Origin of the sequence: Pseudoalteromonas rubra (genome assembly GCF_004212645.1) — a bacterium.
Lineage (GTDB): Bacteria > Pseudomonadota > Gammaproteobacteria > Enterobacterales > Alteromonadaceae > Pseudoalteromonas > Pseudoalteromonas rubra_G.
The window spans coordinates 1-57,671 of the sequence record NZ_PPUZ01000008.1 but is presented as its reverse complement, the minus strand read 5'-3'; the positions used below and the strand labels follow the sequence as shown (position 1 = coordinate 57,671).

Annotated in this window: 54 protein-coding genes, 1 pseudogene and 1 riboswitch (1 of these 56 running past the window's edge); of the genes and pseudogenes, 30 read left to right on the top strand and 25 right to left on the bottom strand. The window is 49.8% G+C overall.

Features of this window, described 5'->3' with window-relative positions; genetic code table 11:
• The 4 genes from C3B51_RS03725 to C3B51_RS03710 all read right to left on the bottom strand — a co-directional run.
• Positions 1 to 932 carry the 5' portion of an NAD(P)/FAD-dependent oxidoreductase gene (locus C3B51_RS03725; RefSeq protein WP_130244214.1) on the bottom strand. Its footprint begins 166 nt before the window's first position, so the window shows 932 of its 1,098 coding nt (coding positions 1–932); it begins with the start codon at positions 930 to 932; its stop codon lies off the left edge, out of view.
• A gap of 86 nt (positions 933 to 1,018) precedes the next feature.
• Positions 1,019 to 1,237, bottom strand: a complete 219-nt coding sequence (locus C3B51_RS03720) for a hypothetical protein (protein ID WP_130244213.1) — start codon at positions 1,235 to 1,237, stop codon at positions 1,019 to 1,021.
• An 89-nt stretch (positions 1,238 to 1,326) separates the two neighbouring features.
• Complete coding sequence (locus C3B51_RS03715; RefSeq protein ID WP_130244212.1) at positions 1,327 to 1,767, bottom strand: PaaI family thioesterase; 441 nt, start codon at positions 1,765 to 1,767, stop codon at positions 1,327 to 1,329.
• Between the two features lie 15 nt (positions 1,768 to 1,782).
• Positions 1,783 to 2,181, bottom strand: coding sequence for an RNA-binding S4 domain-containing protein (locus tag C3B51_RS03710; protein WP_130244211.1), 399 nt, complete (start codon positions 2,179 to 2,181; stop codon positions 1,783 to 1,785).
• A 206-nt stretch (positions 2,182 to 2,387) separates the two neighbouring features.
• Between C3B51_RS03710 and C3B51_RS03705 the strand changes: the two genes are divergently transcribed.
• Positions 2,388 to 2,660: a hypothetical protein gene (locus tag C3B51_RS03705; RefSeq protein WP_125716944.1), complete on the top strand. Its 273-nt coding sequence runs from the start codon at positions 2,388 to 2,390 to the stop codon at positions 2,658 to 2,660.
• 84 nt (positions 2,661 to 2,744) lie between these two features.
• Positions 2,745 to 3,419, top strand: coding sequence for a hypothetical protein (locus C3B51_RS03700; protein ID WP_130244210.1), 675 nt, complete (start codon positions 2,745 to 2,747; stop codon positions 3,417 to 3,419).
• A 55-nt stretch (positions 3,420 to 3,474) separates the two neighbouring features.
• On the opposite strand, the gene C3B51_RS03695 is transcribed toward C3B51_RS03700, so the two are convergent.
• Positions 3,475 to 4,137, bottom strand: a complete 663-nt coding sequence (locus tag C3B51_RS03695) for a DUF2959 domain-containing protein (protein ID WP_130244209.1) — start codon at positions 4,135 to 4,137, stop codon at positions 3,475 to 3,477.
• Between the two features lie 111 nt (positions 4,138 to 4,248).
• Here C3B51_RS03695 and C3B51_RS03690 point away from each other — a divergent pair, with 111 nt between their 5' ends.
• Genes C3B51_RS03690 through dtd form a run of 3 tightly spaced genes read left to right on the top strand, consistent with a single transcriptional unit; the run spans position 4,249 to position 6,560 of the window.
• A complete protein-coding gene (locus tag C3B51_RS03690) occupies positions 4,249 to 5,130 on the top strand; it encodes a virulence factor BrkB family protein (protein ID WP_430929831.1) in 882 nt (293 codons plus the stop codon).
• An 11-nt stretch (positions 5,131 to 5,141) separates the two neighbouring features.
• Positions 5,142 to 6,083, top strand: a complete 942-nt coding sequence (locus tag C3B51_RS03685) for an alpha/beta fold hydrolase (protein WP_125716948.1) — start codon at positions 5,142 to 5,144, stop codon at positions 6,081 to 6,083.
• Between the two features lie 39 nt (positions 6,084 to 6,122).
• A complete protein-coding gene (gene dtd, locus C3B51_RS03680; RefSeq protein ID WP_046006121.1) occupies positions 6,123 to 6,560 on the top strand; it encodes a D-aminoacyl-tRNA deacylase in 438 nt (145 codons plus the stop codon).
• 13 nt (positions 6,561 to 6,573) lie between these two features.
• On the opposite strand, the gene C3B51_RS03675 is transcribed toward dtd, so the two are convergent.
• Positions 6,574 to 7,263 (bottom strand): spermidine synthase, encoded by a 690-nt coding sequence (locus C3B51_RS03675; protein ID WP_046006158.1) that lies wholly within the window; start codon positions 7,261 to 7,263, stop codon positions 6,574 to 6,576.
• A 215-nt stretch (positions 7,264 to 7,478) separates the two neighbouring features.
• Between C3B51_RS03675 and C3B51_RS03670 the strand changes: the two genes are divergently transcribed.
• Positions 7,479 to 8,372: a bifunctional GNAT family N-acetyltransferase/hotdog fold thioesterase gene (locus tag C3B51_RS03670; protein ID WP_046006120.1), complete on the top strand. Its 894-nt coding sequence runs from the start codon at positions 7,479 to 7,481 to the stop codon at positions 8,370 to 8,372.
• Between the two features lie 39 nt (positions 8,373 to 8,411).
• Here C3B51_RS03670 and C3B51_RS03665 read toward each other — a convergent pair whose 3' ends face one another.
• Complete coding sequence (locus tag C3B51_RS03665) at positions 8,412 to 9,434, bottom strand: phospholipase A (protein WP_125716951.1); 1,023 nt, start codon at positions 9,432 to 9,434, stop codon at positions 8,412 to 8,414.
• Between the two features lie 168 nt (positions 9,435 to 9,602).
• Here C3B51_RS03665 and C3B51_RS03660 point away from each other — a divergent pair, with 168 nt between their 5' ends.
• Complete coding sequence (locus tag C3B51_RS03660) at positions 9,603 to 9,809, top strand: hypothetical protein (protein ID WP_130244207.1); 207 nt, start codon at positions 9,603 to 9,605, stop codon at positions 9,807 to 9,809.
• Positions 9,810 to 9,943: 134 nt separating this feature from the next.
• Here the strand turns inward: C3B51_RS03660 and C3B51_RS03655 are convergent, their stop codons facing one another.
• Genes C3B51_RS03655 through dapA form a run of 4 tightly spaced genes read right to left on the bottom strand, consistent with a single transcriptional unit; the run spans position 9,944 to position 13,911 of the window.
• A complete protein-coding gene (locus tag C3B51_RS03655; protein WP_130244206.1) occupies positions 9,944 to 11,056 on the bottom strand; it encodes a succinylglutamate desuccinylase/aspartoacylase family protein in 1,113 nt (370 codons plus the stop codon).
• A gap of 2 nt (positions 11,057 to 11,058) precedes the next feature.
• A complete protein-coding gene (locus C3B51_RS03650; protein WP_130244205.1) occupies positions 11,059 to 12,264 on the bottom strand; it encodes a PLP-dependent decarboxylase in 1,206 nt (401 codons plus the stop codon).
• Positions 12,264 to 13,004, bottom strand: a complete 741-nt coding sequence (locus C3B51_RS03645; protein WP_046006115.1) for a 2,3,4,5-tetrahydropyridine-2,6-dicarboxylate N-succinyltransferase — start codon at positions 13,002 to 13,004, stop codon at positions 12,264 to 12,266. Before C3B51_RS03645 ends, C3B51_RS03650 begins: the two co-directional genes overlap by 1 nt.
• A gap of 10 nt (positions 13,005 to 13,014) precedes the next feature.
• Positions 13,015 to 13,911: a 4-hydroxy-tetrahydrodipicolinate synthase gene (dapA, locus tag C3B51_RS03640; RefSeq protein ID WP_130244204.1), complete on the bottom strand. Its 897-nt coding sequence runs from the start codon at positions 13,909 to 13,911 to the stop codon at positions 13,015 to 13,017.
• A 113-nt stretch (positions 13,912 to 14,024) separates the two neighbouring features.
• Positions 14,025 to 14,201: riboswitch (Lysine riboswitch) on the bottom strand.
• Positions 14,202 to 14,374: 173 nt separating this feature from the next.
• On the opposite strand from dapA, the gene C3B51_RS03635 reads away from it, so the two are divergent.
• The gene (locus tag C3B51_RS03635; RefSeq protein ID WP_130244203.1) at positions 14,375 to 16,132 is read left to right on the top strand and encodes a response regulator; all 1,758 of its coding nucleotides are present in this window, start codon (positions 14,375 to 14,377) and stop codon (positions 16,130 to 16,132) included.
• Here C3B51_RS03635 and C3B51_RS03630 read toward each other — a convergent pair.
• Together C3B51_RS03630 and C3B51_RS03625 are read right to left on the bottom strand one after the other, a co-directional pair.
• Entirely contained in the window at positions 16,116 to 16,730 is a 615-nt protein-coding gene (locus tag C3B51_RS03630; RefSeq protein WP_130244202.1) for a hypothetical protein, read from the bottom strand. The two genes, C3B51_RS03635 and C3B51_RS03630, sit on opposite strands and share 17 nt — an antisense overlap.
• 97 nt (positions 16,731 to 16,827) lie before the next feature.
• On the bottom strand, positions 16,828 to 17,709 hold the full coding sequence (locus C3B51_RS03625) for a TraB/GumN family protein (protein WP_130244201.1): 882 nt from the start codon (positions 17,707 to 17,709) through the stop codon (positions 16,828 to 16,830).
• A 517-nt stretch (positions 17,710 to 18,226) separates the two neighbouring features.
• Between C3B51_RS03625 and ilvG the strand changes: the two genes are divergently transcribed.
• The 8 genes from ilvG (at position 18,227) to can (ending at position 27,670) form a co-directional block, all read left to right on the top strand.
• On the top strand, positions 18,227 to 19,882 hold the full coding sequence (ilvG, locus tag C3B51_RS03620) for an acetolactate synthase 2 catalytic subunit (RefSeq protein WP_130244200.1): 1,656 nt from the start codon (positions 18,227 to 18,229) through the stop codon (positions 19,880 to 19,882).
• A 28-nt stretch (positions 19,883 to 19,910) separates the two neighbouring features.
• Positions 19,911 to 20,150, top strand: a complete 240-nt coding sequence (gene ilvM / locus C3B51_RS03615; RefSeq protein WP_010383772.1) for an acetolactate synthase 2 small subunit — start codon at positions 19,911 to 19,913, stop codon at positions 20,148 to 20,150.
• An 18-nt stretch (positions 20,151 to 20,168) separates the two neighbouring features.
• A complete protein-coding gene (locus C3B51_RS03610) occupies positions 20,169 to 21,092 on the top strand; it encodes a branched-chain amino acid transaminase (RefSeq protein ID WP_046006110.1) in 924 nt (307 codons plus the stop codon).
• A 110-nt stretch (positions 21,093 to 21,202) separates the two neighbouring features.
• Complete coding sequence (gene ilvD / locus C3B51_RS03605) at positions 21,203 to 23,059, top strand: dihydroxy-acid dehydratase (RefSeq protein WP_130244237.1); 1,857 nt, start codon at positions 21,203 to 21,205, stop codon at positions 23,057 to 23,059.
• 2 nt (positions 23,060 to 23,061) lie between these two features.
• Entirely contained in the window at positions 23,062 to 24,606 is a 1,545-nt protein-coding gene (gene ilvA / locus C3B51_RS03600; protein WP_130244199.1) for a threonine ammonia-lyase, biosynthetic, read from the top strand.
• 61 nt (positions 24,607 to 24,667) lie between these two features.
• The gene (locus C3B51_RS03595) at positions 24,668 to 25,723 is read left to right on the top strand and encodes an ABC transporter substrate-binding protein (protein WP_125716961.1); all 1,056 of its coding nucleotides are present in this window, start codon (positions 24,668 to 24,670) and stop codon (positions 25,721 to 25,723) included.
• A gap of 75 nt (positions 25,724 to 25,798) precedes the next feature.
• Entirely contained in the window at positions 25,799 to 26,992 is a 1,194-nt protein-coding gene (locus C3B51_RS03590; protein WP_130244198.1) for a methyltransferase, read from the top strand.
• Positions 26,993 to 27,001: 9 nt separating this feature from the next.
• Entirely contained in the window at positions 27,002 to 27,670 is a 669-nt protein-coding gene (gene can, locus C3B51_RS03585; protein ID WP_130244197.1) for a carbonate dehydratase, read from the top strand.
• A gap of 6 nt (positions 27,671 to 27,676) precedes the next feature.
• Here the strand turns inward: can and ubiK are convergent, their stop codons facing one another.
• Positions 27,677 to 27,946: a ubiquinone biosynthesis accessory factor UbiK gene (gene ubiK / locus C3B51_RS03580; protein ID WP_125716964.1), complete on the bottom strand. Its 270-nt coding sequence runs from the start codon at positions 27,944 to 27,946 to the stop codon at positions 27,677 to 27,679.
• A gap of 127 nt (positions 27,947 to 28,073) precedes the next feature.
• Here ubiK and rep point away from each other — a divergent pair, with 127 nt between their 5' ends.
• Complete coding sequence (rep, locus tag C3B51_RS03575) at positions 28,074 to 30,086, top strand: DNA helicase Rep (protein WP_046006104.1); 2,013 nt, start codon at positions 28,074 to 28,076, stop codon at positions 30,084 to 30,086.
• On the opposite strand, the gene C3B51_RS03570 is transcribed toward rep, so the two are convergent.
• The 3 genes from C3B51_RS03570 to elbB all read right to left on the bottom strand — a co-directional run bounded on the left by C3B51_RS03570 (position 30,083) and on the right by elbB (position 34,095).
• On the bottom strand, positions 30,083 to 32,656 hold the full coding sequence (locus tag C3B51_RS03570; RefSeq protein ID WP_130244196.1) for a diguanylate cyclase domain-containing protein: 2,574 nt from the start codon (positions 32,654 to 32,656) through the stop codon (positions 30,083 to 30,085). The two genes, rep and C3B51_RS03570, sit on opposite strands and share 4 nt — an antisense overlap.
• 169 nt (positions 32,657 to 32,825) lie before the next feature.
• Positions 32,826 to 33,215, bottom strand: coding sequence for a c-type cytochrome (locus tag C3B51_RS03565; RefSeq protein ID WP_125716966.1), 390 nt, complete (start codon positions 33,213 to 33,215; stop codon positions 32,826 to 32,828).
• A gap of 229 nt (positions 33,216 to 33,444) precedes the next feature.
• Positions 33,445 to 34,095 carry an isoprenoid biosynthesis glyoxalase ElbB gene (elbB, locus tag C3B51_RS03560; protein ID WP_130244195.1) on the bottom strand — a complete coding sequence of 217 codons (651 nt, stop codon included), beginning with the start codon at positions 34,093 to 34,095 and terminating at the stop codon, positions 33,445 to 33,447.
• 434 nt (positions 34,096 to 34,529) lie between these two features.
• Between elbB and polA the strand changes: the two genes are divergently transcribed.
• The 3 genes from polA (at position 34,530) to C3B51_RS03545 (ending at position 38,808) form a co-directional block, all read left to right on the top strand.
• Positions 34,530 to 37,283: a DNA polymerase I gene (gene polA, locus C3B51_RS03555; RefSeq protein ID WP_130244194.1), complete on the top strand. Its 2,754-nt coding sequence runs from the start codon at positions 34,530 to 34,532 to the stop codon at positions 37,281 to 37,283.
• A gap of 438 nt (positions 37,284 to 37,721) precedes the next feature.
• A complete protein-coding gene (locus tag C3B51_RS03550) occupies positions 37,722 to 38,285 on the top strand; it encodes a YceI family protein (RefSeq protein ID WP_125716969.1) in 564 nt (187 codons plus the stop codon).
• On the top strand, positions 38,278 to 38,808 hold the full coding sequence (locus tag C3B51_RS03545; RefSeq protein WP_125716970.1) for a DUF1285 domain-containing protein: 531 nt from the start codon (positions 38,278 to 38,280) through the stop codon (positions 38,806 to 38,808). The genes C3B51_RS03550 and C3B51_RS03545 overlap by 8 nt, the downstream gene beginning before the upstream one ends.
• A gap of 31 nt (positions 38,809 to 38,839) precedes the next feature.
• On the opposite strand, the gene yihA is transcribed toward C3B51_RS03545, so the two are convergent.
• Positions 38,840 to 39,490 (bottom strand): ribosome biogenesis GTP-binding protein YihA/YsxC, encoded by a 651-nt coding sequence (gene yihA, locus C3B51_RS03540; protein ID WP_125716971.1) that lies wholly within the window; start codon positions 39,488 to 39,490, stop codon positions 38,840 to 38,842.
• Positions 39,491 to 39,860: 370 nt separating this feature from the next.
• Between yihA and C3B51_RS03535 the strand changes: the two genes are divergently transcribed.
• The 4 genes from C3B51_RS03535 (at position 39,861) to C3B51_RS03520 (ending at position 42,897) form a co-directional block, all read left to right on the top strand.
• Complete coding sequence (locus C3B51_RS03535) at positions 39,861 to 40,493, top strand: c-type cytochrome (RefSeq protein WP_046006096.1); 633 nt, start codon at positions 39,861 to 39,863, stop codon at positions 40,491 to 40,493.
• A 645-nt stretch (positions 40,494 to 41,138) separates the two neighbouring features.
• Complete coding sequence (locus C3B51_RS03530) at positions 41,139 to 41,789, top strand: class I SAM-dependent methyltransferase (RefSeq protein ID WP_130244193.1); 651 nt, start codon at positions 41,139 to 41,141, stop codon at positions 41,787 to 41,789.
• Positions 41,790 to 41,811: 22 nt separating this feature from the next.
• Positions 41,812 to 42,387: a Der GTPase-activating protein YihI gene (yihI, locus tag C3B51_RS03525; protein ID WP_125716973.1), complete on the top strand. Its 576-nt coding sequence runs from the start codon at positions 41,812 to 41,814 to the stop codon at positions 42,385 to 42,387.
• A gap of 3 nt (positions 42,388 to 42,390) precedes the next feature.
• Positions 42,391 to 42,897 (top strand): DUF2489 domain-containing protein, encoded by a 507-nt coding sequence (locus C3B51_RS03520; protein WP_125558816.1) that lies wholly within the window; start codon positions 42,391 to 42,393, stop codon positions 42,895 to 42,897.
• A gap of 14 nt (positions 42,898 to 42,911) precedes the next feature.
• Here the strand turns inward: C3B51_RS03520 and C3B51_RS03515 are convergent, their stop codons facing one another.
• From C3B51_RS03515 to cutA, 6 genes are all read right to left on the bottom strand, one after another.
• A complete protein-coding gene (locus tag C3B51_RS03515) occupies positions 42,912 to 43,805 on the bottom strand; it encodes a DMT family transporter (protein ID WP_130244192.1) in 894 nt (297 codons plus the stop codon).
• 159 nt (positions 43,806 to 43,964) lie between these two features.
• A complete protein-coding gene (gene accC, locus C3B51_RS03510) occupies positions 43,965 to 45,305 on the bottom strand; it encodes an acetyl-CoA carboxylase biotin carboxylase subunit (protein WP_125716975.1) in 1,341 nt (446 codons plus the stop codon).
• 21 nt (positions 45,306 to 45,326) lie between these two features.
• The gene (gene accB / locus C3B51_RS03505; RefSeq protein ID WP_130244191.1) at positions 45,327 to 45,791 is read right to left on the bottom strand and encodes an acetyl-CoA carboxylase biotin carboxyl carrier protein; all 465 of its coding nucleotides are present in this window, start codon (positions 45,789 to 45,791) and stop codon (positions 45,327 to 45,329) included.
• A 19-nt stretch (positions 45,792 to 45,810) separates the two neighbouring features.
• Entirely contained in the window at positions 45,811 to 46,272 is a 462-nt protein-coding gene (gene aroQ, locus C3B51_RS03500) for a type II 3-dehydroquinate dehydratase (RefSeq protein ID WP_130244190.1), read from the bottom strand.
• A 236-nt stretch (positions 46,273 to 46,508) separates the two neighbouring features.
• Entirely contained in the window at positions 46,509 to 48,338 is a 1,830-nt protein-coding gene (locus tag C3B51_RS03495; RefSeq protein ID WP_130244189.1) for a protein-disulfide reductase DsbD, read from the bottom strand.
• A complete protein-coding gene (gene cutA, locus C3B51_RS03490) occupies positions 48,338 to 48,658 on the bottom strand; it encodes a divalent-cation tolerance protein CutA (protein ID WP_130244188.1) in 321 nt (106 codons plus the stop codon). Before cutA ends, C3B51_RS03495 begins: the two co-directional genes overlap by 1 nt.
• 174 nt (positions 48,659 to 48,832) lie before the next feature.
• Here cutA and C3B51_RS03485 point away from each other — a divergent pair, with 174 nt between their 5' ends.
• From C3B51_RS03485 to C3B51_RS03460, 6 genes are all read left to right on the top strand, one after another.
• Entirely contained in the window at positions 48,833 to 49,339 is a 507-nt protein-coding gene (locus C3B51_RS03485) for an FxsA family protein (protein WP_130244187.1), read from the top strand.
• A 165-nt stretch (positions 49,340 to 49,504) separates the two neighbouring features.
• Positions 49,505 to 49,792, top strand: coding sequence for a co-chaperone GroES (locus C3B51_RS03480; RefSeq protein ID WP_054014887.1), 288 nt, complete (start codon positions 49,505 to 49,507; stop codon positions 49,790 to 49,792).
• A gap of 61 nt (positions 49,793 to 49,853) precedes the next feature.
• On the top strand, positions 49,854 to 51,503 hold the full coding sequence (gene groL / locus C3B51_RS03475; protein ID WP_010383738.1) for a chaperonin GroEL: 1,650 nt from the start codon (positions 49,854 to 49,856) through the stop codon (positions 51,501 to 51,503).
• Between the two features lie 385 nt (positions 51,504 to 51,888).
• The gene (locus C3B51_RS23765) at positions 51,889 to 52,350 is read left to right on the top strand and encodes a hypothetical protein (protein ID WP_206076590.1); all 462 of its coding nucleotides are present in this window, start codon (positions 51,889 to 51,891) and stop codon (positions 52,348 to 52,350) included.
• A 165-nt stretch (positions 52,351 to 52,515) separates the two neighbouring features.
• A complete protein-coding gene (locus C3B51_RS03465) occupies positions 52,516 to 54,516 on the top strand; it encodes an ATP-dependent nuclease (protein ID WP_130244186.1) in 2,001 nt (666 codons plus the stop codon).
• A gap of 2 nt (positions 54,517 to 54,518) precedes the next feature.
• Entirely contained in the window at positions 54,519 to 56,285 is a 1,767-nt protein-coding gene (locus tag C3B51_RS03460) for a UvrD-helicase domain-containing protein (protein WP_130244185.1), read from the top strand.
• Positions 56,286 to 56,366: 81 nt separating this feature from the next.
• On the opposite strand, the pseudogene C3B51_RS03455 reads toward C3B51_RS03460, so the two are convergent.
• Positions 56,367 to 57,572: pseudogene (locus C3B51_RS03455) on the bottom strand (IS256 family transposase).
• Positions 57,573 to 57,671 lie beyond the last annotated feature (99 nt).

Genomic DNA, 57,671 nt, shown 5'->3' with positions numbered 1-57,671 from the left:
GCATAGTCCGGCTGCAGCCGCTCAGGGTCCAGTGCGGGCCAGTAGCTTTGGATGGCTGCCACAAAACGGGCTTTTGCCTGAGCGTCCACCTGGTAATCCAGCTTATCAATAAACTGGGTGTCGGGCCCAAACCTGAGTTGACCGGCCATGTCTAACGTGGCGTGGATCCCCAGGCCATGTTGCTCCGGCATTGGATAGATAAGATGATGAAATGGATGGGCACCCTGATAACAAAAATACTGACCACGACATAAATGGCTTTGTGGAATGTGGTTTGCTGCCAGCCCATGGATGCGTTTGGCATTATCCTGCGCAAACAGGCCGCCTGCATTGATCAGCGTATTACAGCTCAGCTTAAAGTCTTCGCCGTCACAATCCAGGGCCAGGTCAAACCCGTTGGCCGTTGGGTGTGCCGAGTCAAAGCGGGTGTGGCAGACCTGGTTACCACCTGCTTGCACCAGCTGATGCACCAAAGACAGCATCAACTGATGACTGTCGATAATGCCGGTAGACGGAGAAAACAGTGCAGCACTGGCACGCAGTCCGGGTGCCATCTCGTTAATTTGTGCCTGGCTAAGTGGCGTCAGGTCGTGTACACCATTGCGCTTTGCCTGCACCTCGATTGCAGCCAGCTTGTCTTGCTCTGCGGCTGTGCGCGCAAATAAAATTTTACCGAGTCGCTTAGCCGGTACGTGGAAGCGCTCGCAATGCTCATACAGCAAGGCTTTGCCACGCACACACAGGCGCGCTTTGAGGCTGTGCTCATCATAATAGAGCCCGGCATGGATCACTTCGCTGTTGCGGCTGCTGGTGTGTTCGCCGAATTGCCCCATCTGGTCGATGACCAGCACCGGGCGGGTCTGACTGAGTCGGGCTGCGATGCTTAAGCCCACGACTCCGGCGCCAATGATCACTGTATCTATGTGGTCCATGGATATATCTGAGTGAAAAACTGAGAGAGAAATTGTAGCGAAATGCCTGCAGGGAGGCAAAATCACGCTCAGCAGTAACGCGGCCGTTACTTTTCTCTGCGCATCAGCAGGATAGTCAGATAGATTTTGGTGGGCAAGGAGCAGATCAGGCCAATGGCAATGCAGGCTGCACCGAGGGCATACCCTGTGGGGCCCAGCTCTGCGAGCCACTGTGCGCTTAGCAGGGTATGGCCGGTGAAAATGAGTAACAGTCCGCAGACAATCACACAGTGGAGAATAATAATCAGGCGTTTTTGCGGGAGCACGATCTCAGCCTCCGAATTTGGCTTGAGATCATTGTGCTATTGTAAATAATGAAATGACTTGCGCTATATCAAACGGGCAGTGGTTAATGTCATCGACGTTCAACAACGGCGGCGGTCATACGGGCAACACAGCAGAGTTCGCCCCGTGCATTGACGATTTTCACCTCCCAGACCGAGGTGCGTCTACCCAAGTGCAAAGGCCGGGCTGTGGCGGTGAGGGTGCCATTGCGTGATGCTTTAAGGTGATTGGCATTGATCTCCTGACCAACACAATAAAATCGCTCAAAGTCGACCACAAAGTTGGCCGCATAGCTGGCCACGGTTTCGGCCAGTGCCACGTTGGCGCCGCCGTGGACCATGCCAAGCGGATTGTGGTGTGCCGGGGTCGCCGGCATAGTGGCTACCAGGTAATCATCGCCAATTTCACTGATGCTGATCCCTAAGGTTTTCATCAGGGTGCCTTTTTGCTGATAGCCTTCATCCAGCGCCTGACACTCTGCCAAAGTGACAGGTCGATACCAGATACTCATGTGATACGCTCCGGTTTATCCAAACGAAATGGGCTTTCTGCCCGTCACACTGTCGACATTATTTTTTTGCTTATTGCGTCGCTTTTTGCCTGACTGACTAGACTTTTTGCCTTTATCAGAGGCTGCAGGTGCACTGCTTTGGTGCGCAACTGGTGGTGTTGGCTGGACGCGCTCGGCGGGAATGGCACCTTCTGCCAGGGTCAGCATAAAGGTTTCTTCGTTAAAATAGAGAGTGTCACCGGCGTACAATTTCTTGCGTTTAACCGTACAAAGCTCGCCGTTAACGCCCACATATCCTGCCGCAATAAGCTGCTTTGCTTGCCCGCCACTTTCTGCAAAGTCTAATACTTTTAACAGGTTACAAAGTTCAATTGGCTCTTCTTCGAGCTCAATTTCGATAAATTCTTGATTCATATCACAACCTCACTGGATGTTTTGCGACAGTATAGCGCGACGCTGCGGTGAACCACGAAACTTTTTCGTTTGTCACCGTGTCTTTAATGTAATTGCAGCATTTGGTGTGTATCTTGCACGCCGATCGGAGTCGGGCGGCCCAGGGCCGTCGCTTTTAGCAGTCATTCGCTGCGGCTTTTGTAAATTATGACAACAGGAGACACTCCATGGGGATCCGTTCTGCACTAAAAAAAGATCTGATGAACTTAGAGGCATCGGGGTTAATGACAGCAGATGATGTGCGTGGTTATCTCAATACTCAGCTCAATCAGGGCAGAGACAAATTGACACTGATCTCACGATTTAATGAACATCATAGCCAGGTACAAGCTGGCTTACCCAGTCAGGAAAGCGACCTGAAGTTTGAGCGCCATCGTTTATTTAAAGAGATTGTGTATCCTAAAACCGCAGTGCAAAACTGGCTGACGCGTAGTCACTGATGCCGTAAGTCGCGATGGCACAATGGACAGATGTCGGGCGGCTGTGGTCTACTCAGACCATAATGATAAGAATAAGGAATTTTCATGCGGTTATGGTCGTTGGTTGGGTGCGTGTTGCTGAGTGCCTGCAGCACTCACCCTGTGGTCCATGTGTTCCACTCGTCTTTAGACGATTCAGAGCAAAAGAGGTTGGTGAGTCAGTTAGAGCAGGCCAATATAAATTACGTCTTGAATGACCTTGCTGTGCCTAAAGAGTACAACAGTGACAGTGATACTGTTCGCCTGAATCGTTTTCCCGCGGATCAAAATGATGTGCTGATCTCGCAGCTGTCTGAGGTGGTACAAGCGTTAGGATATAGCGGGCTCGATGTGCAAGAGTTTAACGGCGAATATCATCGTTTCAGTGAAGGAAATTACGGCCTGTACTTTCCCGGTGAGCAGGCGCAAGTGGCTTTGCCTGAGGTGGTGTTTTCACACAATTGCGCGTTGGACGCATTTCAGATTGAGCTAAAGGCAACGGGAGACTGGTTGCTTACGGACACAATGACGCAAGGGAAGTGGCTCTATAACCATCCTTATCTAACTCTGATCTGGGATAGCGGTCAGGGGACCATGCAGCAAGCCTATCAAGTTACTTCACACACAGTACAGACGCGATTTGGAGAGAAGCCCGCAGCCACTTATCGGGTAATGGGTCATCGCAGTTATGCAGCCATTCCCATTTTTAACTGCGATTTACAGGTGATCTTTGCCCAGTAGTACATCAGCAACGGTTAATGGGCTGAGCTAACCGTTGCTGAGTATTGCGATTCGCCTATGACTGATTGGTACTATTCATGCTGGCAATAAAGGCGTTGGAGTCCTCAATAGAGCGGTTCATATCCGTGATAAGCGACTGAATATCGCGTTTTAAACCACTGAATTCGCCTTTGATGGCGGCAATCGCCTGGGCATTGAGGTTGTGCTTTAAGTACAGCACATTGTCTTTGAGTGAATCCAGGACCGGCTGCATTTTGGCTTCGCTGGCGCGCATTGAGCGCAGTAGCTTGTCAAACTGGCGCTGCGTTTGACGCAGTTTTTGCTCGCTCTGGCGCTTAAGTTTGGCGCTCGAATACTGCGTCAGTTCGTCCTGCCATTCAGAGAACAAGGCCTCGGCTACATCCTCTACCTTGTCTATGTTTGTGCGCACGTCTTGCGCTGCGGCTTCACTGGCAAGGTAATCATCATTGAGTTGCTGATACACGCTTTGTAATTCGCCACCATCAAAGTTAATCAAAGTGGTCAGGCGCTCCAGCGCAGACTGAAACTCCTGTTGCGTGGCCTGTTGTGCTTCTTTGGTATTTTCTACACGGTCCACTAAAATCTCGCGCTTATGCACCCCGACTTTTTCCCAGGCGGCGTAGTACGCGCTTTGACAGGCACTGAGCAGGCTCAGGCTTAAGATAATGAGGCTCGTTGTTAACACAGAATTGTTCATCGGCTTTCCTAATGCAGTTGATACATAACGGCTTATACTTAAATCTGACCCTATGAATTATGACTGGGATTGGTAAGATGTGCAAAACTCACTCTGTAAACCTGTGTAATGATGAATGAATTATGGCGCCTGCGGTTGCAACGTCTTGACTTGCAATGTCGTGCTTTGATCAGAAACCAGCCCGACTGGTGGCAGCGCTTTTTTAAACGTTGTCAGGAAGATCAACTGACCATCAACGCCGGTTATCTGGCGTATGTGACCTTATTATCACTGATCCCGTTGGTGGCGGTTGGGGTGGCGATTTTCAGTGCCTTTCCCGGCTTTCAGGATGCCCGGGATGCAATAGAAAACTTTATTTTTAATAACTTTGTGCCTACCTCAACAGATACCATTAAATCTCATATCAGCGCCTTTACCGGTAATGCCAATGAGATGACTGCAGTGGGGATTGGTTTTTTGACGGCGGTTGCGCTGTTACTGATCCGCAATGTGGATGCGGCGCTTAATCGTATCTGGCGGGTTGAAAAGTCCCGGCCCATGATGATTTCCTTTGCGATTTACTGGATGGTACTGACACTGGGCCCTGTGTTGCTGGGTGCCAGCATAGGGGTGACCTCATATATTGTTTCGCTGGTATCGTTTGCCGATCAGGGGATCCCAGGGTTCAGCGGTTTCTTATTGAAGCTTTTGCCCTATGTTATTTCCATGGCAGGCTTTTTTATGCTCTATACTTTAGTACCAAATACACGCGTGTCTTATCAGGCAGCGATACCCGGGGCGTTTTTTGCGGCTTTGTTATTTGAACTAACTAAAAAAGGCTTTGCCCTGTATATCAGCCATTTCCCCTCGTATGAGGTGATCTACGGTGCCCTGGCCACAGTGCCTATTTTGTTTGTCTGGGTTTACTTGTCCTGGATGGTGGTGCTGTTAGGGGCCGAATTTACTGCCTGTTTGTCCGAAAAGGATTGTGAGGATCAAGACACACCAGAATAAAGAGGTGTGCAATGACGCAATTATATCGGCTGGAGTCGCCGCGACGGAGTTTTCATTTGGCGGTGTCTGATGGACACCAGCTACACGTAGAAGAATTTGGTCTGGAGACCGGGATCCCGGTGGTGATCTGTCACGGTGGCCCGGGCAGCGGCTTGTGTCGCAGCTCAGCCAGTTATTTTAACCCACAACGCTATCGCATTATATTGTACAGCCAGCGTGGCTGTGGGCAGTCTTCGCCGCAACAACTCACGTTTAACACCACCGAGCATTTACTACAAGATATAGACCATTTGCTGTCTTACCTGGACATCAGCCAATGTGTACTGGCCGGTGGCTCCTGGGGCGCAACGCTGGCATTGCTGTTTGCTCAGCGTCATCCCGAGCGGGTGCAGGGCCTAATACTGTGGGCGTCTTTTTTGGCGTGTAAGAGTGACTTACAGTGGTTGTATGGCGTCAGTGGTGTTGGCGCCCAATTCTATCCGGAGCGCTATCAGATGTTCAGTCAGGGAGAGGCCGACTACAAGGCGGTATTGGCGCGCTACGCGCAGTTACTCCACTGTGATGACGAAGTGGCGGTGCGCCGGGCAGCGCAGCAGTGGCATGACTGGGACCGCCAGCTGAGCGTGGGCAGTCAGGCACAGCGCTATCAGCTGGACCATGAACAGGCTGTGGTACAGCAGGCCAGGATCATGGTGCACTATTTTAACTCGCGCTGCTTTATTCAGGAGCAACAGATCTTTCATCAGGCCGAGCAGCTTAAGCATTTGCCGGTCTGGATGATCCATAGCCGCCACGATTATGTCTGCCGCTTTGCCATGGCCCAGGCACTGGCGGATCAACTCAATGCCCGCTTGCTGATCCTCGAAGAAGTTGGGCACTGCGCCACAAATGCAGTATATTCCGAAGCCATACGTCGCGCTGCTGATCTGCTGCTGTGTAAGCTGGCACATTAGGCGCATTATCAATCATATCCGCAAACCATTGAGGTAACAGTGCAGGGATTAATTCAAAGAGTCAGTCAGGCCAGTGTGGTGGTCGAGGGGGAGTGTGTCGGTCAAATTGGCCAGGGGATCCTGGTCCTGCTTGGTGTCGAAAAGGCCGACGAGCAAAAAAGTGCAGACAGCTTGCTGCACAAAATCAGTAACTATCGTATTTTCACCGATGAACAGGGCAAAATGAATCTGAGCCTGAGAGACATTGAAGGCGAGTTGCTGGTGGTTTCTCAGTTTACGCTGGCGGCGGACACCAAAAAAGGCATGCGCCCGAGCTTTTCCTCTGCAGCCACGCCAGCGCAAGCCGAAGCGCTTTACGAATACTTTGTTGCTCAGGCAAAAGCGTCGGGATTGCGTGTCGCTACAGGCCGTTTTGCGGCCGATATGCAGGTGAGCCTGTGCAACGATGGCCCGGTGACCTTTAACTTGTCGGTGTGATCCAGCCGTGTGCTCAGCGCGTCAGTGAAATAATGTGATTGGCGTAATCGGGCACTTTGTGTACGAAGGGTTTTTTGCCAAAATTGGTGATAAGCAGGTGCTCGAGCTGTTTTAATTGCGAATCATGCTCTGCAAGAAAATTAATATACAGTCGCCCGCCTTCGTTGAGTGTGGCGCGAATTTGTGTGTAAAACTTGTGTTCGTACAAAAACCGCGGCGCATCCAGCTGGCTGAACAAATCCAGGATGATCCAGTCATAATGGCCATTGTTTTCCAGTGCCTGATAGGCATCGCTGCAGCTGACATTTGAGATAGGATCGCCGCCAAAATAGCGCTTGTAGCAGTGGATGATATCCGGGTTATTATCGATAGAGGTGATCTGGCAGTCCGGGTAGCTGATGTGCAGATAATCCCGGATGGCACCGGCGCCAAGCCCCAGTTCCAGCACTTTGCCAGGCGCGGGGCATTTTTGCCACAACGCAGCTAATACCTGTAAATGCGGAAAAAGCAGTTTCTCCGGATGATTGAGTTCAATCACGGATTGCAGTGTGTCGTTTATCAGTAACCAGCGTAAGGATTTTTCCTGACGTACCTGTATGCTGATTTTGCCATGCTTGTGCCAATACAGCAGGTGCCCGAGCTGATGACTCTGGTGCACAAACTCGTTACTGATGGTGCCGGGTTCGGTTATAAAATCTTGCATAGTTACATCAGCATAGCTGGGCTTCACAGTTCTGCCAGCGCGTTTCGTTGAATTTACATGACAAATTGGCCAAATCTGGCCAATCATTCCCAGTCGCCCACTTTTCTTGTAAGGTAAGGTCCATAAATTAGACAAAAGTTCCCCGTAAAAAAGTGGGAGCAGGTTGCACAGGCCGAGCATATCGCCTCGGCGACAGGAAAAGCACAGGAGTCACCATGTTTCAAATAACAGCGCCACAGAGCAGTGAAGATTGGCAAGCGTATTATCAATTACGATGGCAGGTTTTGCGAGCCCCCTGGGATCAGCCCAGAGGCAGCGAGCAGGACGACCTTGAGCAGGAAGCTGAGCACCGTTATATCAAAAATAACGAAGGCCAGGTGCTTGGCGTGGCCCGTTTGCATTTTAATAATCAACAGCAAGCCCAGGTCCGTTACATGGCGGTTGATGAGGCGCATCGTGGTCATCACCTTGGTAGCCGCTTGCTGCATGAGCTGGAAAAAATCGCCTGGACGCAAAAAGCCGAAGAGCTGGTGCTGTTTGCCAGAGAGCGGGCACTGGCCTTTTATGAGCGCCACGGCTACAAAATGATTGAAAAAGCCCACCTGTCTTATGGTGATGTGCAGCACTGGAAAATGGTTAAACAGCGCCCTTGTGAGCCGGGCTGGTTCCGCCACCCGCAATGGACACAAGTGTTACAGGATACCTGGCGAGAGTCGATCCCCATCAGCGATGCGATGGGCATTAAAGTAGAAAGCTATACCGACTGGCAGTTCTCGACCCGTGCGGATCTCAAAGCAAACCTGAACCTGCATAACTCGATGTTTGCCGGATCGGTTTACAGCATGGCGACCTTAACAGGCTGGGGGGCCACTTATCTGGCACTCAAAGAGCTGGCGCTGGAGGGGAATATTGTGTTGGCGGATGCCAATATTCAGTACCTTAAACCCCTGACGACCGCACCCTGTGCGACGGTGACACTGGCCGAGTGCAGTGGTGAGCTGAGCGCACTCAATGATGAAGGCAAAGCGAAATACCGGGTGCCAGTGAACGTCTATGATGGCGATGTACTGGTGGCGAAATTTGAAGGTATATTTGTGGTTATCAAATAAGGGTTGTACGGCCTGCGCCAGCAGGCCGTGATAGTGAGCTTAGAGCAGATCGGTGACTGCGATACCCAGGCCCAGACGCTGAATATGGGCGTTGTAGTCAATCAAACTCTCGCCATAGCCATTGAAGTACTGCACATAGCCACGCACCCGCGAAGAGCCCAGCAAAGGAAATGACCAGTCGAGCTGTATGGCGCCATGGTTGTCGCTGTTAAAATTGTTCCGGGTCATAAAGCCAAATTCATGCTTGCCATGCCGATAGGCACCACTGAGTTCAAAATAACCCATGTATTTATGAATATCCGGGTTATCATCGCCTTTTGCCGCTAATGGCTCGGGCTTGTCATCCTCAGGCAGGCGGTACCAGGGCTTAAAGCTAAATACGAAGCTCTCATATTCCCAGATAAAGTTAGCATAGAGGCGGTTCCAGGAACGCGAGTTCGGCTGGCTGCGGCCATTTGACTGGTGAGATGCGCCCAGAATAATGGCCATCTCGTCACCCCACAGTACGTTCTCATCGTCTAAAAAGTTAACCCAGAAGATCTCCGGCTCGTAATTGGTTTCACGAAACGGGGAGGAAATATCTTTGTTATAAAGCTGCCAGTAGGATTGTAGTGTCACGCCAACATACACTGCCTGATCTTTGTCTTCAAAATGACGATACAGCGGCACTTTCATCGAGATCTGGTATTTGACCTCCATATGATCGAGTGGCTCACCCTCTTCCTCCTGAATGGCTTTTAATCCGTCAAAGGGCCGGGAGTTTGGGTTTTTGACATAGGTCGCCGGCAGAATATAGTTGCGGTTGTGCGGTGTCAGCACATTACGGTTGTTTTCTGTCACCATTTCCCGCGCCATACGGCGGTCCAGCTTACTGAGACGGGTTTCGTTCAATTTCTGGCAGTAGGCTTTGAGCTGTGCAACAGTTTGTTGTTGATCTCCGGCGATGATCTCGTTCAGTACACATTGTTTGATCAGCTCTAAGTCGTCCGGGTCGTCCTGTTCACTGGCGAGCACAGCAGAAGAGGTCAGCAAAGATAACGCAGCGAGCATCCTGAGTTTCATAAGCAGGCAGTCCTTAGTCAATATTAATTGATAAGCATAGTACCACGAGAAAGAAAAGACGAAGAAGGACAAAGCGGCCTGTCTGTCATTTTGTCAAGGTATGGGTGGTTGATTTTTATTCAATATGGCAGTAGGTTAGTTATGCAAAATGCATAAAAGGAGATTTACATGAAAATTAAACTACACAAAAAAAGTATCAAGCAACTCACTCACGTTCAGTCGCTGTCGCAGCAACAAACACCGCATATTGCAGGGGGCAAGTCCGACGTGCCTGCCTGTCATTCACTTGGTTGCGACACTGCGGCATATTTTGGCTGTCCAACCGGCGATGGGTGCTATTCAGCGCTCAATAAAATTTGTGTTAAGCCTTTTTAACGCTCAAAAAGGCCGGCGGCAACGTATGTTGCCGCCCCACCTTAGCAAGTGAGGTTTGCTCACCTACTCTCACGCAATCGTAGTTCTATTCTGTATGTGATACCAACTAGCTCTAGGACAATTCGCAAGGGCCACTACAGCTCGTAGTAATTTGTGAAAAACTTATATAATTCAGTACCCTGATTAACGCTTGCCGAGGCAAAATGAAGGATGGCAATGGCATCTTTATCCAGGCGTAGTGTATGCAAAGGCGTTTCAGACAAGTACTGCTCCATACGCAAAATTCGCGCAATGCAGTCTCCCGCTTTAATGTGTTCGCCCAGTGGCGCCTTATATTCCACCATACCGCCCATGGGCGCATAGTAGGTCAGGTAATCTTTGAGCGCGCAGGCATAGCGTTTGATGTTCTTTGGTTGATGACTGCCATTTGCTATCACCTCTTTGTGCGTCAGGTAGCTGAGGATGCTGTTGGCATCTTCCACCGCTTCATCCAGATCGATTTTTTCCTGAGAACCCAGCTCCACGGTAAAGGCTTCCACGGCAACGGGAAAGTCACGGCCCTGCGCTTGTAAGGCGCTACTCAGTTGCCACCAGGGGCAGAAACTGGCCTCATCCATCGCACCGTCAAATTCATTGGGGATCAACAACACGTGGGGAATATCAAAGTAGCGCGCACTGTCTGTGGCGTATTCCGGGCAATATAAGTGCTTAGCCGAAATCGGGCCGGTGTGCAGGTCCAGCACAATATCGGCCTGATGAGCCAGTTTTTGCAGTGTCAGTGCAATGCGTTTGCCAGTCGTTAGGGTATGTGCAGGTGCATCGAGCAGTGCCTCGGTTGCCTGACATAACTGCGCGCGAAAGGCGGCGATGAGCGCTTTATCTGAGTCTTCAGCGTGTTCTGCAAGACAATGCTGTACTAAAGCGCTGTGATCATGATACATGCGATTCCAGTTAACCCCGGTAATGGGATCAAAGCGCCCCAGGGTAAATTCACCGGATTTCTGGTTGCAGCCAATCGGGTTGGCATAAGGTACCAGGGTGATATCCCCCGCCAGGGAGAGGTGCTTGAGTTGCTCCAGCAGTGCATAGATCACCGCATTACCCTGCACCTCGGCACCATGCATATTCGCCTGAATATACACGCTTGGCCCGCTGCCATTGCCCTGCAGTCGGTAAACCGGGATAGTCAAAGGCAGGCCGTTGGCGATTTCACCAACCTGAATATGTTGCTGTGTGATTGTGTTCATGCTTACCTCAGGTAATAGTCGGCGTTTTCACTTTGCCGGATGCAGTACAGCTGGCCCTGTTTAAAGACATATTCAGCCGGCAGCTCATGGCACAGAAAGTAAGGCATACTCTCGGTAAAGCCATAGGCACCACACTGGCCAAATATCAGCCAGTCGCCATACCCGAGGTCCTCCGGCAGGGGGTGAGTCCCGAGGTGATCCAGTGCGGTACACAAGGGACCATGCAAATGATACGGGCGCTCAGCGGCAGTAGATGTGCGCAGCGCATGGACCGGAAAAGCCTGACCGGTTACCGCCGGGCGCAGCAGGTGATTGATACCGCCTGCAAGGATCAGCTGATGTTCGTCATAGTTTTCTTTTTGCTCTACAACCGGGTTCAGATAGTAGCCACAATGTGCGACCGCATAGCGGCCCAACTCCATCCACAGTTCCTGCACGCCTGCTTCGGCCTTGATGGCGGCCAGGCTGTCGATAATCTGATCCCAGTCAAGCGGTTGCTGATCCGGCTCATAAGGCACGCCTAATCCGCCGCCCAGATCCAGGATCCTCAGCGTCATGCCCAGTTGGTCACTCAATGCCTTCAGAGGCGGCACCATTTGCTGCCATAAGCTGGCAAGTTTTGCCGCATCCAGCATATTGCCCCACTGGAAAATATGCAGGCCTGCAAAATCCAGTGCAGGATAGTCGCTCAGCGTGAGTTGCTGCCACTGTTCACACCCGAGTCCAAACGGGGTCAGGCTGTCGCCACCGAGCGGGTTTTTGTCGCCTGCTGGCCAGCGCAACTGCACACGTAGCAGCACCGTTAAGGTTTTCTGATGTTGCGTGGCCGCATCGTTTAACCAGCGCACCTGGTTTAGGCTTTCAGCCACAAAGGTGGTGACACCAGCATCGAGAAAATGTTGGATTTGGGCCGGAGATTTGGCCGGCCCAGTGTTGAGTACGCGTTCGGCCGCAATGTCCTGGGCCAGTACCTGCGTGAGCTCGCCCCGGCTTGCGACATCAAAGTTAAAGCCAGCGTCATCCAGGGTGTTAAGCACACTGGATAATGGATTGGCTTTGACGGCGTACCAAAGTTTCACCACGTTCTGCGCAGTGAGTTGGCTGACATGGGCACTCAGAGCATCCAGATCGTAGACAAAAAACGGGGTGTCGATATTACTGCAAAGGGCCGTCAGTTGCTCGTGCAATGGCGTACTCAAAGTGGTCATTAGCGCAGCACCTCTTCAAGTTCTAATGAGGCGTCACTTTGCTCGTCACGGTATTTGACAATCAGTGCACAGGACATGCTCAGTCCTTGCGCTTTGGCCCAGTCACTGGAAGCCGGGCGCGAACCTGGGATCACTATGGCAAATGGGGGAATGGCTTCACCTTTTTCCAGGGTACGCTCATTGACACAGTCATAGACCGGGATACTGGCAGACAAGCGCACACCTGGTGCCAGCACCGCGCCTTGTTTTACCACAACGCCTTCGACCAGCACACAGCCTGCACCGATGAACGCATCATCCTCAACCACCACCGGGCTGGCACCAACCGGCTCAAGTACGCCACCGATCTGCACGGCCGCACTGAGGTGGACATTTTTACCAATCTGGGCGCAGGAGCCCACCAGCGCGTGACTGTCGACCATAGTGCCGCTGTCGATATAGGCACCGATATTCACGTAGGCGGGTGGCATTATGATGGTGCCGGGCGCTACATAGGCACCGCGGCGCACGCTGCTGCCTCCGGGCACCATACGAACCGCATCCTCGGCAGCAAAACCGCGCGGCGCCAGGTTGTCTTTATCGACAAAGCCACCGGGATATTCGGTGTTTTGACCGGCACGAAAGGCTGCCAGAATACCTTCTTTAACTTCGACATTGGCATGCCAGTTACCGTGCTCGTCTTGGCTTGCTGCACGTTGTGAACCGTTTTCTAAATTATCTAATAGTGTTGACCAGGTCATAGGGAGTCTCTTAATTCCAGGATAAAATCTGTTCATTGGCGGCATGTAGTGCCGCGTGATTTTTCAGTTCCAGATGTGTTAATGGGGGCCTGAGGTGCGGCGTTGCCAGCTGGCCCTGCAAGTGCATCAGCGTTTTTACCGGGATGGGATTAGCGACGGCAAACAGGCTATTAATGGCATCGGCCCAGGTGGTAAACAGGTTGGGGCTGGTACCACTCAACGCTTGGCGAACAAACTCAGCGGTTTGGGTGGGCCAGGCATTGGCTGCCACAGAAACCAATCCGGCGGCACCGGCTTGTGCAAAATAGGGCATTAATGCGTCGTCACCACTGTAAATGGCCAGAGTTGGCAAGGCGCGGCGAAAGGCTTCAAAGGTGGCAATGTCGCCGCTGGCCTCTTTGAGTGCCCAAAGGTTGTTGTGGTGTGCCAGGTTTGTCAGCACTTCGGGCGCGATTGCAACGGCGCTGCGTCCGGGGACATTGTAGATCATGCAGGGCACCTTCGCGGCACTGAGTAAGGCGTCGAACCACTGCGTCTGACCCACCACTCCGGGCTTGGCATAAACGGGCGAGCCCAGTAGCAGGGCATCGATGTTTTGGCTGTTACAAAACTCAACCCACTCTAACTGGGCTGCCAAATTAATGCCGCCAACGGCCACCATGATTGGCACCTCAGGTGCGAGTGCGCAGACAAATTCGACGATTTTGCGCTGTTCGGCCAGGGTCAGGGCCAGGCCTTCTCCGGTACTGCCAAGCAGCAAAATGCCATTGCTGGCTTCGACCTGCTGTGCGACGAGTTGCTGTAAACTGTGATAATCGACCTGATCGTATGCATCAAAGGGCGTGACCAAAGCCGTCCATAACGGGTAGTCAGGTAACTGGTCAGATAATTGAACGTGTGATTTCATCTCTACCGAACTTCTTGCTGGTCCGGTAGTCAGGAAAGAGTCCCGCTCCGAACCGTTTAAAATTCGAAGAGCAATGGACTTAAAAAGAATAGGCCGCTGGCCATATTGTTTCTAAGACCAGAAGCTCTCCACCAAATGTGTTGGTGACAGTCGCTGGGATTCAACCCAGTCGCCCGAAGCATTGCGCAAGCAAAACGCAGTGCTTCTCGGCGTTAATTCCCCTCTTTGAGTTTCGCGGGAGTTTGCTCTCCTCCACTCAAATACCTGAATAACGCACCTCTTCCAGCCCTAAGACGTCCACGCTTTTTGGATGCATGGCCGTCTGGATAAAATAGGGTACGGACGCATTGAAACATTTTGGCCGTCTGGGTGTCAAGTCACCGTCGGCAAAAGTTTGAAATTTAATCTAAACTGGAAAAGAGTCAGGCGCCTGGATGATTAGGCTGGCATATGGAGGGATGATTTGAACAATCTGGTTACGCGCTATCGCCTGAAATACCTGGTCGCGCTGGTGATTATGTTATTGCTGCTGACAATGACAACCGGGCTGACTTTGTATTTGCTGGAGCAGCAAAAACAGGCTGCCAGGGTGATTAACATTGCGGGTATGCAGCGTATGCTGTCGCAAAAAGCGGCGCTGCACCTGGAGTATGTGATCATCATGGGTGAGCAAAATGTGGCCGCCGACCGTCAGGCTCTGAGCAATGCATTGCAGCTATTGCAAAGTAACCATGACTTTTTGCTGATGCGCGATGGCGACGACTATGTGCACCTGAACGAACAGCTGCATAGCTGGTATTTTGCTCAGCCAGGGGATTTGGATAATCAGTTAAAACAGTACATGGCGCTGTTATCAAACGCTGCTAATCAGCCCAGTTTAAGTCAGATCCAGGAAATTCACACCCGTTCTCAGTTGTTGCTGCAAGATTTGGATCATGCCGTATTGCTGTTCGAAGACTTTACCAATGGCAAGATAGAGCGGCTCAGAAACCTGCAACTGCTGATGTGGTTGCTGGGACTCTTTCTGCTTCTGGCGGAAATCAAATGGATATTTTTTCCGATGGAGCGCAGTATCGCCAGCGCCATTGAGCGGTTGCAGCAAACACGCCTTAAAGCAGAGCATGCCAATCAAAGCCGGGCGATGTTTCTGGCCCGTGCCAGCCACGAATTGCGCACGCCACTACAGGCGGTGTTGGGGTATTTGCATTTGTATCAGGAATCTCAGCGTGAAGGTTATCTGGCGCAGGCGAACAAGGCCGCCCAGCAGTTAAAAGCGCTGATCGCGTCTGTGGAAGACTACAATCGGTTATCTGACGAACAGCAACCAGAACTAAATTGCCATCCAGCTCGGCTAACCGATACGCTGGGGCAGCCAGTCGCCACTTATCGGTTGTTAGCCAGAGAGAAAGGCCTGGATTTTAGCTATCACTTTAACAGCCACAGCGAGAAAATCTTTGAATGCGACCATGAGCGCCTGAGCTGGGTGATAGGCCAATTACTTGATAATGCAGTGAAGTTTACCGAACAGGGCGGCGTCAGTTTATCTGCCCGAGTTGAGCAAGTTAGCGCGCAGGACGAAGAAGTGAACTGGCGCTTTTACTGTGAAATAGAAGACAGCGGACCGGGTTTTAATATTGCGCTGGTCAATGCACCGCCCATGGGGAACAATCCGAATGGGCACCACTTTCAGGGCTTACAACTGGGTCTGGCGCGCTGTAACCTGCTGCTGGCGATTATGTCTGGTGAGCTGGCTTTTGTTGCCCGTGAGCCGCACGGCACAAAAGCGCTGCTTAGTGTGCCTTTGAAGCGGCTTCCGGAGCCGGAGCAAGTCGGTGGTGTGGCCCGCAACAGCAAAGTGCTGCTGGTAGAAGACAACCAATTGAATGCCAAAATCATCGAAAAAATGTTGGAAAGTATGGGTATAACCAGTATTCACGCCAGCCATGGTGGGCAGGCTGTTGACGTATTGGCACATCAATCTTTTGATGTGATCCTGATGGACTTGAACATGCCCATTATGGATGGTTTTAAAGCCATCAAGGAGATCCGTCAGACTCTGATGTTGTCGACGCCAATTCTGGTACTGACGGCAAACACCTCAGAGCAGGCAATTAAGTCGGCCATGCAATTGGGTGCGACCGACTATTTGTTTAAGCCAGTAGAGCAGGCCGCACTGGAGCGCGCCCTGGGCAAAATATTATCGTTTAGCGACGCAGAGTAATATTGCCAACGCCCACTTCGATATCGAGACTGTGTTCACCATCACCGCGATAGCGCAACGTTTCACCGACCATGTTACGGTCGGTGTTGGCTTCACCTGGCAGATCGGATATGCGGGTTTTTCCTACACCCGAGTCAAAACGTACGCGGCGAAAGTCTTTGGCATTAGACTCTATATTGACATTACCGACGCCAATTTCGACGTCGGCATCATTGTTTAATCCGAGCAGCTTGACATTGCCGACATCAATTTCAACATCCAGCTCCACCGATTCAGGTACTTTTACAGTCCAATGTTGTTTTACATACTTATTATTGATGCTCAGGCTTAAATCGTCCCCCGTCCGGCGACTGTCCAGCTGCACGTCTTCCAGTACATCTGCCATGTTATCAATGTCGTACTCAGCAGGCTCAAGGACGATGGTGACCTCGATGGTTTTGCCTGTATGGCTTTGTGTTTTGAGTTTGCCAATCGGAAACTGAATTTCCAGTTCTTTGCTGTCGGCCAGCTCAAAAGTCTGTGTCAGCGTGCGTGTCTCTTTTGCCTGCGCGGCGGCACTGAGCACCAGCAGTGCCCCAATCATGATATTTTTTTTCATCCTGTTGTTCTTCGAGTATAGGGGGTTGATATCTCTGTGACGCGAAGTAAATCGAGAAGGTTTAAAAGCGACTCAAAAAAAGTCGCGCTGAAGATAATCACTTGAGGCGCTCTACCTTAAAGCCTCGTGCCTGTAACTGTTTAATCAGGCCGTGCTGTTGTGGCAGGTGCAGCGCGCCAACTGCAATGAAATGAGAGCTGTTGGTAAGCTTAGGGGTGAGTGTTGTTACCCAGTGATTATTACGTTCAATGAGCATCACCTGCTCGGCTTGCTGACCATATTTGCTGTCATCAAAGCTGAGCTTATAAAACACATCAAGCTGCTGATAATCTCCATTTTTCCAGGCGTTAATCATCCTGGTAAAGTAACTGTCGAAGTCTTCAACTTGCTTAAGTGTGTCGAGCAGCATAGCGTCGCTTTGAATGCCCAATGCGCTGAACAGGGCGAGTTGCTGCTCCAGGCTTTCCAGTTCCATAATGGGTTTGTTTAAGCCTGCGGCATACTCTATCACTTGTTTATCAATGCCAAATTCTTCACTGAACCCGGCTTTTTGATATTCCAGTTGTAAAATTGTCAGCATCACAAACCAGGGTTGATAGTTATTGAACAAAGTAATGTCAATTTGGCGCTCAGAAAAGTAGCGCTGGACTTTTTGATAGGTCTCAGCAGATAAACTGGTTTTTAGGGTGCGGCCCTGCTTTTGCAGCATAAAGGGCAGGGTTCTGCGTTGCAGCTCCAGTGCGCCAATGGCTTGCGTGTTTAGCTCGACTACCACCGTCTGACTGTTTGCTATGGCCGTTTTGATACGGTTATCCAGGCCGTGCATTTTGCTATCACCCACATGCACAGTGCCAAACAGATAAGAGGTTACCCCGTTTTTTTCTACACTCCATAGTGCGGGTTGCGCGATAGCAAGCTGGCTAAACAGGGCGATAAAGAGCACACCCATTAGATGTGTCAGGCGAATAAAGTGAGGCATGGCGCACTCCAAATGTTAAAAAGTGGGTACATCATAGTCAATTCTCAGAGTAAATCACAAAAAATTAATGTGGCGACGGGTAAGAATGAATTGTGTGGGAAAGATCACTCACGTCAGCTCAGAAGGGGTAAGATGTTTAAGGGAGGTATTTTTTATCTGTTTGTTTGATATTTTTTGGATAAAGTTTTATTTTCGCTTAATTTAAGATAAGAAAAGAGCATAGTTTTTGGGGTTGACTTGTTGGGGCCTCACGGGTTACTAATAAAAAAAGAGCACAGCAGCACGCTTAAGACGTGCCTAAAGCAAGTGCAAACTAATCGTTTATTCAAAAAGAGCAGTGACATGTTAAAAACAGTTTCTCTACTAGTCGTGGTTATCAACGTGGTGATTATTATTACCGCGGGGGCTGGTTAGTGCTGTTCGAAAAGTATTAGCAAAAAGCCCCCCGCACTGAAAAGTTCGGGGGGCTTTTTCGTTTTAGGGCCAAATTCAAAGACAAAGGGCAATGGGCAAAACAATGACAGGCGCACAATTGGTTATAGACATGCTGGTAAAACAAGGGGTGAGTTCGGTATTCGGGTATCCGGGTGGAGCCATCATGCCGATTTACGATGCGCTGTACGGTGCGCCGCTGAAGCACTACCTGACGCGTCATGAGCAAGGCGCCGGGTTTGCGGCAGTTGGTTACGCCAGAAGCACCGGCAAACTGGGCGTGTGTTTTGCCACCTCAGGGCCGGGTGCCACCAATCTGATCACCGCACTGGCTGATGCCATGATGGATTCGGTACCGCTGCTGGCGATCACCGGCCAGGTACCCACTGCCGCGATTGGCTCCGATGCGTTCCAGGAGGTCGATGTACTGGGCATGTCACTCTCCTGTACCAAACACAGCTTTATGGTGGAGCGCGGCGAAGATCTGGCTGAAGTATTACAGCAGGCAATGCATATCGCTCAGTCTGGCCGCCCGGGCCCTGTATTAGTGGATATCCCAAAAGACATTCAGCAAGCGCAGGTGCCTTTTCATGCCTGGCAGGCCGAGGCATATCAGCCAACCCCGTTGTCGAGTTTTGAGCTGGACAAGGCCAATGCACTTTTGGCGCAGGCGAAAAAGCCAGTTGCCTATGTTGGTGGCGGTGTCCATAGTGCAGATGCGCAGGCCGAGCTAATGGCCTTTTTGCAGCGCACGCAGATGCCTGCGGTGTCGACGCTTAAAGCACTGGGTAGCGTCAAGCCTGACTATGCGTATGACCTGGGGATGCTTGGAATGCATGGTGGTCAGGCGGCGAACCTGGCGGTGCAGGAGTGCGATTTGCTGGTGTGTATCGGTGCGCGCTTCGATGACCGGGTGACGGGCAATCTGGCAAAATTTGCCGCCGCCGCCAAAGTGATCCACCTGGATATTGACCCGGCTGAAGTGGGCAAGCGCAAACCGGCTGCGGCTTCATTGATCGCGGATTTAAAAGTTTCATTGCCTTTATTACAGGGCGAATTGGCACCGGCACCCTGGCGGGCGCATATCAGCGCACTGGCCGAACAACACGCCTGGCGTTACGACTACCCCGGCGACAAAGTGTTCGCCCCTTATCTGCTCAACCGCTTGAGCCGTTTAATGCCAGACAGCGGTGTGGTGTGTTGTGACGTGGGCCAGCACCAGATGTGGGTCGCGCAACACATGCGCTTTAGTCATCCAAGTAACCACCTGAGCAGCGGGGGAGCAGGCACTATGGGCTTTGGTTTACCGGCAGCCATCGGCGCGCAGGTTGCCCGGCCTGATGACATGGTGATCACGGTATCCGGAGATGGCTCGATCATGATGAATATTCAGGAACTGGCCACCATACGACGTAACAACTTGCCGGTTAAAATCGTTATTCTGGATAACCAGCGTCTGGGCATGGTACGCCAGTGGCAACAGCTCTTTTTTGATGGCCGCTACAGTGAGACCAACTTGTCAGACAACCCTGACTTTGTGCAGCTCGCTGCGGTGTTTGGTATACCGGGGCAGACCATCACCCGCGCAGATGAAGTTGATGGTGCGATCGATGAATTACTGGCCTCGACCGGGCCTTATATATTGCATGCCTGTATCGATGACAAAGAAAACGTCTGGCCTTTGGTACCGCCGGGCGCTGCAAACCATGAAATGCTGACGCAAACGCAGCAGCAAAGTTAATTTTACTTCCTTTGACGGAGCGAACACCATGAAACACCAACTCACCGTAGCGGTAAACAACCAGGCCATCGCAGTCGAGCGTTTTTTGCGCGTCGCCCGTCATCGCGGGTTTCGCCTGACCCAACTTGAGCTCCAGGGCCACGAAGAGTTATTTCACGTCAAAATGACGGTAGATAGTGACAAACCTATCTATCTATTGACGTCACAATTAAATAAGCTGGTTGAAGTGCAGTCAGTCGATCTGCACACACTACAGCAGGCAATATAATAAATAAGGTTTTAAGTAATGACACAAACTTCACAATACATTTGGCACAACGGCGAATTGATCCCTTATGAGCAAGCAACCACGCATGTGCTCAGTCACGCCATTCATTATGGGAGCTCCGTATTTGAAGGGATCCGCGCGTACGATACGCCAAAGGGTCCGGCTATTTTCCGTCTTAAGGATCATATTCAGCGTTTATTTGATTCAGCCAAAATTTATCGCATCGAGATCCCTTTCACTCAGGAAGAGATCATGCAGGCGTGTAAAGACGCGGTGGCTAAAAACGGTTTCACCAATGCTTATCTGCGTCCTTTTGCCTTTTTAGGCCATGTGGGTCTGGGCGTTCATCCGAAGTCACACCGCGCGGAAGTGACCGTGGCGGCAATGGAGTGGGGCGCGTATCTGGGTGAAGGCAGTCTGGAGAACGGCGTGGATGCATGTGTGTCTTCATGGCAGCGCCTGGCACCTAATACCATGCCAACCGCAGCCAAGGCGGGGGGGAACTATTTATCCTCGCAGCTGATCACCGCAGAAGCTAAGCGCCACGGCTATGTTGAAGGCATCGCACTGGATGTTAACGGTTATCTAAGTGAAGGCGCCGGTGAGAACCTGTTCGTGATCCGCAAGGGCATTATCTATACCCCGCCAACCACCGCCAGCATTTTGCCCGGTTTAACCCGTGACACCATTATGCATCTGGCCAAAGCCCGTGGCTATGAAGTCAGAGAGGAGCCTATCGCCCGTGAAGGTCTGTATCTGGCGGATGAGTTCTTTATGGTGGGCACGGCGGCCGAAGTGGTACCGGTACGCAGTGTGGATCAAATTCAGGTGGGTGATGGCCAACGCGGACCAATCACCGCCGAACTTCAGCAGGCTTACTTTGATCTGGTGAAAGGGCAAAGTGACGATCCGCAAAACTGGCTGGATTACGTCAACGAATAACACCAGTACATTAACGTATACACGCCGGACCGGCAGGTCCGGCAATGAATTTTTGGAATGAGGAAAGCCGTTGCCAGATGGGGCAGCGCAAACTGGAAAAAGGGGTCAACATGGCAAAGTTACGCAGCAAAACAACCACTGAAGGCAGACAACAAGCAGGTGCCCGCGCACTATGGCGCGCCACCGGGATGACCGACAGTGATTTTCATAAGCCCATTGTGGCAGTGGTGAACTCGTATACCCAGTTTGTGCCCGGGCACGTGCACCTCAATCAACTCAGCGAGCTGATGGCCGATGCCATCCGGGATGCCGGCGGTGTGCCGCGCGAATTTAATACCATTGCCATCGATGATGGTATTGCGATGGGCCACGGCGGCATGTTGTATTCTTTGCCATCACGTGATCTTATCGCCGACTCGGTAGAATACATGGTTAATGCCCACTGTGCCGATGCCATGGTGTGTATTTCAAACTGCGATAAGATCACCCCGGGCATGCTGCTGGCGGCACTGCGGCTGAATATCCCGGTGATCTTTGTCTCGGGTGGTCCGATGGAAGCGGGCAAAACGCGCCTCGCCGACATCGACATCAAGCTCGACCTTGTTGATGCCATGGTCAAAGGCGCGGACCCCAGTGTCAGCGATGAAGACTCAGACAAGGTGGAGCGCTCAGCGTGTCCAACCTGTGGCTCCTGCTCAGGCATGTTTACCGCCAACTCCATGAACTGTTTATTAGAGGCACTGGGCCTGGCATTACCGGGTAATGGTACTACTCTGGCCACCCATGCCGATCGTCGCTTCTTATATGAAGGGGCTGCAAAGCGCATCATGGCGTTATGCGATGAGTATTATGGCAAAGACAATGAGGCTGCACTGCCGCGTAACATTGCTAACCAGGCCGCGTTTACCAATGCCATGACCCTGGATATTGCCATGGGTGGCTCATCTAACACGGTATTGCACCTGCTCGCGGCTGCCATCGAAGGTGGGGTCGAATTTGATATGGCCGACATCGACCGCTTATCTCGTACCACGCCTTTCTTATGTAAGGTGGCACCGGCAACCCAGCAGTATCATATTGAAGACGTTCACCGCGCCGGTGGCATTATGGCTATTCTCAATGAACTGGCCAAAGCCGATAAGCTCGACCTTGGAGTGGGACATGTGGCAGGGGGCACACTCGGTGAGGTGATCAAACGCTGGGATGCCACGGATCCCAATAATGAACGTGCACAAACCTTCTATCGTGCAGGTCCTGCGGGCGTACGCACCACACAGGCGATGAGCCAGGAATGTCGCTGGGACGAGCTGGATCTGGATCGCGAGGGCGGCTGCATTCGCAGTGTTGAACACGCGTTTCGTCAGGATGGCGGACTGGCAGTACTGACCGGCAACCTGGCGCTGGATGGCTGTATCGTGAAAAGTGCCGGGGTCGATGATGACATGCTGTGCTTTGAAGGTCCGGCCGTGGTATTTGAATCTCAGGATGATGCCGTAGAGGGGATCCTTGGTGGCAAGGTGAAAAAGGGCGATGTAGTGGTGATCCGTTACGAAGGGCCCAAAGGCGGACCGGGAATGCAGGAAATGCTCTATCCGACCAGCTACCTCAAATCCATGGGGCTGGATAAAGACTGTGCCTTGTTAACCGATGGCCGCTTCTCCGGTGGTACGTCTGGCCTGTCGATTGGCCATGCCTCGCCAGAGGCCGCCAGTGGTGGCGCGCTGGCATTGGTAGAAAACGGCGATATCATTCGCATTGATATTCCTGCGCGCAGCATCGATGTATTACTGGATGCACAGCAGCTGCAAGCACGTAAAGAGCAGCAAGATGCCCGCGGTAAAATGGCTTATAAGCCACTGGATCGTCAGCGTTATGTCAGCCCTGCTCTGAAGGCTTATGCTCTGTTAGCAACCAGTGCAGATAAAGGTGCGGTACGCGATTTCGAGAAGCTGGAGGCATTGAGTTAATCATGGTGGCAAAAGAGCTCGATTATTTTCGTGCTGTTGTGCAGGCCAATGTCTCGCCACTGGTCCGGGAAACCGAGGTCAGTGAGTTGAGCGGGCTTTCCGCCCGGCTCGGACATCATGTCTGGCTCAAGCGCGAAGATCAGCAACCCGTTTATTCCTTTAAACTGCGTGGCGCTTTTAACAAGCTTAGCAAACTACCGGCAAACAGCCTGGTGGTAACGGCGTCCGCTGGCAATCATGCTCAGGGGGTGGCATTAAGTGCCGCTCATCTGGGGCATCGCGCGGTCATTGTTATGCCGGTGACCACACCGGAGATCAAAGTCAATGCGGTGCGTAGCCAGGGGGGCGAAGTGGTACTGCATGGTCATCATTTTGATGCCGCGCAGGAATATGCGCAGTCTTTGTGCCAGTCACAGGGCGGCGTGTTTGTGCCACCATTTGACGATAAAGACGTGATCATAGGTCAGGGCACGGTGGCGCGTGAATTGATGCAGCAGCTCCATCAGCTGGATGCGGTATTTATTCCCGTTGGCGGCGGCGGTTTACTGGCGGGGATGGCGGTGTATATAAAATCATTGCGTCCGGAGATCCGCGTGATTGGCGTGGAAGCACAAGAAAGCGCGTGTCTGAAAGCGGCGATGGAAGCCGGGCATCCGGTCGAGCTGGAGCGGGTTGGCAGTTTTGCAGACGGCGTCGCGGTAAAGCGCATTGGCAGCGAAACCTTTCGCCTGGCCGAGCAGTTTTGTGATGAGGTGGTTACAGTCAGTGCCGACGAAATCTGTGCCGCAGTTCAGGATATTTTTGTTGAAACCCGGGCCATTGCAGAGCCTTCCGGTGCTTTGGCTACGGCCGGGCTTAAGAAATGGTGCGAAGCCAATAATGAGCAGGGACTCACCCTGGCATCGGTATTGTCCGGGGCCAACCTCAACTTTGATCGCTTACGGTATATTGCCGAGCGCACGGCGCTGGGTGCACGTAGCGAGGCGTTGCTGGGCGTAACTATAGAGGAATCCAAAGGCAGCTTTAAACGCTTTTGTCATGCCCTGTCGGGCCGTGCGATCACTGAGTTTAACTATCGCTATGCCGGTGGTGATACCGCGCAGATCTTTGCGGGAGTTGGGTTACGTGGTGGCGAGCAGGAATTGCAGGAGCTTAAAGCCAGTCTGAGCGAGGCGAATTACCAGTTTACCGACTTGTCCGACAACGAGCTGGCCAAGTTACACATTCGTTATATGGTCGGCGGCAAACCGCCGGTTGCACTGAGTGAGCGGCTGTTTCGCTTCGAATTTCCAGAATATCCGGGTGCACTAGCGCGCTTTTTGGAGACCCTGGGCAGCAACTGGAACATCACTTTGTTCCATTATCGAAATCACGGGGCAGCGCAGGGCAATGTACTGGCTGCATTTGAGCTCAGTGCACAAGACCGGGCGCGCTTTGATGAGCACCTGCAACGTTTGGGTTACCAGTATCAGGAAGAAACAGATAATCCGTGTTTTAAACAGTATCTTCAGCACGATATGCCACAGGCGGATCGTCGCGTCAGCTAACTTTGCATTGTGTCCGGTGCCTTCTATAGTTGTAACAAGACAGGCCCGGGCGCGTACCACAATGAATTACTCCCACTTTATCCTGGCCATTGCGTTGTGCAAGAGCTGTGCGCTGAGCGCATTGGAAGAAGTGACACTGCAACTTAAATGGACCCATCAGTTTCAATTTGCCGGTTACTACATGGCCCAGCATAAAGGCTTTTTTCGTCAGCAGGGACTGGACGTAAAAATTGTGCCTGCCGATCAGGATAATCCGGATGAGCAGTTTAAAGTGCTGTCGGGACAGGCCCAGTTTGGTGTGACCCACTCGGGCATTTTGCAGCAACGCTTGCTGGGCAAGCCGTTGGTGGCGCTGGCTGCGATTTTCCAGTCTTCTCCCTATTGCTGGATGGTCCGTGCCGATAGCGACATCTATGTCCCCAAAGACTTTGTGGACAAAAAGATCAGCCACCTTGGACGCGTTGAGGGGGCTGAGCTGGTGGTGATGCTGGAGCGGGCCGGGATAGATGTGTCACGCCTGCCATTATACGCCGGACTGGAACCCATCAAAGACTTTGTTGCCGGGCGTTTCGATGCGTTGCAGGTGTATATTTCTAATGAACCCTTTAAGCTGGCGCAGCAGGGGGTGGCTACCCGGCAGATCTGCCCTAAGCATTTTGGCCTGAACGTCTATGCCGATATCTTATTTACCTCCGAAGATGTGCTGAATTACCGGCCTGAAACCGTTGCCCGGTTTCGTCGCGCGTCCTTACAGGGCTGGCGCTATGCCATGAGCAATCCCGATGAAGCACTGGCGGTCACTCAGGCTGAGTATGCGACAAGCAAAAGCATCGCGGCGTTGGCCAATGAGGCCGATAAACTGATGCCCTTTATCAAAGCGCCGGGGATTGCACTGGGTGCCATGTCGCAGGCGCGCTGGTTGTGGATAGCTCAGCTTTACCGGCTTGATCTTGCTCACTTTCACGAACAAAAACATCAGTTTATATATACCGAGCCAGATCAGGAAGAAACCAGCTGGTCATGGATGCTGACCTTAGCGGTGATAGTGGCGGTGATTTGTGTGCCCATGTACATACACCTGATTTTTTTCCGCCGCCGGCGTTTTACCCTAAAATGACGGTCAGTGCTTTGCGCACAGGGCGCGAACGCATACAATGAGCGCCCTTTGTTTCGTTCGGTGCCGGTGACTTGTATGCGCAGTTCCTTTCATTCTCAGTTTTTAGCCCTGGATGCCCTGCTTGCGGACACCCGCCAGTACTGGCAGTTGCTGGCCTTCGATCATACGGATATTCCCTGGCCTGAGCTCAAAAGTGCTTTGTTGTCGCTAAGCGATGAACAAGTGACGGCACTGGACCATGAGCCCGCTGATTTACTGGCTTTTTTACGGCCCCATATACCGGCATTAGCAACGCTGCCAGAGCTGACAACCCTGGCTCAGGCACAAGCGAGTCGTCCAGAGTTTCCGTTCTGGCTCAGTAATGGCATCAAAGGCCGTAAACTGACTCAGTTACAGGACTTTGTTGCCCACGTTTATCAGGCAAAGCGCCCGGTACTGGAGTGGTGCGCCGGGAAAGGTCACCTGGGCCGGCTGCTGGCTTATCTGGGCGCTGAGCACGTCGACAGTGTGGAGCTACAGGCAGCTTTGTGTCAGCAAGGGCAGCACAGTGCTGAGCAACAAAAGCTGGCGATGACCTTTCATTGTGCCGATGTGCTCAAAGATCCCGTTGCGCACTATTTTAAACCACGCCAGCAGGCTGTGGCACTGCATGCGTGCGGCCGTTTGCATCAGACTTTTATGGCAGAGGCGTGCGCTGCGGGGTGTGAGCAGATCAGTTTGTCGCCCTGTTGTTATCACCTGTTTACTGAGCCCACTTATCAGCCAATGAGCGACGTTGCGGCGCACAGTACCTTAGCCTTGTCACACAGTGATATGAAACTGGCGCTGCAGGAAACCGTGACGGCGCCCGGCAGAGTGGCCAAAATACGCAAGCGGGAAGTGCAGTGGCGACTGGCCTTTGATGCGCTGCGCCGCGATGTTACTGGTGATACTCAGTACCTCAGTGTGCCGTCAGTGAATAAGGCGATTTTTTCTGGTGCCTTTGTTGATTTCTGTCACTGGGCGGCTGAGCAAAAACAGCTAAACTTACCGGCACGCTTTGATGCGGACCATTATCTGGCGCAAGGGCGGGCAAGACAGCGCATCACGGAGCGCATTGAGCTGGTGCGTCATGCCTTTCGCCGTGCCATTGAATTGTGGCTGGTGCTCGACAGGGTGTTATATCTTGAACAGGCCGGGTATGATGTCAGCCTCTCAGAATTTTGTCATAAATCACTGACACCCAGAAATATCTTGATCCAGGCGACACGGTGTCAGTCAGCAGAATAAGGAATAGCCATGTGTCAGTCTGACAGCCAGCTGCAACACTTGCTCAATAACAATCGCCAGTGGGCGAAACAGACTCAGACCAATAATCCGGAGTTTTTTGCCAAGCTATCGATGCAGCAGAATCCTAATTATTTGTGGATCGGCTGCTCCGATTCACGGGTACCGGCTAACCAGATTGTCGACTTAATGCCGGGGGACTTGTTTGTTCATCGCAATGTGGCCAATGTGGTGGTGCATACCGACCATAATTGTTTGTCTGTAATGCAGTATGCCATTGAGGTGTTGAAAGTCGAGCACGTGCTGGTGGTAGGTCACTATGGCTGTGGGGGTGTTCGTGCGGCTTTGGAAGATGCCCGCTTAGGCCTGATAGATAACTGGCTGCGCCATGTTGGCGATGTCAAAGAAATGCATCAGGCGATGCTCAACGAGATACAGCCGCCGCAGCGCTGCGATGCTCTGTGCGAGCTCAACGTGATTGAGCAGGTACGCAACGTATGCCGAACCAATGTGGTGCAGGATGCCTGGGCGCGGGGCCAAAAGTTAATCATTCACGGCTGGGTGTATGGCCTGGCCGATGGCCTGCTCAAAGAGCTGAATACTCAGATAGAGCGTGAAGAGCAACTGGCAGCGCACTACGAGCGGGCCCTGGTGGACCTGGCCAAGCGCTACCAGTTGTAGCAATGACTATTCTGGCTGGTTGTTATCCTGAGCGGCCAGCTTTGCCTCTAATTCGGCCACTTTGGCTTCCAGTTCAGTCAGCTTTTCACGGGTTTTGATCAGCACTTTGCTCTGAATATCAAACTCTTCACGGCTGACAAAATCCATCTCTGCCAGTTTATTCTGAATGGCTTGTTTGGTTTTGCTTTCAAAGGTATCTGCCAGGTTTTTCACACCTTGTGGCATGTTACTGGAGATCTGCTTGGCGATTTCTTCAATTTTTGCTGGGTTGATCATGGGCTGGCCTCTAAGCTTGATTATAGTCTCTATCTTACCTAAAGCGGTCACCGGTTAAAAGCGCTTGGGATCCACTTGAGCATTACGGTAAACTTAGCAGCTTATTGACTAAAGGTGATCACAGAATATGAAACTGAACCCGAAACAAGACGAAGCCGTTAAGTATATCAGCGGACCCTGTCTGGTACTGGCCGGTGCCGGCTCTGGTAAAACCCGGGTGATCACCAACAAAATAGCCTATCTGGTGCAAAAATGTGAGTACAAGGCGCGCAACATTGCGGCAGTGACCTTTACCAACAAGGCTGCCAAAGAAATGCGCGAGCGGGTATCGCAGACACTGGGCAAACAAGAAGCCAAAGGGCTGTGGGTCTCGACCTTCCATACCCTGGGACTGGAGATCATTAAAAAGGAAGTGAAAACGCTGGGCTATAAGCCGGGCTTTTCTCTATTTGATGATCAGGATACCCATCAGTTGCTGGCTGAACTGACCGAAAAAGAGCTGGATCGTGACAAAGATCTGCTTAACCTGCTGAAAATGCAAATTGGTAACTGGAAAAATGAACTGATCCAACCCGAGCGCGCCATTCGTGAAGCTGGTGAGGCGCAAAAAGCGCTTTTTGCCCAGCTTTACGCCCGCTATCAGACCCAGCTCAGAGCCTATAACGCACTCGATTTTGACGATCTGATCATGATCCCCACTTTGTTGTTAAACAGTTCCGTTGAAGTGCGCGAGCGCTGGCAGGCGCGTTTTCGCTACCTGCTGGTGGATGAATATCAGGATACCAATACCAGCCAGTATCAGCTGGTAAAGCTGCTGGTGGGGGAGCGTGCCCGCTTCACTGTGGTAGGGGATGACGACCAGTCCATCTACTCATGGCGCGGTGCCAAGCCGCAAAATCTGGTGCTGCTGAGCAAGGATTTTCCGGGGCTGCGCCTGATAAAACTAGAACAAAACTACCGCAGTGCCGGGCGGATCCTGAAGGCGGCGAATATTCTGATCGCCAATAACCCCCATGAGTTCGACAAAAAACTATTCAGTGAGCTGGGGTATGGGGATCCACTGCGGCTGATCCCAACCCGCGATGAAGAGCATGAAGCCGAGCGGGTGGTGGCGGAGATCATTTCCCATAAGTTTATGAAGCGCACCAGTTACAAAGACTACGCCATTTTGTATCGGGGTAACCATCAGGCCCGGGTATTCGAAAAAGCCCTGATGGCCAACCGCATTCCTTATAAGATCAGTGGCGGTATGTCGTTTTTTGCCCGCAGTGAAATAAAAGACATCATGGCGTACTTGCGCCTGCTGGTGAATCAGGACGACGACAATGCGTTTTTGCGTATCGTGAATACCCCGCGTCGTGAGATCGGGCCGGTGACGCTGGAGAAACTGGGTAGCCTGGCCAATGATAAACATATCAGTTTGTTTGCTGCCTGTTTTGAACCTGAGCTGCCGCAGCGCCTCAGTGGCCGTGGTCTGAATGCCCTGATGGGATTTGCCCGCTGGGTCGTGGAGCTGAGCGACAGGGCCACCCGCGGAGATACTCTGGAAGCCGTGAAGGACATGGTACGGGAGATCAATTACGAAGCCTATTTGTATGAGTCGTCGCCCAGCGCCAAAGCCGCCGAAATGCGTATGAAGAACGTGTCTGAACTGTACCGTTGGATCAGCGACATGCTCACGGGCGATGCCGACAATCCAGCTATGACCTTGCCCGAGGTGGTCAGCAAATTAACGCTGCGCGATATGCTGGAGCGCAATGAAGAAGAAGACGACAGCGATGCGGTGCAACTGCTGACCTTGCATGCCTCGAAAGGACTGGAGTATCCACATGTCTTTATGGTCGGTATGGAAGAAGGTTTGTTGCCGCACCAGACCAGCATCGACGAAGACAATGTGGAGGAGGAGCGTCGTCTGGCCTATGTGGGCGTGACTCGGGCGCAGCAGACGCTGACCATGACCTACGCCAGGAGTCGTCGTCAGTTCGGTGAGCAGATCACCCCGGAACTTAGTCGTTTTGTGCAGGAAATGCCGCAAGATGACATTCAAAGTGAGGGCAAAAAGCCCGTACAGTCACAGGCTGAGCGCATGGAGAAAGGCCAGGCCCGGGTGGCCAATCTGCGGGCGATGTTAAAACGTTAAAGCGGCAGCGATTCGTGTGTGGTGGCCGGATCGTTCTGGCTGGCCCCCGACAAGCTTTGTTGCTTGCCAAAAAACAGGCTCAGTCCGTGACGTTCCAGCAGGCTTCTGAAATTTAAAATGGCCGGACCCTTGGCGATCACCTGAATGGACTTCAGCGCCGTGACCGCCAGGATCCCCTGGAGCTGAACGTCATAGCTGTTTTGTTGCAAGACCCGCTTGCTGAACGTTGAACTAAGCAGCAAATATTTAAACTCAATATGACTGAGCAGCGCCAGATCGCAGCGATCTTTGGCAAAGTCATTCAGGCCAACCGCAACCCCCAGGCTGCACAGCTCTTTGAGGTTTTCCAGCTGCATACTCGACGCGTAGCGGATCTCACTTTCATCAAACAATAAACACAGGTTGCTGGCGCGCTGGCTGAGTAATTGTTTAAGCTCGCCAAAGGTGGTGCTTTCCAAAATGGCACAGGAACAGGCAAACAGCACATCGGCAGTTTGCGCTTTGCCGAGGTTTGTGGCCTGCTCGAGTGCCTGACCCAGCAGCTGCATTTCGATTTTTAGCTGCTCATCTTTGGCAGCAGCAAATTTTTTGAGAATGTCGAAGCTGGTGCTGCCCAGGACCGGGTGTTCGCCGAACGCCTCTAGCATCACAATATGCTGGCCATGATTGGCCATATTGACGATTTCGGTACTGCGAAAGTGTACCGGCAGGGCACTGAGATGATGATATTCCGTTTGTTTGCTTTGGGTGCTGGCTGCGCTGAGCAGTGGATGATAAAACTCGTAGCGCCCGCGGCCGGCATTTTTGGCGTAATACATAGCCGCGTCGGCATCACGGATGATCTCATCGGTATTTTTGTAGTCTTTGTTGCTGTAGGTAATACCAATACTGGCGCCACTTTGCATGCAGACGCCCTTCATACAAAACGGCTGCTGCATCACTCTGATCAAACGTTTGGCAACGTCTTCTGCCTGCTGGCGATCGCTCAAATGATCCAGCAGGATCACAAACTCATCACCGGCCAGACGGGCCAGTAAGTCGTGCTCACGAATACATTCCGAAAAGGCTTTACTGACCCAGATTAAGAACTGGTCGCCCGCCTGGTGACCCAGTTCATCATTGATGTCTTTAAATTTATCGAGATCGATAAATAAAACGGCAAAGTTATTGTCCGGGTAACGCTGGTACTTTTGTAAGGTTTTTTCCAGCTGAGTTAGAAACAGTAAACGGTTTGGCAGCGTGGTCAGCGGGTCATGGTGGGCATCATGATACAGCTGCTGCTCAATCTTTTTTCTTTCTTCGATTTGCATCTGTAAATGCAAATTGGTCTGGCGCAGCTCTTTGGTTTTTTCCGCAACTCTATGTTCCAGCTCCAGGTTGCTGGCCTTGAGTGCTTGATTGGCCAAATGGGTTTGTAAAACCGAGGCAATTTGGTTCGAGACAAATGAAATTAATTCAACATCTTCGTGATTGTATTCGTACTCATGGTTATAGGCCTGACAGGCGATAAGACCAATCACTCCTTTTGCCGTTTTCAGCGGGGCGCCCAGCCAACTGGTGGCGGCATTTTGTAGCTGATAATTGTCGGGTCGTTTGACAATTTCATTGTCGATCAGTACTTGCGCCCGCTTAGTGTCGATCAGCTGGCTGCGCTCAGTGGTGATCACCAGCTCACTGTAGCCATTGGCAAAGGGCCGTGGCTTGTACTGGGTCATTTCATCCACGCTGTACGGAAAGGTGAGCCAGTTAGACGCCTTGTCATGTAGCGCAATAAACAGGTTATCGGCAAAAGTAATGGAGCGCATGATCTGGTGAACTTGCTGGTATACATCGTCTATGTCGCTGAATTGCGTTGCCAATTCTGCAATCTTAAACAGGATCTGTTGTCGTTCCAGTGCCCGTTTACGCTGCTCAATTTCGGTATTGAGCGCTTCGTTACTCTGCATCAGAGCACGGGTTCTAATTTTAACTTCAGACTCTAACAGCTCGCGCTTTTTGACGCGCTCAATGGCGGTTGCCAGATACAAAGACATGACTTCGAGCAGCTCAACTTGTTGCTCACTGTAATGCTCATCCGCCGCATAGTTTTGCGATACCATAACGCCAATGATGGTTTTTTCGCGGAAAATAGGCACGCCTACCCAATGCTCAGCCTGGGTACCCAATGCCTTAAACAGCCCCTGTGCACTCATGTGCTCCATTTGCTGGCGGTTCAGATACAAAGTTTGTCGGTTTTTAAAAACGTAGCCCGTTATTCCCTGGCTGAAGTGGTTCGCCTCGTGCAGAGGGACCGAAATACCATCTTTTTCGTCAACAAAATAAGAAAGTTCCAGCCCCTGTGTGAACTGGTTTTGTAACACCACATAAAAGCTTTTACTAGGCAGGTATTGTTCTAAAATGCTGTGAATAGCGGGATATAGCAGCGTCAACTCCGCCACTGTGCTGGCCTGCTCTGATAACTGGATCAGGGCATGCTGCAGGTGTGAGTTTTGTTTGTATTTTTTCAGCAAGGACTCTAAACGGCGGTTCTTTCGAGTCAGTTTGCGAACTAAGACGCTGGGATCTTCCAATGATGAAACCAAGAGTTATTATTGTCTATTTATTGTTCTTATATTTTCACTTTTACAATGAGGGGTCAAGTGCAAAATTTTAATAACAATATGGTGATAATTGTCGTGAATTTTGCGACAAGACACGTCATTGAAGGGGATGTGTTATTCACCCCCATGCGGCGATTATTTACTTAATCATGAAGTCGATGGCTGCCGCAATTTCGTCATCGCTACAGTCCATACACGTACCGCGAGGTGGCATGGCATTGAAGCCATTGATCGCGTGGTCAAGTAGTACGTCTTTGCCTTTAGCAATACGAGGTGCCCAGTCATCAGCTGTTTTAGGTGCACCTAGCGCGCCTGTGCCATGACAAGCGAAACAGGAGGCCTGATATACTTGCTCACCAGTACGTGGGCCAGTTGGGGCAGCGGCAGCAGTATCTTCGGCACCCGCCAGGTAGACAGAGCCTACAGGCTCAAGACGCTTTTTAATCGCTTCTTCAGTTAAAGAATTGTCGAATGGCTGTGCGATTGCCGCAGTAGATAGCAATAACAGTGCTGCTGAAAGTTTCTTCATTTACCTTGCTCACTTCAAATTGAACGTGATCTATCACGATGGATGACGGAATTAAGCCGATTATAACGTCACCAACTAATTTATAAAACGTAAACTTGATTATAAGCGACTAAAAAATAAAATTTATTGCGTTAGGGCAAAAAATCACAGGGTGAAGGGGAAGAATTTTTGCAGCTGTGGTGTTTTTTCGAACAATAGAATAGGCGGCGTGATGCCGCCTTATTTTGCGTTACGCCAGTTCAATGAGTTTTTGCACGGCTTTTTCAATACCGGCTGATGCTTCACTGATAGAGCCTGCCAGCATATAGGCCGGTGTGCTGATCACTTTATGCGTGTCATCGACAACAATGTCAGACACGCCACAATTGATATGGCTGGCACCTATAGCCTCAACGGCCTGAGCTGTGGCTTCGTCATTGCCTATCGTCGCCAGTGTTCCTTTAGCATGAATGTGGCCAATCAGTGCCGGGGCAATACATAAATAAGCAATAGGCTTACTTTGTTGATGAAAAGCCTGACATTGTTCTTTGACTGTTGCCAGTATGCTGGACTGTGCATCCTTAAAGGCAAAATCAGAAAGGTTTTTCGCCACACCAAAACCACCTGGCAAGATCAATGCGTCAAATTCACTGGGATCCAGTGTGGCCAGATCTGCGACTTCACCGCGTGCAATACGCGCCGCTTCTACCAGCACATTGCGCTGCTCGTCCTGCTCTTCTCCTGTGAGGTGGTTGACTACATGGTGCTGTTGAACATTCGGCGCAAAGCACTGATAACGCGCGCCGAGGCGTTCAAGGTGCAGCATAGTCAGGACAGATTCATGGATCTCAGCACCGTCAAAGACGCCACAACCGCTTAAAATGATCGCTACTTGTTTCATCGGGATCTCCCTTTAAGGTCTTTAATTTTCGATATATGCAATTTTGTCATTACGTGAGTTAGAAAAAAATCTAAAGGATCTGCTTTGATCTTTGATCGTTTGTGTTAGTATACGCGTCCGCTTGAGAAAAAGCGGTGAATTTATAGCCATTCAATTGCAGGCTGTAAACTGACTCCAAAGTCACTGTCCACAATCTTAGCTTAAAGCATATAAAAGAGTAAAAAGAAATTTCCTTTTATATTCAGTGTTTTAAATGTCTCTCCTAGACTTCTTTTTGAAGTGTGGGCCGATAGCGCGTGTTTATCTACAAAGTTATCCACAGGCCATCCCCATTTTTCATGGGCTGTTTTGGATTGTGTCAGACTCGTTTTATTCCCGCCCTTATGGCATGCTAACCCAGATTTAAAACTTCCAATTTTAGGATCCCAATAACTATGTCTCAGATCCCTGAAAATCCGCTGATCCTGGTCGATGGTTCGTCGTATTTGTTTCGTGCCTATCATGCGCCACCGCACCTGACCAACTCCAAAGGAGAAGCCACAGGCGCCATTTACGGTGTCATCAACATGCTGAAAAGCTTGCTCAAGCAATATCAGCCCAGCCATATGGTAGTGGTGTTTGATGCCAAAGGGCCGACTTTCAGAAATGAGATGTACAGTGAATATAAAGCACATCGCCCACCGATGCCGGATGATCTGCGTACGCAGATAGCCCCGATCCACGATATTATTCGTGCGATGGGCCTGCCGCTGGTCAGTATTGAAGGGGTCGAAGCAGATGATGTCATTGGTACCTTCTCGCGCCTGGCATCAGAGCAACAAAGGCATGTGCTGATCAGCACGGGTGATAAAGACATGGCACAGCTGGTCAATGAGCATGTCACGTTAATCAACACCATGACTAACACCATTTTAGATCCGCAGGGCGTAGTGGATAAGTTTGGTATCGGGCCCGAATTAATCATCGATTATCTGGCGCTGATGGGTGACAAAGTGGATAACATCCCGGGTGTGCCAGGCGTGGGTGAAAAAACCGCGCTGGCCATGTTGCAGGGACTGGGATCGATTGACGATCTTTATGCCAATCTGGATAAAATTGCTGATCTGGGTTTCCGCGGCTCAAAAACCATGGCGAAGAAACTGGCAGAGCACGAGGCGCAACTGAAGTTATCCTATGAGCTGGCAACCATCAAACTGGATTGTGAGGTTGAGCAAGACCTGGAACAATTCAAGATCCAGGAAATGGACAAAGATCAGTTGATTGAGCTGTATGGCCAATGTGAATTCAAACGCTGGCTGGCAGAGCTGCTGGATGGTAAGAGTGCGCCGGAAACGGCTGCAGACACAGAGCAGGACTCTGTGGTCACGCCACCGGTTGAGGTGGACTATGAGACCATTTTAGAGCGCGAACAACTGGATCGCTGGCTGGATAAGCTGCGCGAGGCCGAGCTGTTTGCCTTTGATACCGAAACCACCAGTCTGGATTATATGCAGGCGGAGTTGGTTGGTATGAGCTTTGCGGTCGCTGCCGGCGAAGCGGCCTACCTGCCGCTGGGCCACGATTATGTGGGCGCGCCCGAGCAGCTCGACAAGCAGCTGGTGTTTGAGTTGATTGGCCCTATTCTGGCAGATCCTCAGTATAAAAAGGTCGGTCAAAACCTGAAATACGACAAGAGTGTGCTGGCCCGAGCCGGGCTGGAACTCAACGGCATTGCCTTTGACACTATGCTGGAGTCTTACGTATTTAACAGTGTGGGCACGCGCCATGATATGGACTCGCTGGCACTGAAATACCTGGGACATAAAAATATCAGCTTTGAAGAGATAGCCGGTAAAGGTAAAAACCAGCTGACCTTCAATCAGATTGAGCTGGATAAAGCCGCGCCCTATGCGGCTGAAGATGCCGACATCACTTTGCGTTTGCATCAGCACCTGTGGCCGCAATTACAGCAGCACCCCACTTTGGTAAGTGTGTTTGAAGACATCGAGCTGCCACTGGTCAGCGTGCTTTCTGAGATTGAGCGCACCGGTGTTAAAATCGACAGCGACATGCTGGCCACGCAGAGCCACAACATTGAAACGCGCCTTAAAGAGCTGGAGCAGGAAGCGTTTGAGCTGGCTGGAGAAGAGTTCAACCTCAGTTCGACCAAGCAGTTGCAGGCGATCCTGTTCGACAAGCTGGAACTACCGGTGTTAAAGAAAACGCCTAAAGGTGCGCCATCGACGGCAGAAGAGGTGTTGCAGGAACTGGCCCATGATTATCCGTTACCTAAACTGATCATCGAGCATCGCGGCCTGGCTAAGCTGAAATCGACCTATACCGATAAACTGCCTAAGATGGTAAACGAGCAGACCCAGCGTGTGCATACCTCGTATCATCAGGCGGTGACCGCCACAGGTCGTCTCAGCTCCACCGATCCTAATCTGCAGAACATTCCGATCCGCAATGAAGCCGGACGCCGGATCCGCCAGGCATTTATTGCCGATCAGGATCATGTGATCATGGCGGCGGACTACAGCCAGATTGAGCTGCGGATCATGGCGCATTTGTCTCAGGATGCGGGCTTACTCAAGGCTTTTGCTGAGGGTAAAGATGTTCACAGCGCCACGGCCAGCGAAGTCTTTTCAGTGCCACTGGAAGAGGTCACTTCCGATATGCGTCGCAAGGCCAAGGCGGTCAACTTCGGACTGATCTACGGTATGAGTGCCTTTGGCCTGGCCAGACAGCTGGATATTCCGCGCCACGAAGCACAGCACTATATGGATAAGTACTTTGAACGCTTCCCGGGTGTGCTGGAGTATATGGAGTCGACCCGAGAGAAAGCCGCAGAGCAGGGCTATGTTGAAACCCTGTTCGGCCGTCGTTTATATTTGCCAGACATCAAGGCACGTAACGGTGCGCGTCGCAAGGCGGCTGAGCGTGCTGCTATCAACGCCCCGATGCAGGGCACAGCTGCAGACATCATTAAAAAGGCGATGATCAAAGTAGCCCAGTGGCTGGCAACGCAGCAGGACAGTGATATTAAACTGCTGATGCAGGTACACGATGAGCTGGTCTTTGAAGTCAAAGCCGACAAAGTGGCGCAGTACAGTGAGCATATTTGTCAGTTGATGAGCGAGGCAGCCGATCTGGATGTACCTTTATTGGTTGAAGCGGACTATGGTGACAACTGGGAGCAGGCGCATTAATTTGCACTCTGACTGAAAAAGAACACGGCTTCGGCCGTGTTTTTTATTGCCCGAAATCCAGTAATGACGGGCCCTGCAAATGTGTCAGGTGTAACTGAGAGGTAAAAAATCGCAGCCGGATGTTTAAAAAATATCAAATTGGCGCATAACTTGCTTTTGATGGTTTATTTCGCCTGGGTGATTTGTTACAGTGCGCGCGTCCTCTTCCTGTAGGACATCCTGTTGATGATGTATCTCTCCTTGTGAAGATACAGTGTATTGATAGCTTCTCCCCAGATTGCTATAACGGCTCGCAATGTGAATGGTGCGAGCCGGTTTTTCTCCCTCTTACTCGAATATATCCCAAGCACCATGTCAGGCCAGTATTAGGCGCTATGTCGTTGCATCCGTTCTAGGTATGCAGGTAATATGACCACTTTCATTTTCAAGGAATTCGTCATGCTTAAACCTCTTCTTTTTTCTGTTCTTGGCTTATCAGCTCAGTTTGCCCAGGCATGGCAGCTGGATGCAGCGCACAGCGATGTGAGTTTTACCTCCATCAAAGCTGGCAGCGTTGCTGAAAATCATCACTTTAAGCAGCTTGCTGGCACCATTAATCCTGCCGGTGAGCTGGATTTAAGACTGGATCTGAGCAGCATTGAAAGCCTGATCCCCATTCGCAACGAACGCATGCAAAAAATGCTGTTTGACGTCGCTAAGTTTCCTGAAGCGAAGATCACTGCCAATGTGAGCCAGCACCTCAAGGCGTTAAAACCCGGCGTGCAGATCATTCGTCAGGTTCCGGTGACACTGTCATTGCATGGTCAGGTTGCAACACTCAACGTGGATCTGGTGGTGAACAAAGGTGCTCAGCAACTTCAGGTGACACCACTGCGTGCTGTGCTGATCAACAGTCGTGATTTTGGTTTAGATTCTGGCATTGAAGCGCTGCGCAAAGTGGCAGGCCTGAATACCATTGCCACCGCGGTGCCTGTTACGTTCAACCTGGTGTTCAGTGAGTAACACTGAGGCGCTGATCGCCCACTATGTGACGCAGCATGCGCCTACCGGGCGCTGGCATGCCCACGAATGTGGGGTCGGCGCGTTTGCCATCGATGCACAGGGTCGCTGGTTTCACGAAGGCACTCCCATAGGCCGTGAAGGCCTGGTGAAACTACTCGCCAGTGTATTGTGCTACGAGCAGGGCCAGTATCTGCTCAAATCTCCGTCCGAGACTTGCCCGGTGGAGGTCGCCGACAGCCCGTTTGTGATAGTCGCCTGGCAATACTGTGAGCTGGCTCCCACACTCGGCCTGGGCGAGACACTCATTGCACAGGACAATCTCGGGCGTTTGTGGCCGGTGTGTGGCGAGTTTCCCCTGGTGCTTAAATCCTACCAAGGTCAGTCAGTGCCCTATTTGATGCTCAATTATGGTTTGTCGGCTCGGGTTGGCCGTTCGGTCTACTATCAATGGGCTGAGCTGGCGCAAAGCCAGGGTGAAGCGTTTGTGTTAACGTCGGCAGATACGCCGTTTGTGATTGGCTAGGCTGCGCCAGCGACGCAGCCTGAGGTGTCTACTACTGCTCAGAAGGGCTGTCCTGCTCTGCCTCTTCTTCTTTGACATACGGTCCCAAAAACCAGTCATCCAGCTGCCAGGCCAGTTCTTTCAGACCCAGTCCTTTTAAAGAGGAAAACGCGTGTACGGTAATGTCGGCATTCAGCTCTGCCAGTGCTTTACGCACCTGTAATACTTCGGCTTTGCGTTTGCCCTGCTTGAGCTTGTCGGCTTTGGTTAACAGTGCCAGTACTGGAATATCACTGCCTGCGGCCCAGTTAATCAAATCCATATCCAGGTCTTTAAGCGGGTGACGGATGTCCATCAGTACCACAATGCCTTTCAGGCTTTGGCGCTTTTGCAGGTATTCGCCCAGCGACTTCTGCCATTTCTTTTTCATTTCCAATGGCACTTTTGCAAAGCCGTAGCCCGGTAAGTCAATCAGGCGCTTGTCTTCGTCGAGCGAAAACGTATTAATGAGCTGAGTACGGCCCGGCGTTTTACTGGTGCGCGCCAGCTTTTGATCGGTCAGGGCATTCAGTGCACTGGATTTCCCCGCATTGGAGCGTCCGGCAAACGCAACTTCAATACCGGTATCGGCGGGTAATCGGGAAATATCTGGGGCACTCGTTACAAACTGAGCACGGTTATACGGCATGCGGGATTTTAGCACTTCGACTCCTCAAGGGGATTGATCTCATTATTGTCTATTTTATTATACTTGGTTGCTAAAGCAAAAGCCGATAAAATCTGCACCTTGGGTGAGTTTTTACGCTATGTCCTGGAGAGGAAACTTAATCCAGGTCAAATCCCTATAATTTATGGGCTTAATGTGAGCAGAAAACGTGCCAGAGAAATTAATATCGTGTAGAATGTAGCAATTGCAACGTAAAACTCGAGTCCGTTGACTTTGTCAGTGCCAATTGGTGCACATTTAGCAAGCTTGGTCAGTCGGTCTCAAATAAGATTTGCCCACGCAGTAAAAGAAACGAGGCTTTTTCGGCTGGGGTCAAAATTACAGGGTCGGAAACAGAGAATTTACCATGAAAAAAATAGCATTAACTTTAACTATGTTGCTAGGGTCCTTGTCAGCCAGCAACGTCGCGGCATTTGATGGCGATGCGCAAGCAGGTAAAGCAAAGGCTGCAACTTGTGCGGCGTGTCACGGTCCGGATGGCAATGCTCCTGTTACTATGTATCCGAAAATCGCTGGTCAGCATGCGGATTATATCTACAAGCAACTGCAAGAGTTCAAGCTAGGTATGACCTCAGGTGGTAAAGAAGGTCGTATGGACCCTGTGATGAGCGGCATGGCTATGCCACTGTCGGATCAGGATATGAGAGACTTATCTGCTTACTTTGCGTCTTTGCCAATGTCGTCAGGTACTACACCTGAAGATGTGGTTGAAGCGGGTCAGAAACTTTACAAAGCCGGTGATGCTGAGCGTGGTATTCCGTCTTGTGCTGCATGTCACGGTCCACGCGGTAACGGTACGTCTCTGTCTAAGTTCCCGAAAATCTCATTCCAGCACCCTGAATACATCAAGGCGCAGCTTGAAAAGTTCCGCAGCGGCGATCGTAACAACGATCCAAACGGCATGATGGGTGACATTGCGAAGAAACTGACCGACAAAGACATTGAAGTATTATCTAAATACTTAGGTGGTCTACACTAAAGTCGTATAGATACGAAATAAACCCAGTGTAAACTCTGGGTATTGTAAAAAAGGCAGCAACCAGGCTGCCTTTTTTTGATCTGGTCATGTGAGATATATCTCAATGTCTCTGTGAGATATATGCTTATAGTCGATGTAGGAATTGACTTAATTTCATCCAGCGTTCAGTTGTAACCCTTTGTAATAAAATTGATTTAATGTTGTTCTAAAATATTCAGGTAATAATTTTGTTATTGTTTAGTTGTAACTGTTTCAGATCGGCGTAGATTATTCGTTGTCGCCAGATAATACAAAAACAGGGACAATTCGTATCGGAAGCGTCGGTGGCAAGATTAGGTATTCTCTTTGAATACGCAGGATGACCAAGAAAGTGTCAGGAAGACCGAAAATAAAAAATGCATTGGAAGTTTGATAACAATAACAATATGGAAAGTGTTCACGGAAGTGACAATAAAAACAAAACGGAAGATACCACAATAAAAATAATAATGACTTAAAAGTCGAAGGGAGAAGTGTCCAGTTTGTGACGCTCAGATTAGTAAGCGGTAGAGAGCAATCTCTGCCGCTTTTTTATTTGTGTGCATATTTGTTCACTAATTGATTGCTGTTACAATACGGCCTTTAAGGCATTTCGGTTTATCTCAGTTGCAAAATCCACAGTCATGGCGTTGCGGCCTTTGTGAAGGCGACTCACTGACGCACTACCATCAGGACAAATTCAGAGACTACTGGCAGTGTCAGTGTTGCAAGCTGGTGTCTGTCTCCCCCGAGCAGCGATTAAGCGCTGAGCAGGAAAAAGCCATTTACGACAGCCATGAGAATGATCTGATGGATCCCGGCTATCGGCGATTTTTATCCCGGCTGGCTGAACCACTGTGTGAGCGCTTGACGGCGGCTCAATCCGGCCTGGACTTTGGCTGCGGGCCGGGGCCACTGTTGGCCAAGATGCTGAGCGAAGCGGGCCATCGGATGGCGCTATATGATTTATACTATGCCAATGATCCCAAAGTGCTGGATCAGCAGTATGACTTTATTACCTGTAGTGAAGTGATAGAACACCTGGCCCAGCCTGGTAAAGTGCTGCACCAGTTGCTGGCCATGCTCAAGCCTGGCGCACCATTGGCATTAATGACTAAGCTGGTAATAGATCCAGCACGTTTTGCAAACTGGCATTATAAAAACGACCAAACCCATATCGCGTTTTTTAGTCGTGAGACGTTTGCCTATATTGCAGAGCAATTTAATACCCAGGTTGAAGTGATAGGCAATGATGTCATCATTTTGACTAAGCGATAGTACAGAATGAGTAAAGACTAGTATGACCAGAAAGAAGAAATCCCGTAAGGTGGGCAACATCGGCACACCAAGGCTAAGCAAAGAGAAACTTCAGGAGCTGAGAGCGCTGAAAGAGCAGCGCAACAAAAAGCACAAAGGTAAAAAGCCGGGCTCACGTAATGCACAAGAAGCCAAAGTGGAAGAGAGTAAGACTTCGGGTAGCAAGAAGGATCCGCGTGCGGGCAGTAAAAAGCCGGTTGCGCTGGTACCTCAGCCACAGCAGGCCAGCGAGCCTAAGCTCAATCGTGACCTCAAACCTCAGGTGGAGCTGAAGAAGGTCGCGCCAGTGGCATTAACGCCGGAAGAAGAGCTGCGCCAACTGGAAAATGATGAGCGTCTGATGGCGCTATTAGAGCGTCATGAGCGTGGTGAGCTATTAACGGGCAAAGATGCTAAGTACTTCAATAAGTCGGTGGCACGCCATCAGGAGTTATGTGAGTTACTGGGCATTGATGATGAGTTCGAAGAAGCTGATATGCCCCAGGAAGATGAGCTGGATCAGTGGATGAGTAATGATCTGGCCAATGAGTGGTTAACAGACGAAGACGAGGAGCGTTAAACTATGTGGATAGCCGCGATTGTGGTAGGCGCGTTGATCATCGCCGGTCTGGCATTTTACGCCGGCAAGCTGCTGTGGCAGCTTAAAGTACAGAAAGACACGATTGCAAAATTGCAGCAGGAGCAAAAAGAAAAGCTGGCACGCTCTCGTCAGGAGCGTAATGCCAAGCTGTCCGATAGTATCAACCTGATAGCCAAAGCAATGCAGCAAAAGCAGTGCGAGTACTCTGAGGGCTGTTTGCGGGTGTGGGTGCTGATGTCTCAGTATAGTTTTGATGAAGAGGTAGAGTTGAGTCAGAGCTATCCTGGCGTGCACGAAATGTACGAGGAAGTCAAAGAAATGCCGACCCATGAAGCTCGCAAAAAATACAGCAAGAAAGAGATCTATAAGATGGATGCGCAGCGCTGGCGTGCTGAAGAGCGACTGGAAGCGCAGATCCTGGAAGATTGCGAAAAGCTGTTGAGCCGGTTTAAGCCGCTGCCAGGCAGCGAAAACGTGGTGTTTCAGTAGCTAAATAGCAGGCTTCACCGGGCGCGCGCAGCGCGCTCTGCTTGCCAGGTGGCGGGTGAAAACCCCGTCACCAGCATAGTTCCACCTAACACCAAGATCATCCCTCCCAGTGTATTGATCCCAACCTGTTCATCTAATACCAGATAGCCCCATACAATGCCGAACAGGGGAATTAAGAAAGTAACCGAAAGCGCAGAAGCCGCACCTACGTCTGAAATTAAGCGAAAATACAGTAAGTAAGCAATGCCAGTACAGATCACGCCCAGTGCAATAACGGCAGAGATCTCCGTGCTATCTGGTACTGCCCGCATGGGTATAAAAGGGAGTAATGGCACCAGCCAGACAACGGCGGCCCACATGCTGCCATGGGCATTATCAAACGCGGCGATCTGTGGCGCGTTTTTAGCATAGTTACTCGCTACACCGTAACTCACAGCGGCCAGTACACCTGCCAGGACCGGCCAGATCAGCGCTTCTGAGACAAAGGTCTGGTCCCAGCCAACCAAGATGATCACGCCACATACCCCCAGCACCATGCCGATCAGGGACTTCACTGAAAGAGGTGTTCGGTGCCAGAAAAAAGCGATCAAAGCACCCCAAATGGCAGCCGTAGCGTTTAAAATTGCCAGCATAGAGACTGTCAGGGTTTGTGCCGCATAGGCAAAGAGCACGAAAGGCAGCGCAGTATTGAGAAATCCCAAAATAAAAAAGTGCCGGGTGTGGGCGCGAAAATGCAGAGTTCGCTTCAGGTACAAGGCTATCACGAGCAAAGCAAGTGCAGCAAAGCTCACTCGGAATTCGATCAAGTAAGCCGGTCCAAAGGTCGGCGCGGCAATACGCATAAACAAAAATGAACCGCCCCAGATTGCAGCCAAACAGATCAAACGTAAAAAACTGGGTAAAGTCATCATCTTCTCTTTTACTGAGTCAGTCTGTAGATCAGGTATTAAAGTGACGGAAGTGGCATCTGGATGCAATGAAAAATATGCAGTGAGTTCTGAAAGTGTCTACACAGGGAGGTAGATCAGATTAACGCAGGGGAATGAATATCCCCTGCGTGGACGGGTTTACAGGCCCAGTTTCTTTTCCAGGTAGTGGATGTTGGTACCACCGTTTTGGAAGTTTTCGTCCGCCAGAATTTTCTTGTGCAGCGGGGTATTGGTTTTAATACCGTCAATCACAAGTTCATTCAAAGCGTTACGCGCACGGGCAATGGCCACGTCACGGTTTTCACCGTAAGTGATCAGTTTACCGATCATGGAGTCATAATGCGGCGGAACTGTGTAGTCTGCATAGATATGGCTGTCCCAGCGAATGCCCAAACCACCGGCCGGATGGAAGCGCGTGATCTTGCCTGGAGACGGAATAAAGCTCACCGGATCTTCCGCATTGATACGACACTCAATGGCATGACCACGGATCACAACATCATCCTGCGTGATAGACAGCGGCTGACCTGCAGCAATTTTCAGCTGTTCTTTGATTAGGTCAACGCCAGTCACCATTTCAGTCACCGGATGCTCTACCTGAATACGCGTGTTCATTTCAATGAAGTAGAACTCGCCGTTTTCGTACAGGAATTCGAACGTACCGGCACCACGGTAACCGATTTCGATACAGGCACGAGTACAGCGATCACCAATGAACTTACGCATTTCTGCGGTAATACCCGGTGCCGGTGCTTCTTCTACCACTTTCTGGTGACGACGCTGCATTGAGCAGTCACGCTCGCCCAGGTGAATGGCGTTGCCCTGACCATCAGCCAGTACCTGTACTTCGATATGACGTGGGTTTTCAAGGAATTTTTCCATGTAAACCATGCCATTACCAAAGAACTGCTTGGCTTCTTGCTGAGTCAGCGCGATGGAGTCTAATAACTCTTTTTCGCTCCGTACCACACGCATACCGCGACCACCACCACCACCGGCAGCTTTGATGATCACCGGGTAACCGATACGCTTAGCGATTTGGACGTTACGCTCGTTATCTTCAGTCAGCGGGCCGTCAGAACCGGGTACACACGGGACGCCGGCTTTACGCATCGCTTCAATGGCAGATACTTTATCACCCATCAGGCGAATGGTGTCGCCTCTTGGACCGATAAAGACAAAGCCGCTTTGCTCAACTTGGTCGGCAAAATCGGCATTTTCAGACAGGAAGCCATAGCCCGGGTGGATGGCAACCGCATCGGTCACTTCTGCCGCAGCGATGATACGAGGAATATCCAGGTAGCTCTCGCTGGCAGCGGGTTTACCGATACAAATGGTTTCGTCTGCAAGTAGCACGTGTTTGAGGTCACGATCGGCAGTTGAATGCACTGCAACCGTTTTAATCCCCAGCTCCTTGCAGGCACGCAATACGCGAAGCGCAATTTCGCCTCGGTTTGCAATGACTACTTTATCTAGCATAGTGTTAACCTTCCAGGGGCGTTATTCAATAATGAACAGAGGTTGATCAAACTCAACCGCGTCGCCATTCTCAACCAGGATCGCTTTTACAACACCGGCTTTGTCAGATTCGATTTGGTTCATCATCTTCATCGCTTCAACGATACACAGTGTGTCGCCCACGTTAACTTTTGAACCCACTTCTACGTAAGCCGCAGCCGTTGGAGAAGATGCTGAGTAGAAAGTACCTACCATAGGTGATTTTACCTGATGGCCGGCAGGTGTGTCGCTGGCCGCAGCTGGTGCTTCGGCGGCTGGTGCTGGAGCAGGGGCTGCTGCAGGCGCAGGTGCCGCTGTTGGTAATGAGTATTGCTGTGGCTGAGCAATGACCGGCGCGCTGCTGTGACGGTTGATACGTACCGACTCTTCACCTTCGGTGATTTCCAGCTCAGCAATGCCTGATTCTTCTACTAATTCGATAAGTTTTTTGATCTTGCGAATATCCATAACTTGACCCGCCTGTTAGTTAATTTGAGTTATCTTGTTTGCGCAGCTTGGCTACGGCCGCCATTAATGCCGCCTCGTAGCCCAGCGCACCTAATCCACATATCACGCCCTGTGCCACATCCGAAAAGTAGGACTTGTGGCGAAAGGGCTCGCGTGCATAAACATTTGATAAATGCACTTCATAAAACGGAATGCTGACGCTCAGTAAGGCATCTCTCAGAGCAACGCTGGTGTGCGTAAATGCCGCCGGATTGAAAATGATGCAATCAACACGGTCATATTGCGCATGAATATGCTCGATCAGCTCGGCCTCACTATTGCTCTGAAAGTGACTGAGTTCAACATCATAATTTACTGCGCTTTGCGTCAGGCTCTGCACTATGTCTTTTAAGGTCCGTGTGCCGTACTTTTCGGGCTCGCGTCGGCCCAGCATGTTCAGGTTGGGGCCATTCAGGACTAAAATCTTTAAATTTGTAGACATAATGCGTGAAATTCCTTTATTTAGAAAACAAAGCGACTTTTTTCGAAAAAGACCTTGTTAACTTAAGCGTATGCACAGTAAATAGCAAATATTTCTCACGTTCGTGAACTATTATAGAGAGTTCAAGGTAAATAGCAGCAAAATACTGGTCTAATCAGCATAGGAAGAGACGAGACACAGAGGTAAATCTTCAGGCCTCTGTGTCGTGGGGAGCAATTCATTCGCTAAAAAGCAGGTTACAGTACGTATTGGCGCACTTTTTCGAGGTGAGCAGCGAACTCGTCGGCACCCTGGAATCCGGTTACGCGTAGTTCTGGGATCTCGTTACCCTGGGCATCAAAGAACAAAATGCTGGGCAGACCGAATACCGTAAATGCTTCCATGATCTCTATGGTGGTGTCGTTACTTTCGGTCAGATCGAGCTTTAACGTATCGAAGTAGGCAAACTGCGCCTGTACCTGCTCGGTAGGGAAGGTGTATTTTTCAAACTCTTTACAGGCCACACACCATTCGGCATACAGATCTACCATGGCGATTTTACCGTTACTGTTGGCTTGTTCTACCGCCACATTCAGCGCAGCCAGGTCGTCCAGCAGTCTGAAGCCTTGCTTGGTTTCATTTTGTACCACGCTTGTCTGGGCTGTTTCAGGGGCCGGGAAAACCACGCTTCTGGCTGTCAGCAAGCCAACTACGAATAAGCTGGTTGCCATTGCCCAGAGCAGGGTTTTGCCTTTGCCTTGTGCCTGACCACTTTGCCAGTGGTGCAAATACAAAGCGGTCGCCACCGCCAGCACAGACGCCAGTCCCAGAATGATATTAAAGTCGAGGATCCGCTCCAGCAGGATCAGCGGCACAAACAGCATGACAAAACCAAACAGGGTTTTGACCTGCTCCATCCAGCCTCCGGCTTTGGGCAGTAATTTACCACCTGAAGTACCCAGCAGCAGCAGCGGCAGACCCATCCCCAGGCTCAGTGCATACAATGTCAGGCCACCGACCATAAAGTCACCACTTTGGGCGACATATAATAGTGCCGCGGATAAGGGCGCTGTGGTACACGGGGAAGCGATCAGACCGGATAAGACGCCCATAGAGAACACGCCAACATAATTACCGCCACTTTGTTGGTTACTGATCTCGGTCAGCTTGTTCATCATACCGCTGGGCAGTTTGATTTCGTACCAGCCGAACATGGCAAAGGCCAGCAACACAAACAATAAACTAAAGCTGATAAGTACCGCCGGGTGTTGCAAATAGCCCTGCACCTGGCCACCAAAATAGGCCACCACTAAGCCAAGCGCGGCATAGGTTACGGCCATGCCCTGAACATAAACAAAAGACAGGCTGAAGGCCTTTTTGGTCGACAAATGTTGCTGCCCGGCGATAAGGCTAGAGAGGATTGGAAACATCGGGAACACGCACGGCGTAAACGCCAGGCCCACACCTACCGCAAAAAACACCGCCAGGTTGGTGAGCAGTGATTGCTGCGCCAGTCGTTCCGTGAAGCTTAAATCGTCGCTATTTGCGGATGCAGCCTCGGGCTGGCTGGTCGCTTTGGCGGCTGGGGTTGCATCAGCATCACCGCCACTGACGAGCACAGTTAAAGGTACTGTGATCACTTCGGGCGGGTAACACAGCCCGGCTTCGGCACAGCCCTGATAGCGAATTTTGACGACTGCACCGTCGGTGATGTTACTGAGTCGGGAGATCACGGCAAACTGGTCAAAATACACTTCGGTTTTGCCAAAGAATTCATCTTCGATCATTTCGCCCTGTGCATATTCGGGCACTGAAATGTCAGCCCCTTTGGCGATGATCTCCAGTTTCTTCTTATATAAGTAGTAGCCAGGCGCAATATCCCAGCCGGTAAACAGCACTTTGCCCTGCTGGTCGAAGTCGAACTTAAACGCTTCTTCAACGGGTAAAAACGTTTGCTGCTTGGGAGCGAGCAAGCTATCGAGCACAGTGGCATTGCCTGCCGCCTGGCTGCTGGTGCTTAGCAGCATCAACAGGGCGGTCAAAACGGCCAGTATGCCGCTGGGTAAAAAGCGCGTCAGCATTCGCATTAATTCAGTACCTCATCAATCCAGTTAAAATAGTCCCGCGATCCAGCACAGACTTCGATGACCTGAATTTCAGGCACATCGTATTGGTGCAAACGGTGAATGGTCTCCATGACGGCGTCGACCAAGTCAATATGCGTTTTAATCATTAACTTATACTCGCTGTCCTGCATGACCTCACCCTGCCACACATAGATGGACTCAACGTTTGGCAAAATGTTCACACAGGCTGCCTGTTTATTTGCCACCAAATGCCTGGCAATGTCTTGGGCCTGCGCATGAGTGCCACAGGTGGTCATGACCAATCGGTAAGGCGTCGTCATGGTTATCCTTTCACTTGAGCTAAATTTGCTCTAGTGTAACCAAACATGCCGGGTATCCCAAGCGCTTCACCTGTCGTTTCAGCGCATTAGTCGTGTGCTTTGCCGTGCCTGAGGCGCGGGCTTGAAATAAGACCCGAGGACCCATACATCTATTTCAGTTATTTTGGAGATCCTATGTTTAAAGTCCTTTTTCTACTCTTTATTGTTATTCCCATCGCTGAAATAGCCCTGTTACTACAAGTCAGTGAAGTCATCGGCGGATTTGCCACCCTGGCACTGGTGATCCTGACCGCGGTGTTTGGGGCACGCCTGGTTAAGCAGCAAGGCCTGGGTGCCTACGCCAACGTGCAGCAACAAATGGCACGCGGCCAGTTACCTGCCAGCGATCTGTTTGCCGGTATTTGTGTGATCATTGCCGGTGTATTACTGATGACGCCGGGGATCATGACCGATGTATTGGGCTTTATGCTGCTCACGCCGGCCATTCGCCAGAAATTAGCCAAGGCGCTGCTGCAACGTGCCACCGTGCAGGTGCAAAGTGGTGGTATGTTCAGCCAGCACACCACACAGCAACAAGAGCAGCAGTTCGACCCGTTTGCCGGTCGTTCTTCTGGTCATGGCCAATCGCAGCGTGATGAGGGGAATACCACGTTAGAAGGCGAGTTTAAGCGCAAGGACTAAAAAAATTTGAAAAAAATGCTTGGGTTTTGATTTGCCCATCCCCATAAAGTGAAGCAACTTAGAAATTAATTAGTTAGCCCCTTGTAAACAATTAAGTTTGAGCGGGCAAACATCTTACACTATGTATTCTGTCATTGTTCAGAAACTGTTAGGAGAACTAAACACATGAACATTCGTCCTTTACATGATCGCGTTATTGTTAAGCGTCTTGAAGAAGAAACTAAGTCTGCTGGCGGTATCGTTTTAACTGGTTCTGCTGCTGAAAAATCAACCCGTGGTGAAGTGATTGCAGTAGGCAACGGCCGCGTGTTGGACAATGGTGAAGTGAGAGCATTACAGGTTAAAGCGGGCGACACAGTCTTGTTCGGCTCGTACGTTGAGAAAACAGAAAAAATTGAAGGTCAGGAATACCTGATCATGCGCGAAGATAACATCCTGGGCATCGTAGAATAAGCCTGGTCGTCGCACTCAACATTTAACGGTTAATCGAAAAGAATTTAGAGGAATAAATATCATGGCAGCTAAAGAAGTTCGTTTTGCAGGTGATGCCCGCACTAAAATGCTTAAAGGCGTAAACGTACTGGCAGACGCAGTAAAAGTAACTTTGGGTCCAAAAGGCCGTAACGTAGTACTGGATAAGTCATTCGGTGCCCCTACTATCACTAAAGACGGTGTATCTGTTGCAAAAGAGATCGAACTGGAAGACAAGTTCGAAAACATGGGCGCACAAATGGTAAAAGAAGTCGCGTCTAAAGCAAACGATGCGGCGGGTGACGGTACTACGACTGCAACGGTACTGGCACAAGCTATCGTGAACGAAGGCCTTAAGTCAGTGGCTGCGGGTATGAACCCGATGGATCTGAAGCGTGGTATCGACAAAGCTGTGATTGCAGCGGTTGAAGAGCTTAAAGCGCTATCTGTTCCTTGTTCAGACGCTAAAGCGATTGCTCAGGTAGGTACTATCTCTGCAAACTCTGACAAAGAAATTGGTGACATCATTGCAGAAGCAATGGAAAAAGTAGGTCGTGAGTCTGGTGTTATCACAGTAGAAGAAGGCCAGTCACTACAGAACGAATTAGACGTTGTTGAAGGTATGCAGTTTGACCGCGGTTACCTGTCTCCTTACTTCATCAACAATGCTGAAAAAGGCCAGGTAGAACTGGACAACCCACACATTCTGTTGGTTGACAAAAAAGTATCTAACATCCGTGAATTGCTGCCAACTTTGGAAGCTGTTGCCAAAACCAGCAAGCCTCTGCTGATCATCGCTGAAGACCTTGAAGGTGAAGCGCTGGCGACTCTGGTTGTGAACAACATGCGCGGTATCGTAAAAGTTGCAGCGGTTAAAGCTCCAGGCTTTGGTGACCGTCGTAAAGCAATGCTACAGGATATTGCTATCCTGACTGGCGGTACAGTTATCTCTGAAGAGATTGGTCTTGAGCTTGAAAAAGCAACGGTTGAAGACCTGGGTACTGCGAAGCGCGTTGTTATCACTAAGGATGACACCACTATCATTGATGGTGCGGGCGAGCAGGAAGGTATTGATGGTCGCGTTGCGCAAATCAAAGCACAAATCGAAGAAGCGACTTCAGATTACGACAAAGAGAAACTACAAGAGCGTATGGCTAAACTGGCCGGCGGTGTTGCAGTGATCAAAGTCGGTGCCGCAACTGAAGTTGAAATGAAAGAGAAGAAAGACCGCGTTGAAGATGCCCTGCACGCAACCCGTGCTGCGGTTGAAGAAGGCGTAGTACCTGGTGGTGGTGTTGCATTGGTTCGCGTTGCGAGCAAGATTGAATCACTGACAGGCGACAACGAAGATCAGAACCACGGTATTAAAGTTGCGCTACGCGCGATGGAAGCACCGCTACGTCAAATCGTATCAAACGCGGGTGACGAAGCATCTGTGGTTGTTAACGCAGTGAAAGGCGGCGAAGGTAACTATGGTTACAACGCAGCGAACGGCCAGTACGACGACATGATCGAAATGGGTATCCTTGACCCAACTAAAGTAACACGCTCTGCACTACAGTTCGCAGCGTCTGTTGCTGGCCTGATGATCACCACGGAAGCCATGGTTGCGGAAATTCCGAAGGAAGAAGCAGCTGCTGCACCTGACATGGGTGGCATGGGCGGTATGGGTGGTATGGGCGGCATGATGTAGTAAAAATCGGCCCGAATCGCTTTTTAGAAAAACCCTAACAGTTTGATGTTAGGGTTTTTTTATGTCTGGAATTTGTTAAAGCTTCATCATTTTAGGGGTATAAAGTGGGGTATCGATTTAACGTCCATGTGTTGCTTCTGGAGTAGCTTGCACAAAAGGAAATGGGTTTGTTCAGTGTGGGCCCGTTGTGATCGGCTAATTTTTCTCAAAACTTTGCCCTGTGCAGTTGAACTAGGACATAGCTTTGAGCACCACACATTAAATTTAACCTTTTGTTTACCTCCTGGTTTTGTGTTGGTATTCTGGGAAGTAAGTGATTTTGGTCGTTGTGGGGTGTTTACCTCCCCATTTTGATGGGGAATGAGGTTTCTCTAGAGGGAATAAAGTGCTAGTTCGTAATTTGAAAATCGATGATTTTGAAGACTTTGCTAGTAAAAAGAGCGGGTTGGTTTTTCACGCCACAACTCTGGAAAATTATAAATCGATATTGTCTTCTGGGGGGCTGATTGCCAATTTAGATGGCTCTCGAAGTTCAGTGTTTGGAAATTCAAACGGTTTCTTTCGTTTACGATCTTGCGTGTCGTTTTTTGATTATCGCAATTTAGACGACAAGAAAGTATATCAGCACTTGTATAAGTGTATTCCTATAAATATTGCTCGAGAGCATGCTGCAATGGCTGTGTTAGTTCTATCGAAAGATGCATATTCAAACCTGCAATTATGGACTGCCTGGGAGCAGGAAAAAGCATATTCTCTAAAAGTGGTACAAAGAATTGAAATTGGTTACCCAGACTTTGTGCCGATGAGTAGCATCGACAAAGTACTCATGGTGAGTTTCACTAGTTAACAGAAATTTGAAAGTGGGTCACAACGCTTGGTGCTTTCACTTTAAGCAAGTTTAGTGTTTATAGCGCAGAGGTTTAGGTTGGGTGGTTCGTTGTGTACATCTTAATTTAGCATTATGTTTTTTGGAATCTCAGGAACTCCATCTCACTCGTTTTAAGGAAAAAGAATGAAAATAAAAAGCGCCCGTATAAAAAACTACAGACTGTTAAAAGATGTTAGCTTGACTCTAGATGACAGAGCAACCCTTATTGTTGGGCGCAATAATACGGGTAAAACTTCTCTTGCTGAAATATTTCGAAGCTTTTTAAATCCGGCTGGAGTTAAAGTCCGTTATGAGGATTTTAATCAGTCCTGCTTAGCTGGTTTTAATGAGGCTTTAAATGCCTATAAAGCTAACCGAGAAGATGAAGAAATTCGTCCTCTAATACCAACGATAGAGTTAGAACTGCGAATCGATTACAAGGATGACGAGCACGACTTTGGATCTTTAGGTGATTTCATAGTTGACCTCGACGATACATTATTCGAAACCTGTGTATTGGTTTCCTATCAGTTAAAAGGTGGAAAGATTAAGGAATTTTTTCAGGATTTAGATATCGCTAATCGTAAGAAATATTTTTCTGAATTAAGAAACCTTATCAATCAGCATTTCGAAACCGCTATATATGCCATTGAACCTACTAATTCTGGCAATAAAGTCAGGCTGGAGTTTTCAGCATTTAACCGATTGATATTGTCAGGTTTGATAAACGCTCAACGCGGACTTGATGATGAAACTCATAGTGAGCGAGATGTTCTTGGTAAATCATTGGGAAATATTTTTAAAAGTGCTAACAGCACTGGAGCGCCTGAGGCATTTAAAGCTAAGTCTGAAGAGATCAATAAAGTTGTAGAAGAACTGCAAGAAAAAGTCGATACTGATTTTCAAGGGAAAGTTAAATCGCTTTTGCCAACACTGAATATATTTGGATATCCTGGCTTGAAAGATCCAAACTTAAGTGCAGCTACGGAGTTGAATGTAAAGTCACTTCTGGAGAGCAATACCAGAGTGTTTTACGAAGGCGATGACCACTTTACTCTGCCTGAAACCTACAATGGTTTAGGTATCCGAAATTTGATTTTTATTCTCTTTCGCATCTATGAGTACTTTAGAGAGTTTCAGTCCCAGCCCACTCCTCCGAAAGGGCATTTAATCTTCATTGAAGAACCGGAAGCGCACCTTCACCCACAAATGCAGGAAGTATTCATTCGGCAGCTTGAGGAAATAGTCGGAGAGTTTCAAAAACAACTTAACGACGGAAAGTTGTGGCCAGTTCAGTTTGTGGTCAGCACGCACTCTTCCCATATTGCCAATGAAGTAGATTTTAGCAAAGTGCGTTACTTTTTATCTAAGAGTGGAAAAGAAACTAAGGTAAAAGACTTGGGAGAAGCGTTTGGCAGCGAAGATGTCAAGGAAGACAAGGAATTTTTGCACAAGTACTTAACACTGACAAAATGTGATCTTTATTTCGCGGATAGGGCGATTCTTATTGAAGGCGCTACTGAAAGAATTCTTCTGCCCGAGATGATCAAAAAAGTGGATGATTTGAAACAGTGCGGTTTGCGCAGAAAGTATATGTCTGTAGTCGAGGTGGGCGGCGCATATGCTCATCATTTTTATAAATTCATTGATTTTCTTGAACTTAAGACATTGTTCATTACTGATTTAGATTCAGTAAAGAAGACCGAGGGTGAGAAGAGAGCAACCTATCCGGCTTCCTGTGTGAGTGAAGGTACACATTCAAGTAATGCAGGCCTGTCAAATTGGTTTGGTATGAAAGGGTATGCAAGTTTAGATGATATTAGTGCCAAAGAAGAGAACTCCAAAGTTTCAGGATGTCGGAGATTAGCATTTCAGATCGACGAAGATGAAAAAGCTCTATGCGGACGTAGCTTTGAAGATGCTTTTATTTTGGCCAATGTAAATCTATTCGGTTTACATGATTTAGAAGGGGTAGAGTTGGAGCGTCGCGTTTTTGAAAGAGCTAAGGATATAGGAAAAGATAGCAAGGCTAATTTTGCCATTGAGTATTCTATTAAAACAACAGATTGGGTCGTGCCTAAATATATTTGTGAAGGGTTAGAGTGGCTAGATAGCGATGATGCAGTCAAAGCGGAGGAGGCTTAGCCATGACAAAGATAAGCCCAGCCGAGCAGGCTTCTATCGAGGCGTTGGAGAAGCTCAGAAATTGTATCAACAAACACCAGAGTTTCCGTTTGGAAGCTGGTGCAGGTGCGGGAAAAACCTATTCTTTGATTGAGTCGATTAAGTATCTGATATCCAATCGTGCAGATGAATTTTTAGGTAATCGGCAGCAGATTGCTTGTATTACATACACAAACGTCGCAAAAGATGAAATAAAGGATAGAACGGACCATCATCCTGTTATTTTTGCAGATACAATTCACGCATTCTGCTGGAATATACTTCAACACTATCAGGTAAAGCTCCGAGAGTACCTCCCGAAGCTAGGTGAAAAATGGCTACAGCGAATAGATGAGGCAGGGGGCGTTACCGAGCAAGTGGTTAAGTATGATCTTGGATTTCCTGCGATTAATGAATATGAGATAAATTTGCACCATGATGATGTAATCACGTTGATGGCTCATATACTTGCTTATCCAAAATTCCAGAAGCTATTAAAAAGCAAATTCCCGATAGTATTCATTGATGAATATCAGGATACCGATATCAAGCTAGCTGAAAGTATTGTCTCCAACCTAATTAACAATGACTCTGGTGTAGTTATCGGTTTATTCGGCGATCACTGGCAAAAAATCTATGGCTCTTCGGCTTGTGGTTTGATATCCAGTGACAAAGGAAAAATAGTAGAAATCGGAAAGAAAGCAAACTTCCGATCAGACAAAAATATAGTCAGTTGTTTAAACAGAATGAGACCTGACCTCCCCCAAGCTGAATCAGAACCAGACTCAGAAGGAGTGATAAAAGTTTTCCATTCCAATGATTGGGTAGGTGTACGGAGAGATGGTTCAGGTGGTGGGCATTGGAAGGGGGATCTTCCAGAAGATAGTGTAAGAGAACATGTAGAGAAAACGAAAAAGTTAATGCGTAGAGACGGATGGGATTTATCTCCTGACAAGACGAAAATCCTTTTCTTAACAAACAATCTCATCGCCAGTGAACAGAACTTTAAGAATCTATCGGACTGTTTTCGTTACACAGATGATTATCTCAAAAAAAATGACAAATATATCCAGTTTTTTCTTGACGTGATAGAACCTACAGCACTTGCATACGAGCAAAAGCTGTATGGTGAACTATTGCAAATCAAAAAGAAAAACCATCCACAGTTGAAATGCCAAGCTGATAAAACTGAGTTGATTAACAATCTAGGGAAAGTAATGCATGCAAGAGCCAATTCTACTATTGGCGACTTGCTGGATCTTTTGATGAGAACTAAGATGCCAAGGCTTTCGTCAAAAGTAGAAGAGGCTGAAACACGATATAAGGAGCTTACATCAAAGTCTAATGATGAACTGGAAGAGAGTGAATTGAGATTTGTTGACAAGCTCAGTAAGTTGCGCGCTGTAAAGTATTTAGAGGTTGTAAACCTGAGTGAATACATCGATTCAAAGACGCCCTTCTCTACGAAACACGGTGTGAAAGGCGCAGAGTTTGACAATGTACTTGTCGTTTGTGGTCGCGGCTGGAATCAATATAACTGGAACCAGATGTTAGAGTGGATGGATGGAAACTACCCTAAAGATAAGCAAGGTACATTTGAACGGAATCGCAACTTGTTTTATGTCAGCTGTTCGCGAAGCAAGCACAATCTATCTCTGCTGTTTACACAGGAGTTATCTGCAAAATCAATTGAGGTACTTGAGCGGATATTTGGTAAAAACAACGTGCTAGGTGATCCGATTGGAGCTTAGTAAAAGTCTTAAGGGATGATTGGAGTTCAACATGTTCTCCTCACATGAGGGTGTTCATAATTCTGTGTCAGCCTACTGAGCTCAAAGCTCGATGTAGTCATCTAAGCGCCCTGGAAAGTGGATGGCCATCTGCGACAGCGTGAGATTCCAGTTCTGGATAGGGTGCGTCCAGCGCTCTTGAGCCTTAAGTATACCGGCATAGAGTAGCTTTAGTAAGCTGTTTTCATTGGCAAAACCGCCCTTGGTTTTGGTCAGCTTCCGGAACTGGCGATGTACAGCCTCCACGGCATTTGTCGTGTAGATAGGCGTTCTCACGTAATCCGGGTACTTGAAGTAAGCGCTGAGTGTCGGCCATTTACAGCGCCATGATTTGATGACCAAAGGGTATTTTTCACCCCACTTGGCTTCCAGTTCGTCCAGCGCTATTTCAGCAGCATTTAGGGTTGCAGCCTTATAAACGCATTTGAGATCCGCCATGAAAGCCTTTTGGTTTTTGGATGCCACGTATTTGAGTGAGTTACGGATCTGGTGAACGATACAGTGTTGGATCTCTGTGTTCGGATAGATGGTTTCAATGGCTTCAGGGAAGCCTTTGAGGCCATCCACGCAGGCAATCAGGATATCTTTAACGCCTCGATTATTAAGGTCGGTCAACACGCTTAGCCAGTGATGGGCACCTTCCTGGTCTGAAAGGTAGAGGCCTAAAAGCTCCTTTTTGCCTTCGATGTTGAGAGCCAAAATGGTGTAGATGGCTTTACTGACATAACGTCCGTTTTCTTTGATCTTATAGTGAATGGCGTCAAGCCAAACAATGGGATATATGGCTTCCAAATCACGTTCACGCCAAGCCTGGAGCTCAGGCAGTAGCTTGTCTGTTACGGCATTAATAGTACCGTTGGAAATAGATATATCGTACATATCGGCGATGTGAGCGCGGATATCCTGGTAGCTGTTACCCAAGGCAAACAGCGCAAGAATCTTACGTTCTAAGTCTTCGGTCAGATGGGTTTGGTGCTTTTTCACCAACTGCGGCTCGAAGGTGCCTGCTCGGTCACGAGGCGTCTCAAGTTCAAATGCACCAGTGGGCCCTTTGACCGTTTTAGTGGATTTACCGTTCTTACGATTGGGCTCGGAGCTTTCGGCTAAGTGGTTTTCCAACTCAGCCTTCATTGCGGCTTCAGTGAGCTGTTTTATCAACGGGGTGAGTGCTCCATCTTTACCAGTGAGGTTTTTGCCGTCCTAGAGCGCTTTCAATACAGAATCTAAATCAAATTTTTGTGTAGTCATGGGTCATTTCTCTTTTTGTATCTTAACTTATCGAAATGACACAGAAAATTGAACACCACCTAGAAAGAAAGGGGTATGGTACTGGTCAAGTCCAACCGG

Coding starts and splice junctions, on each gene's coding strand:
- C3B51_RS03715 (WP_130244212.1), bottom strand. CDS start 1,767: ATGAGTATCTGGTATCGACCTGTCACTTTGGCAGAGTGTCAGGCGCTG.
- C3B51_RS03710 (WP_130244211.1), bottom strand. CDS start 2,181: ATGAATCAAGAATTTATCGAAATTGAGCTCGAAGAAGAGCCAATTGAA.
- C3B51_RS03705 (WP_125716944.1), top strand. CDS start 2,388: ATGGGGATCCGTTCTGCACTAAAAAAAGATCTGATGAACTTAGAGGCA.
- C3B51_RS03700 (WP_130244210.1), top strand. CDS start 2,745: ATGCGGTTATGGTCGTTGGTTGGGTGCGTGTTGCTGAGTGCCTGCAGC.
- C3B51_RS03695 (WP_130244209.1), bottom strand. CDS start 4,137: ATGAACAATTCTGTGTTAACAACGAGCCTCATTATCTTAAGCCTGAGC.
- C3B51_RS03690 (WP_430929831.1), top strand. CDS start 4,249: ATGAATGAATTATGGCGCCTGCGGTTGCAACGTCTTGACTTGCAATGT.
- C3B51_RS03685 (WP_125716948.1), top strand. CDS start 5,142: ATGACGCAATTATATCGGCTGGAGTCGCCGCGACGGAGTTTTCATTTG.
- C3B51_RS03675 (WP_046006158.1), bottom strand. CDS start 7,263: ATGCAAGATTTTATAACCGAACCCGGCACCATCAGTAACGAGTTTGTG.
- C3B51_RS03670 (WP_046006120.1), top strand. CDS start 7,479: ATGTTTCAAATAACAGCGCCACAGAGCAGTGAAGATTGGCAAGCGTAT.
- C3B51_RS03665 (WP_125716951.1), bottom strand. CDS start 9,434: ATGAAACTCAGGATGCTCGCTGCGTTATCTTTGCTGACCTCTTCTGCT.
- C3B51_RS03660 (WP_130244207.1), top strand. CDS start 9,603: ATGAAAATTAAACTACACAAAAAAAGTATCAAGCAACTCACTCACGTT.
- C3B51_RS03655 (WP_130244206.1), bottom strand. CDS start 11,056: ATGAACACAATCACACAGCAACATATTCAGGTTGGTGAAATCGCCAAC.
- C3B51_RS03650 (WP_130244205.1), bottom strand. CDS start 12,264: ATGACCACTTTGAGTACGCCATTGCACGAGCAACTGACGGCCCTTTGC.
- C3B51_RS03645 (WP_046006115.1), bottom strand. CDS start 13,004: ATGACCTGGTCAACACTATTAGATAATTTAGAAAACGGTTCACAACGT.
- dapA (WP_130244204.1), bottom strand. CDS start 13,911: ATGAAATCACACGTTCAATTATCTGACCAGTTACCTGACTACCCGTTA.
- C3B51_RS03630 (WP_130244202.1), bottom strand. CDS start 16,730: ATGAAAAAAAATATCATGATTGGGGCACTGCTGGTGCTCAGTGCCGCC.
- C3B51_RS03625 (WP_130244201.1), bottom strand. CDS start 17,709: ATGCCTCACTTTATTCGCCTGACACATCTAATGGGTGTGCTCTTTATC.
- ilvG (WP_130244200.1), top strand. CDS start 18,227: ATGACAGGCGCACAATTGGTTATAGACATGCTGGTAAAACAAGGGGTG.
- ilvM (WP_010383772.1), top strand. CDS start 19,911: ATGAAACACCAACTCACCGTAGCGGTAAACAACCAGGCCATCGCAGTC.
- C3B51_RS03610 (WP_046006110.1), top strand. CDS start 20,169: ATGACACAAACTTCACAATACATTTGGCACAACGGCGAATTGATCCCT.
- ilvD (WP_130244237.1), top strand. CDS start 21,203: ATGGCAAAGTTACGCAGCAAAACAACCACTGAAGGCAGACAACAAGCA.
- ilvA (WP_130244199.1), top strand. CDS start 23,062: ATGGTGGCAAAAGAGCTCGATTATTTTCGTGCTGTTGTGCAGGCCAAT.
- C3B51_RS03595 (WP_125716961.1), top strand. CDS start 24,668: ATGAATTACTCCCACTTTATCCTGGCCATTGCGTTGTGCAAGAGCTGT.
- C3B51_RS03590 (WP_130244198.1), top strand. CDS start 25,799: ATGCGCAGTTCCTTTCATTCTCAGTTTTTAGCCCTGGATGCCCTGCTT.
- can (WP_130244197.1), top strand. CDS start 27,002: ATGTGTCAGTCTGACAGCCAGCTGCAACACTTGCTCAATAACAATCGC.
- ubiK (WP_125716964.1), bottom strand. CDS start 27,946: ATGATCAACCCAGCAAAAATTGAAGAAATCGCCAAGCAGATCTCCAGT.
- rep (WP_046006104.1), top strand. CDS start 28,074: ATGAAACTGAACCCGAAACAAGACGAAGCCGTTAAGTATATCAGCGGA.
- C3B51_RS03565 (WP_125716966.1), bottom strand. CDS start 33,215: ATGAAGAAACTTTCAGCAGCACTGTTATTGCTATCTACTGCGGCAATC.
- elbB (WP_130244195.1), bottom strand. CDS start 34,095: ATGAAACAAGTAGCGATCATTTTAAGCGGTTGTGGCGTCTTTGACGGT.
- polA (WP_130244194.1), top strand. CDS start 34,530: ATGTCTCAGATCCCTGAAAATCCGCTGATCCTGGTCGATGGTTCGTCG.
- C3B51_RS03550 (WP_125716969.1), top strand. CDS start 37,722: ATGCTTAAACCTCTTCTTTTTTCTGTTCTTGGCTTATCAGCTCAGTTT.
- C3B51_RS03535 (WP_046006096.1), top strand. CDS start 39,861: ATGAAAAAAATAGCATTAACTTTAACTATGTTGCTAGGGTCCTTGTCA.
- yihI (WP_125716973.1), top strand. CDS start 41,812: ATGACCAGAAAGAAGAAATCCCGTAAGGTGGGCAACATCGGCACACCA.
- C3B51_RS03520 (WP_125558816.1), top strand. CDS start 42,391: ATGTGGATAGCCGCGATTGTGGTAGGCGCGTTGATCATCGCCGGTCTG.
- C3B51_RS03515 (WP_130244192.1), bottom strand. CDS start 43,805: ATGACTTTACCCAGTTTTTTACGTTTGATCTGTTTGGCTGCAATCTGG.
- accC (WP_125716975.1), bottom strand. CDS start 45,305: ATGCTAGATAAAGTAGTCATTGCAAACCGAGGCGAAATTGCGCTTCGC.
- accB (WP_130244191.1), bottom strand. CDS start 45,791: ATGGATATTCGCAAGATCAAAAAACTTATCGAATTAGTAGAAGAATCA.
- aroQ (WP_130244190.1), bottom strand. CDS start 46,272: ATGTCTACAAATTTAAAGATTTTAGTCCTGAATGGCCCCAACCTGAAC.
- C3B51_RS03495 (WP_130244189.1), bottom strand. CDS start 48,338: ATGCGAATGCTGACGCGCTTTTTACCCAGCGGCATACTGGCCGTTTTG.
- cutA (WP_130244188.1), bottom strand. CDS start 48,658: ATGACGACGCCTTACCGATTGGTCATGACCACCTGTGGCACTCATGCG.
- C3B51_RS03485 (WP_130244187.1), top strand. CDS start 48,833: ATGTTTAAAGTCCTTTTTCTACTCTTTATTGTTATTCCCATCGCTGAA.
- C3B51_RS03480 (WP_054014887.1), top strand. CDS start 49,505: ATGAACATTCGTCCTTTACATGATCGCGTTATTGTTAAGCGTCTTGAA.
- groL (WP_010383738.1), top strand. CDS start 49,854: ATGGCAGCTAAAGAAGTTCGTTTTGCAGGTGATGCCCGCACTAAAATG.
- C3B51_RS03465 (WP_130244186.1), top strand. CDS start 52,516: ATGAAAATAAAAAGCGCCCGTATAAAAAACTACAGACTGTTAAAAGAT.
- C3B51_RS03460 (WP_130244185.1), top strand. CDS start 54,519: ATGACAAAGATAAGCCCAGCCGAGCAGGCTTCTATCGAGGCGTTGGAG.